Annotated in this window: 48 protein-coding genes, 1 tRNA gene and 1 pseudogene; 35 read left to right on the top strand and 15 right to left on the bottom strand. The window is 65.7% G+C overall.

What is annotated here, in order from left to right; all coding sequences use genetic code 11:
* The first annotated feature begins 286 nt into the window (after positions 1–286).
* From ACK4HJ_RS19460 to ACK4HJ_RS19395, 14 genes are all read left to right on the top strand, one after another.
* Positions 287–2386 carry a 3-hydroxyacyl-CoA dehydrogenase NAD-binding domain-containing protein gene (locus ACK4HJ_RS19460; protein WP_409834616.1) on the top strand — a complete coding sequence of 700 codons (2100 nt, stop codon included), beginning with the start codon at positions 287–289 and terminating at the stop codon, positions 2384–2386.
* Between the two features lie 34 nt (positions 2387–2420).
* Entirely contained in the window at positions 2421–3596 is a 1176-nt protein-coding gene (locus ACK4HJ_RS19455; RefSeq protein ID WP_409834614.1) for an acetyl-CoA C-acyltransferase, read from the top strand.
* 143 nt (positions 3597–3739) lie between these two features.
* Positions 3740–4924, top strand: coding sequence for a hypothetical protein (locus ACK4HJ_RS19450; protein WP_409834612.1), 1185 nt, complete (start codon positions 3740–3742; stop codon positions 4922–4924).
* A 104-nt stretch (positions 4925–5028) separates the two neighbouring features.
* Positions 5029–6885 carry an acyl-CoA dehydrogenase gene (locus ACK4HJ_RS19445; RefSeq protein ID WP_409834610.1) on the top strand — a complete coding sequence of 619 codons (1857 nt, stop codon included), beginning with the start codon at positions 5029–5031 and terminating at the stop codon, positions 6883–6885.
* Position 6886: 1 nt separating this feature from the next.
* The gene (locus ACK4HJ_RS19440) at positions 6887–7096 is read left to right on the top strand and encodes a hypothetical protein (RefSeq protein WP_409834608.1); all 210 of its coding nucleotides are present in this window, start codon (positions 6887–6889) and stop codon (positions 7094–7096) included.
* 128 nt (positions 7097–7224) lie between these two features.
* The gene (locus ACK4HJ_RS19435) at positions 7225–8016 is read left to right on the top strand and encodes an SDR family oxidoreductase (protein ID WP_409834607.1); all 792 of its coding nucleotides are present in this window, start codon (positions 7225–7227) and stop codon (positions 8014–8016) included.
* A 226-nt stretch (positions 8017–8242) separates the two neighbouring features.
* Complete coding sequence (locus ACK4HJ_RS19430; RefSeq protein WP_409834605.1) at positions 8243–8674, top strand: PaaI family thioesterase; 432 nt, start codon at positions 8243–8245, stop codon at positions 8672–8674.
* 95 nt (positions 8675–8769) lie between these two features.
* On the top strand, positions 8770–9786 hold the full coding sequence (locus ACK4HJ_RS19425) for an NADP-dependent oxidoreductase (RefSeq protein WP_409834603.1): 1017 nt from the start codon (positions 8770–8772) through the stop codon (positions 9784–9786).
* Positions 9786–10250, top strand: coding sequence for a GNAT family N-acetyltransferase (locus ACK4HJ_RS19420; protein ID WP_409834602.1), 465 nt, complete (start codon positions 9786–9788; stop codon positions 10248–10250). Before ACK4HJ_RS19425 ends, ACK4HJ_RS19420 begins: the two co-directional genes overlap by 1 nt.
* 9 nt (positions 10251–10259) lie before the next feature.
* Positions 10260–11921, top strand: a complete 1662-nt coding sequence (locus ACK4HJ_RS19415) for an isovaleryl-CoA dehydrogenase (RefSeq protein ID WP_409834601.1) — start codon at positions 10260–10262, stop codon at positions 11919–11921.
* A gap of 30 nt (positions 11922–11951) precedes the next feature.
* On the top strand, positions 11952–12884 hold the full coding sequence (locus tag ACK4HJ_RS19410; RefSeq protein ID WP_409834599.1) for a glutathione S-transferase family protein: 933 nt from the start codon (positions 11952–11954) through the stop codon (positions 12882–12884).
* 182 nt (positions 12885–13066) lie between these two features.
* Entirely contained in the window at positions 13067–13972 is a 906-nt protein-coding gene (locus ACK4HJ_RS19405) for an SDR family oxidoreductase (protein ID WP_409834597.1), read from the top strand.
* A 79-nt stretch (positions 13973–14051) separates the two neighbouring features.
* The gene (locus ACK4HJ_RS19400; protein WP_409834595.1) at positions 14052–14639 is read left to right on the top strand and encodes a methylated-DNA--[protein]-cysteine S-methyltransferase; all 588 of its coding nucleotides are present in this window, start codon (positions 14052–14054) and stop codon (positions 14637–14639) included.
* 731 nt (positions 14640–15370) lie between these two features.
* Positions 15371–16429: a diguanylate cyclase domain-containing protein gene (locus tag ACK4HJ_RS19395; RefSeq protein ID WP_409834593.1), complete on the top strand. Its 1059-nt coding sequence runs from the start codon at positions 15371–15373 to the stop codon at positions 16427–16429.
* 53 nt (positions 16430–16482) lie between these two features.
* Here ACK4HJ_RS19395 and ACK4HJ_RS19390 read toward each other — a convergent pair whose 3' ends face one another.
* The 4 genes from ACK4HJ_RS19390 to ACK4HJ_RS19375 all read right to left on the bottom strand — a co-directional run bounded on the left by ACK4HJ_RS19390 (position 16483) and on the right by ACK4HJ_RS19375 (position 20550).
* A complete protein-coding gene (locus ACK4HJ_RS19390) occupies positions 16483–17673 on the bottom strand; it encodes a hypothetical protein (protein ID WP_409834591.1) in 1191 nt (396 codons plus the stop codon).
* Complete coding sequence (locus ACK4HJ_RS19385) at positions 17670–19370, bottom strand: DUF4384 domain-containing protein (protein ID WP_409834625.1); 1701 nt, start codon at positions 19368–19370, stop codon at positions 17670–17672. The genes ACK4HJ_RS19390 and ACK4HJ_RS19385 overlap by 4 nt, the downstream gene beginning before the upstream one ends.
* Before the next feature lie 84 nt (positions 19371–19454).
* Positions 19455–19919 carry a hypothetical protein gene (locus ACK4HJ_RS19380; RefSeq protein ID WP_409834589.1) on the bottom strand — a complete coding sequence of 155 codons (465 nt, stop codon included), beginning with the start codon at positions 19917–19919 and terminating at the stop codon, positions 19455–19457.
* Positions 19920–20073: 154 nt separating this feature from the next.
* On the bottom strand, positions 20074–20550 hold the full coding sequence (locus ACK4HJ_RS19375; RefSeq protein ID WP_409834587.1) for a hypothetical protein: 477 nt from the start codon (positions 20548–20550) through the stop codon (positions 20074–20076).
* 496 nt (positions 20551–21046) lie between these two features.
* Between ACK4HJ_RS19375 and ACK4HJ_RS19370 the strand changes: the two genes are divergently transcribed.
* The 3 genes from ACK4HJ_RS19370 to ACK4HJ_RS19360 all read left to right on the top strand — a co-directional run bounded on the left by ACK4HJ_RS19370 (position 21047) and on the right by ACK4HJ_RS19360 (position 24091).
* On the top strand, positions 21047–21832 hold the full coding sequence (locus tag ACK4HJ_RS19370; RefSeq protein WP_409834624.1) for a LuxR C-terminal-related transcriptional regulator: 786 nt from the start codon (positions 21047–21049) through the stop codon (positions 21830–21832).
* A 60-nt stretch (positions 21833–21892) separates the two neighbouring features.
* Entirely contained in the window at positions 21893–22810 is a 918-nt protein-coding gene (locus ACK4HJ_RS19365; protein WP_409834585.1) for a sensor histidine kinase, read from the top strand.
* Between the two features lie 78 nt (positions 22811–22888).
* Positions 22889–24091 carry a multidrug effflux MFS transporter gene (locus ACK4HJ_RS19360; protein ID WP_409834583.1) on the top strand — a complete coding sequence of 401 codons (1203 nt, stop codon included), beginning with the start codon at positions 22889–22891 and terminating at the stop codon, positions 24089–24091.
* Positions 24092–24199: 108 nt separating this feature from the next.
* On the opposite strand, the gene ACK4HJ_RS19355 is transcribed toward ACK4HJ_RS19360, so the two are convergent.
* The 3 genes from ACK4HJ_RS19355 to ACK4HJ_RS19345 all read right to left on the bottom strand — a co-directional run bounded on the left by ACK4HJ_RS19355 (position 24200) and on the right by ACK4HJ_RS19345 (position 27695).
* Positions 24200–25312 (bottom strand): DUF72 domain-containing protein, encoded by a 1113-nt coding sequence (locus ACK4HJ_RS19355; RefSeq protein ID WP_409834581.1) that lies wholly within the window; start codon positions 25310–25312, stop codon positions 24200–24202.
* Between the two features lie 13 nt (positions 25313–25325).
* A complete protein-coding gene (locus ACK4HJ_RS19350) occupies positions 25326–27173 on the bottom strand; it encodes a monovalent cation:proton antiporter-2 (CPA2) family protein (protein ID WP_409834579.1) in 1848 nt (615 codons plus the stop codon).
* Between the two features lie 117 nt (positions 27174–27290).
* Positions 27291–27695, bottom strand: coding sequence for a hypothetical protein (locus ACK4HJ_RS19345; protein ID WP_409834576.1), 405 nt, complete (start codon positions 27693–27695; stop codon positions 27291–27293).
* Between the two features lie 124 nt (positions 27696–27819).
* On the opposite strand from ACK4HJ_RS19345, the gene ACK4HJ_RS19340 reads away from it, so the two are divergent.
* The 4 genes from ACK4HJ_RS19340 (at position 27820) to ACK4HJ_RS19325 (ending at position 33070) form a co-directional block, all read left to right on the top strand.
* A complete protein-coding gene (locus ACK4HJ_RS19340) occupies positions 27820–30192 on the top strand; it encodes a Tex family protein (protein ID WP_409834574.1) in 2373 nt (790 codons plus the stop codon).
* A gap of 59 nt (positions 30193–30251) precedes the next feature.
* The gene (locus tag ACK4HJ_RS19335) at positions 30252–31079 is read left to right on the top strand and encodes an HDOD domain-containing protein (RefSeq protein WP_409834573.1); all 828 of its coding nucleotides are present in this window, start codon (positions 30252–30254) and stop codon (positions 31077–31079) included.
* Between the two features lie 231 nt (positions 31080–31310).
* On the top strand, positions 31311–32513 hold the full coding sequence (locus tag ACK4HJ_RS19330) for a patatin-like phospholipase family protein (protein ID WP_409834571.1): 1203 nt from the start codon (positions 31311–31313) through the stop codon (positions 32511–32513).
* A complete protein-coding gene (locus ACK4HJ_RS19325) occupies positions 32513–33070 on the top strand; it encodes a hypothetical protein (RefSeq protein WP_409834569.1) in 558 nt (185 codons plus the stop codon). Before ACK4HJ_RS19330 ends, ACK4HJ_RS19325 begins: the two co-directional genes overlap by 1 nt.
* A 36-nt stretch (positions 33071–33106) precedes the next feature.
* Here ACK4HJ_RS19325 and ACK4HJ_RS19320 read toward each other — a convergent pair whose 3' ends face one another.
* Both ACK4HJ_RS19320 and ACK4HJ_RS19315 read right to left on the bottom strand, forming a co-directional pair.
* The gene (locus ACK4HJ_RS19320; protein ID WP_409834567.1) at positions 33107–35968 is read right to left on the bottom strand and encodes an EAL domain-containing protein; all 2862 of its coding nucleotides are present in this window, start codon (positions 35966–35968) and stop codon (positions 33107–33109) included.
* 256 nt (positions 35969–36224) lie between these two features.
* Positions 36225–37361 carry an iron-containing alcohol dehydrogenase gene (locus ACK4HJ_RS19315; RefSeq protein WP_409834565.1) on the bottom strand — a complete coding sequence of 379 codons (1137 nt, stop codon included), beginning with the start codon at positions 37359–37361 and terminating at the stop codon, positions 36225–36227.
* Between the two features lie 97 nt (positions 37362–37458).
* Here ACK4HJ_RS19315 and ACK4HJ_RS19310 point away from each other — a divergent pair, with 97 nt between their 5' ends.
* From ACK4HJ_RS19310 to ACK4HJ_RS19300, 3 genes are all read left to right on the top strand, one after another.
* Entirely contained in the window at positions 37459–38328 is an 870-nt protein-coding gene (locus ACK4HJ_RS19310; RefSeq protein WP_409834564.1) for a 2-keto-4-pentenoate hydratase, read from the top strand.
* 100 nt (positions 38329–38428) lie between these two features.
* Positions 38429–39349, top strand: a complete 921-nt coding sequence (locus ACK4HJ_RS19305) for an alpha/beta hydrolase (protein WP_409834622.1) — start codon at positions 38429–38431, stop codon at positions 39347–39349.
* Positions 39350–39357: 8 nt separating this feature from the next.
* On the top strand, positions 39358–40215 hold the full coding sequence (locus ACK4HJ_RS19300) for a YbgC/FadM family acyl-CoA thioesterase (protein ID WP_409834562.1): 858 nt from the start codon (positions 39358–39360) through the stop codon (positions 40213–40215).
* Between the two features lie 64 nt (positions 40216–40279).
* Here ACK4HJ_RS19300 and ACK4HJ_RS19295 read toward each other — a convergent pair whose 3' ends face one another.
* A complete protein-coding gene (locus ACK4HJ_RS19295; RefSeq protein WP_409834561.1) occupies positions 40280–41191 on the bottom strand; it encodes a YgfZ/GcvT domain-containing protein in 912 nt (303 codons plus the stop codon).
* Positions 41192–41236: 45 nt separating this feature from the next.
* On the opposite strand from ACK4HJ_RS19295, the gene mltG reads away from it, so the two are divergent.
* The 6 genes from mltG to ACK4HJ_RS19265 all read left to right on the top strand — a co-directional run bounded on the left by mltG (position 41237) and on the right by ACK4HJ_RS19265 (position 45897).
* Entirely contained in the window at positions 41237–42223 is a 987-nt protein-coding gene (gene mltG, locus ACK4HJ_RS19290) for an endolytic transglycosylase MltG (RefSeq protein ID WP_409834559.1), read from the top strand.
* Between the two features lie 33 nt (positions 42224–42256).
* The gene (gene tmk, locus ACK4HJ_RS19285; protein WP_409834558.1) at positions 42257–42934 is read left to right on the top strand and encodes a dTMP kinase; all 678 of its coding nucleotides are present in this window, start codon (positions 42257–42259) and stop codon (positions 42932–42934) included.
* Positions 42931–43980 carry a DNA polymerase III subunit delta' gene (locus ACK4HJ_RS19280; RefSeq protein WP_409834556.1) on the top strand — a complete coding sequence of 350 codons (1050 nt, stop codon included), beginning with the start codon at positions 42931–42933 and terminating at the stop codon, positions 43978–43980. The genes tmk and ACK4HJ_RS19280 overlap by 4 nt, the downstream gene beginning before the upstream one ends.
* Entirely contained in the window at positions 43977–44336 is a 360-nt protein-coding gene (locus tag ACK4HJ_RS19275) for a PilZ domain-containing protein (RefSeq protein WP_063460474.1), read from the top strand. Before ACK4HJ_RS19280 ends, ACK4HJ_RS19275 begins: the two co-directional genes overlap by 4 nt.
* Before the next feature lie 62 nt (positions 44337–44398).
* Positions 44399–45205, top strand: a complete 807-nt coding sequence (locus tag ACK4HJ_RS19270) for a TatD family hydrolase (RefSeq protein WP_409834553.1) — start codon at positions 44399–44401, stop codon at positions 45203–45205.
* Entirely contained in the window at positions 45202–45897 is a 696-nt protein-coding gene (locus ACK4HJ_RS19265; RefSeq protein ID WP_409834552.1) for an ankyrin repeat domain-containing protein, read from the top strand. The genes ACK4HJ_RS19270 and ACK4HJ_RS19265 overlap by 4 nt, the downstream gene beginning before the upstream one ends.
* A 47-nt stretch (positions 45898–45944) precedes the next feature.
* Here the strand turns inward: ACK4HJ_RS19265 and msbA are convergent, their stop codons facing one another.
* On the bottom strand, positions 45945–47783 hold the full coding sequence (gene msbA / locus ACK4HJ_RS19260) for a lipid A export permease/ATP-binding protein MsbA (protein ID WP_409834550.1): 1839 nt from the start codon (positions 47781–47783) through the stop codon (positions 45945–45947).
* A gap of 122 nt (positions 47784–47905) precedes the next feature.
* Between msbA and tolB the strand changes: the two genes are divergently transcribed.
* The 5 genes from tolB (at position 47906) to ACK4HJ_RS19235 (ending at position 51572) form a co-directional block, all read left to right on the top strand.
* Positions 47906–49225 (top strand): Tol-Pal system beta propeller repeat protein TolB, encoded by a 1320-nt coding sequence (gene tolB, locus ACK4HJ_RS19255; protein WP_409834620.1) that lies wholly within the window; start codon positions 47906–47908, stop codon positions 49223–49225.
* A 46-nt stretch (positions 49226–49271) separates the two neighbouring features.
* The gene (pal, locus tag ACK4HJ_RS19250) at positions 49272–49814 is read left to right on the top strand and encodes a peptidoglycan-associated lipoprotein Pal (RefSeq protein WP_409834548.1); all 543 of its coding nucleotides are present in this window, start codon (positions 49272–49274) and stop codon (positions 49812–49814) included.
* 14 nt (positions 49815–49828) lie between these two features.
* Positions 49829–50608 (top strand): tol-pal system protein YbgF, encoded by a 780-nt coding sequence (ybgF, locus tag ACK4HJ_RS19245; RefSeq protein WP_409834546.1) that lies wholly within the window; start codon positions 49829–49831, stop codon positions 50606–50608.
* 10 nt (positions 50609–50618) lie between these two features.
* Entirely contained in the window at positions 50619–51449 is an 831-nt protein-coding gene (locus tag ACK4HJ_RS19240; protein WP_409834618.1) for a ThiF family adenylyltransferase, read from the top strand.
* Between the two features lie 47 nt (positions 51450–51496).
* A tRNA-Lys gene (locus tag ACK4HJ_RS19235) sits at positions 51497–51572 on the top strand.
* 27 nt (positions 51573–51599) lie between these two features.
* Here the strand turns inward: ACK4HJ_RS19235 and ACK4HJ_RS19230 are convergent.
* The 4 genes and pseudogenes from ACK4HJ_RS19230 to ACK4HJ_RS19215 all read right to left on the bottom strand — a co-directional run.
* On the bottom strand, positions 51600–52661 hold the full coding sequence (locus ACK4HJ_RS19230) for a tyrosine-type recombinase/integrase (protein ID WP_409834545.1): 1062 nt from the start codon (positions 52659–52661) through the stop codon (positions 51600–51602).
* A gap of 214 nt (positions 52662–52875) precedes the next feature.
* Entirely contained in the window at positions 52876–54204 is a 1329-nt protein-coding gene (locus ACK4HJ_RS19225; protein ID WP_409834543.1) for a hypothetical protein, read from the bottom strand.
* 104 nt (positions 54205–54308) lie between these two features.
* Positions 54309–55202, bottom strand: a complete 894-nt coding sequence (locus tag ACK4HJ_RS19220; protein ID WP_409834541.1) for a hypothetical protein — start codon at positions 55200–55202, stop codon at positions 54309–54311.
* A gap of 109 nt (positions 55203–55311) precedes the next feature.
* Positions 55312–55410: pseudogene (locus tag ACK4HJ_RS19215) on the bottom strand (integrase); the annotation flags it as partial.
* Positions 55411–55622: the final 212 nt, after the last annotated feature.

Genomic DNA, 55622 nt, shown 5'->3' with positions numbered 1-55622 from the left:
AGCTGCGCTCGTTGTGCTTGCCCGCAAGCTCTTGCGTGTGGCTTTCTCACTGTTCAAACAGCACGTCCTGTTCGATCCTGCGTTGGTCGCTGTCAGAACTTGACGAAAGCCATAGAACCTCCGCGTGAACGGGTCTTGGTCCTTCAGGGCAACCATCGGACACACCGTTGAACGTCAAACCCCCTTGTCCCGCCCGGGACAAATTGACACTGCCAAATCTGGTTGAAGTCTCTACAATAAAAACGCACGACCGTTCTTTTTCCATTTTCCAAGGAACAACAGCACCATGACCGCTGAATACAAAGTCCACGGCTCCGTTGCCGTGATCACGCTGGCCAATCCTCCCGTCAACGGGCTGGGCCTGGCCACCCGCCAAGGTATCGTGGACGGCCTGGCCCGCGCCAATGCCGATGCAGCGGTCAAGTCCATCGTCATCACCGGAGCAGGCGGCGCCTTCTCCGGTGGTGCGGACATCAAGGAATTCGGCACCGACAAGTCGCTGCAGGAGCCCAATTTGCTGTCGGTGATCCAGGCCGTGGAAAACTCGGCCAAGCCCGTTGTGGCTGCCATGCACACCGTCGCCATGGGCGGCGGGCTGGAGCTGGCACTGGGTTGCCACTACCGCATTGCGGCGCCTGGCTGCTCGATCGCACTGCCTGAAGTGAAGCTCGGCCTGATCCCCGGCGCAGGCGGCACACAGCGCCTGCCCCGCGTGATCGGGGTGGAGGCGGCGCTCAACCTCATCGTGAGCGGTGAGCCCGTCAAGAGCGAAATGATTGCCGGCGTGCCCGGCCAGAAGCTGTTCGACAAGATGTCGGCGTCACCCGAGTCACTGGCCGAAGAAGCCCTGGCGTTCGCCCAGAGCGTGGCAGATGCACGTCCTCTGCCCCTGGTGCGCAACTTCCCCTGCAAGCACCCCGAAGGCGATGCGTACTTCCAGTTCGCGCGCAACATGGTCAAGGGCATGGCCAAGAACTTCCCCGCGCCCGTCAAGTGCGTGGACGCAGTCGAAGCGGCCACCAAGAAGAAGTTTGCCGAAGGCATGCTGGTCGAGCGCGAGATCTTCATCAACCTGATGTGGACGCCCGAGTCCCGCGCGCTGCGCCACCTGTTCATGGCCGAGCGCGCCGCGAGCAAGATCCCTGACGTGCCGTCGGACACCCCCAAGCGCGACATCCAGAAGGTGGGCGTCATCGGTGCCGGCACGATGGGCGGCGGTATTTCGATGAATTTCCTGAATGCTGGCATCCCCGTCACCATCCTGGAAACCAAGCAGGAAGCGCTGGACCGTGGCGTGGCCACGATCAAGAAGAACTACGAAGCCCAGGTCAAGAAGGGCAAGCTCAAGGAAGACAAGTACGCACAGCGCATGGCCCTGCTGAGCACCACGCTGAGCTACGACGACCTCAAGGACTGCGACCTGATCATCGAGGCTGTGTTCGAAGAGATGGGCGTGAAGGAGGCCGTGTTCAAGCAGCTGGACGCAATCGCCAAGCCCGGCGCCATCCTGGCCTCCAACACCTCCACGCTCGACGTGGACAAGATCGCCTCCTTCACCAAGCGTCCGCAGGACGTGGTGGGCATGCACTTCTTCAGCCCGGCCAACGTGATGAAGCTGCTGGAAGTGGTGCGCGGCAAAGAGACGGCCAAAGACGTGCTGGCCACGGTGATGGCCGTGGGCAAGAAGATCAAGAAGACGGCGGTGGTCTCGGGCGTGTGCGACGGCTTCATCGGCAACCGCATGATCGAGCGCTACAGCCAGCAGGCCGGCTTCCTGCTGGACGAAGGCGCCACGCCCCAGCAGGTGGACAAGGCCATCGAGAAGTTCGGCTTTGCCATGGGCCCGTTCCGCATGGGCGATCTGGCCGGCAACGACATCGGCTGGGCCATCCGCAAGCGCCGCTACACCGAAAAGCCCGACATGAAGTACAGCAAGACTGCGGACCTGCTGTGCGAGATGGGCCGCTTCGGCCAGAAGACCGGCGCAGGCTGGTACGACTACCAGGCCGGCAAGCGCGACGCGATTCCGAGCGACGTGGTGAACAAGATGATCGAAGACCACCGCAAGAGCCTGGGCGTGACACCGCGCAAGATTTCGGACGAAGAAATCGTGCAGCGCCTCGTGTTCGCGCTGGTGAACGAAGGCGCCAAGATCCTGGAAGAAGGCATCGCCAGCAAGTCCGGCGACATCGACATGGTGTACCTGACCGGCTACGGCTTCCCCATCCACCGCGGCGGCCCCATGCACTACGCCAGCGAAGTGGGCCTGTTCAACCTGGTGCAGGCCATGAACCGCTTTGCGCAGAACCCCATGGACGACGCCAACGCCTGGAAGCCCGCGCCCCTGCTGGCCAAGCTGGCCGCCGAAGGCAAGGCCTTCCAGTAATCCGCGCCACGATCTACCGAACCAAGGAATTCACATGACATCCGCAGTGATTGTTTCCACCGCCCGCACGCCGCTTGCCAAGAGCTGGAAGGGTTCGTTCAACATGACCCACGGCGCCACGCTGGGCGGCCATGCCGTGCAGCATGCCGTGCAGCGTGCCGGCATCGACGGCGCCGACGTGGACGACGTGATCATGGGCTGCGCCACGCCCGAAGGCGCGACGGGCAGCAACATTGCCCGCCAGATCGCACTCAAGGCCGGCCTGCCCATCACCACCTCGGGCATGACCATCAACCGCTTTTGCTCGTCGGGCCTGCAGACCATTGCCACCGCCGCCCAGCGCATCATCGCGGGCGAGGGCGATGTGTACGTGGCCGGCGGTGTGGAGAGCATCTCCTGCGTGCAGCAAGAGATGAACCTGCACATGATTCAGGACCTGGCTCTCGCCAAGCAGAAGCCCGAGATCTACTGGAGCATGCTGCAGACGGCCGAGCAGGTGGCCAAGCGCTACAACATTGGCCGCGACGCCATGGACGAGTACGGCGCCGCCAGCCAGCAAAAAGCCTGCGCGGCCCAGGCCAATGGCCTGTTTGATGCCGAGATCGCGCCCATCACGGTCACTGCCGGCATCGCCGACAAGACGCTGGGCCTGATCACCAAGCAGGTCACCGTGAGCAAGGACGAAGGCACGCGCGAAGGCACGACCAAGGAAGGCATCAGCGGCATCCGCCCCGCGCTGCCCGGCGGCCTGATCTCGGCCGGCAACGCCAGCCAGTTCTCGGACGGCGCGGGCGCCTGCGTGGTGACCAGCGAAACCTATGCGAGCCAGAAGGGCCTCAAGCCCCTGGGCCGTTTCCTCGGCTTTGCCGTGGCCGGCTGCGAGCCCGATGAGATGGGCATCGGCCCTGTGTTCGCCGTGCCCAAGGTGCTCAAGAAGCTGGGCCTCAAGGTCGACGACATCGATCTGTGGGAGCTGAACGAAGCCTTCGCCGTGCAGGTGCTGTACTGCCGCGACACGCTGGGCATTCCTGCCGACCGCCTGAACGTGAACGGGGGCGCCATCGCCCTGGGTCACCCCTACGGCGTGTCGGGCCAGCGCCTCACGGGCCATGCCCTCATCGAAGGCAAGCGCCGCGGCGCCAAGAAGGTGTGCGTGACCATGTGCATCGGCGGCGGCATGGGGGCGGCCGGCATTTTTGAAGTGTTCTGATCGCGGGTTGATCGCCAAATGAATCGCCCCCGCTGGCCACCGGCCCCGCGGGGGCTTTTGTTTTTGGTTGGGTGGGGCGCTGGGCTGTACGGCACCGTTACCGCTAAACTTTTTGCTCCCTAGCTTTACCCCAGAGGCGCGCTGTGCTGTTCGATTCCGCCGACTACTATTTCCCCGACTTCCAGACCGGACTCGCGAAAGAGGCAGCGGCAACGCACATCGGCATGTATGTGGCGTGGCTCACACTGCGGGGGCTGGGCAGCGAGGAGCTGAGCAGGTATGAGGCGGACCTGCGCGCGCGGCGCATCCGCTGTGCGGATTTTTTGCTGGACGCCTGCGACGGCAAGTTCGCCCCCGAGGACGCCAACCCGGAAGGCCTGGCCTTTTCGGAGCACTACTTCACGCGGCAGTATGAAAACGACTACCGCTCGGTGTTTGCCGACCAGTTCCTGCGCACCGGCCATGCGCTGGACGATTTCTGCAGCGTGCCGGGCCACTGGCACAACTTTGACCGCATGGCGATGGTGCTCAACCGCCGGTGGATGGACTGGCGGGCTGAACGCGATGCGCAGGGCGGGGCGCAGCCGCCGGCGCTGTCGCCGCCCGACCGGGTGCTGGGCCTGGTGGTGCAGGTGCTCGGGGGCTTTCTGGCCGCAGAGGGATTGGTGCACGACCCGGCCAACGAGCCGCTCATGATGGAGGCGCCGACGCCCGAGCGCGCGGGCCGGCTGTTCCGTGCGGACTTTGATGGCGGCCGCCATTGGTTGCTGGTGGTGATCAAGCGCACGCCGCAAGGAGCCTTCGCTCTCACGTTGACCGTGGCGTCCTGCCTGGACCGCGTGGCTGAGCGCATCCGTGACCACGGCCTGCCCGAGTACTTCCAGGACTCCCCAGACGATCCGCTGCCCTACACCGCGTTGGTACGCCTGTACCAGTGGCTGCGCGCAGACCCCACGCTGATCGTGGAAGCCGACGACAACCACAACAGCCAGCTGGTGTTCCGCACACCCGAAGAGCTGGCCGCGGGCCTGCCTGTGCTGGCGCAGCGCTGCCGAACCGTGCTGGGCCCGCTGCTGAAAATGCTGTCCACCGTGCAGGGGCTGGATGCGCTGCGCTGCACCCGCCCGCTGTCCGAGTCGATGCTCTACACGGACCCGTTCAACCGGTTGGTGCTTTCCACGGCCGAGGTTGCGCGCAACCCGCGCATCCTGGCGCTGTGCGACGAGCTGGAGGCGCTGGGCCGCGATCCGCAAGCCCCCGGCCCGCGCATGTTTGGCGCGGGCCTCATGGCCCACATCGACCAGGTGCGCCGCCGCCACGGTGGCTGATGTCAGCGGCAGTGCCGCCGGGCCGCGCGGGCGGCCCGCACAGGCTCAGCGCCCGTCGCCCAGCGGACACCGTTTGTGCAGCCCACCCACCCATAATTTGCGGCATGACCACCTTACGCTCCACCCTCGATTTCCTGCTCTACAACTGGCTGCAGTCTGAGGCGCTTGCCACGCGTGAGCGCTTCGCGGACCACTCGCGCGAAACCTTCGATGCGGTGCTGGACACGTCCGAGCGGATTGCCCGTGAGAAGTACGCGCCTTTCAACCGCGTGGTGGACACCGAAGAGCCTCGCACCGAGACGCAGCCCGACGGCACGCTGCGCGTGGTGCTGCCACAGGCCACCCACGAGGCGCGCCGGGCCTATGCCGAATCGGGCCTGCTGAGTGCCGCGCAGGACTACGAGGTGGGCGGCATGCAGCTGCCCTACACGGTGGAGGCGGCGGCCAACAGCTTCTTTGCTGCGGCGTCGATCAGCATTGGCTCGAACCTGCTGACATCCGGCAACGCGAACCTGCTCATGGTGCATGGCACCGAGACGCAAAAGCGCGTATTTGCGCTCAACGAATTCAACGGCCACTGGTCGGGCACCATGTGCCTGTCGGAGCCGCAGGCGGGCTCGTCCCTGTCAGACGTCGCCACGCGGGCCACGCCCGATGGTGCCGACTTTGAAAGCGACCCCCTGGGCCCGCGCTACCGGCTCAAGGGCAACAAGATGTGGATCAGCTCGGGCGACCACGAGCTGACCGAGAACATCGTGCACCTGGTGCTGGCCAAGATCCCCGGGCCGGACGGCAAGCTGGTGCCGGGCGTGAAGGGCATTTCCCTGTTCATCGTACCCAAGAAGCTGGTGGACACCGAGGGCCAACTGACCGGCGAGCGCAATGACGTGGCGCTGGCGGGCCTGAACCACAAGCTGGGCTGGCGTGGCACCACCAACACGCTGCTGAACTTTGGCGAAGGCACGTACCCCGTGCGCGGTGGCGCTGGCGCTGGCGCTGTGGGCTACCTGGTGGGCAAGCCCGGCGACGGCCTCAAGTGCATGTTCCACATGATGAACGAGGCGCGCATCGGCATCGGCATGGCGGCCACCATGCTGGGCCTGGCGGGCTACTACGCCAGCCTGGACTACGCCAAGAACCGCCCCCAGGGGCGCCCGGTGGGCAAGGCCGGCAAAGACGCGAGTGCGCCCCAGGTGCGCCTGATCGAGCACGCTGACATCAAGCGCATGCTGCTGGCGCAAAAGAGCTATGGCGAAGGCGCCCTGGCGCTGAACCTGTATTGCGCGCGTCTGGTGGACGAACAGCACACGGGCGCAGCTGAAGCCGCTGACGAGGCGCGTCTGCTGCTGGAAGTGCTCACGCCCATCGCCAAGAGCTGGCCCAGCGAGTGGTGCCTGGAGGCCAACAGCCTGGCCATCCAGATCCATGGCGGCTACGGCTACACCCGGGATTTCCCGGTGGAGCAGTACTGGCGCGACAACCGCCTGAACATGATCCACGAGGGCACGCACGGCATTCAGGCCATGGACCTGCTGGGCCGCAAGGTGCTGATGGAAAACGGCCGCGGCCTGCAACTGGTGGCCGGCCGCATCAACGACACGGTGCAGCGCGCGCTGCAGGCACCCGCCCTGGCCGCCTATGCCAACGCCCTGGCGGGCGCGCTGCAGCAGGTGGGCGCGGCCACCAAGGCCGCCTGGGCCACGGGCGAGCCTGCCGAGGCACTGGCCAATGCCGTGCCGTACATGCAGGCCTTTGGCCACACGGTGCTGGCCTGGGTTTGGCTGGAGCTGGCCCTGGCCACACAGGCCGCCGATGCGGACTTGGCGCAGCCGGCCAGCGTGGGGCGCATGGGGGCGATGCAGTTTTTCTTCCGCTACGAGCTACCCAAGATCGGCGCCTGGCTGCAGGTGGTGAGCACGCGCGACGCCACCTGCACCAACCTGCCGGAAGAGGCGTTCTGACATGGCCTCGGCACGCACACGGCTTGTCGTCGAGCGCCTGGTCTGGGTGCTGATCTACGGCGGCCTGCTGACCCTGGTCCTGGGCTTGGCCACCTCTCGTCAGGACGCTGCCGTTGGCTGGGGCTTGGTGGTGGGCGGCGCGCTGGCGGCCGCAGTCGGCGTGGTGCTGATTGCCGTGCGCGCCCGCATGAAATCTGGCGCGCCATCCTGATCCAGGCGGCGCACAATGCCTGCCAGAGCAAACAACTCTCCCGAGCGAGCGGCGCCACTCACAGCGCCGTACGGCACCCGCCGTGGCACGCCACACCCGACACACAACACACTTCAAGGAGACAACACATGACACGCACCATCCAACAACTGTTTGACCTGACGGGCAAGACCGCCCTGGTGACCGGCGGCTCGCGCGGCCTGGGCCTGCAACTGGCGCATGCGCTGGGCGAGGCGGGCGCCAAGATCGTGCTCAGCTCGCGCAAGGCCTCCGACCTGGAAGAAGCCGCTGCCGACCTGAAGGCAGCCGGCATCGAAGCCAGCTGGATCGCCGCCGACTGCGCCAAGGAAGAAGACATCCGCCGCCTGGCCGACGAAACCCTGCAGCGCCTGGGCCATGTGGACATCCTCGTCAACAACGCGGGCGCCGCTTGGGGCGCCCCGGCCGAAGACCACCCCGTGGAGGCCTGGGACAAGGTGATGAACCTCAACGTGCGCGGCTACTTCATCCTGAGCCAGCACATCGCCAAGCACAGCATGATCGGCCGCCGCAGCGGCAGCATCATCAACGTGGCGTCGATCGCCGGCCTGGGCGGCAACCCCAAGGGCATGAACACCATTGCTTACAACACCTCCAAGGGCGCGGTGATCAACTTCACCCGTGCGCTGGCGGCCGAATGGGGTGCGTACAACATCCGCGTCAACGCGATCTGCCCGGGTTTCTTCCCGAGCAAGATGACAGTGGGCACCTTGAAGGCCATGGGCGAGGAAGCGCTGGCCGCGCACGCCCCGCTGGGCCGCCTGGGTGATGATGAAGACTTGAAGGGCATGTGCGCGTTGTACGCGTCGGATGCGGGCAAGCACATCACGGGCCAATGGCTGGCGGTGGACGGAGGCGTGAGCATTGTGACTGGAGGGTGAAAATCCCCCTGAGGCCCGCCGCTCGGTGCGGCCGCCGGTGGCGGCAGCTCTTCGGGCACGTCCAAGCCTGCATGGGCAGGCTTGGAGCCGCGGCCCTCAGCCCCTTCTCTCGAATCGCTGTGCGATTCGGGAAGGGGGACGACGCATTCGGTGTGGGGCGGCCCTTGCTCTGCTTCCCTCGCCTGGACCGCGCCAGTTGCGACCTACGTTTCCAAAGGAAAAAACCTTGATCAGTTTCGGTGTCGAAATCCCCTTTGTCCACCATCTGGGCTTCACGCTGCACCGTATGGAGGGCGGCGAGTCCGAGCTGCGTTACGAAGCCCAGCCCGAGCACTTGAATTCGTTTGCCGTGACCCACGGCGGTGCGTCGATGACGCTGCTGGACGTGACCATGGCCACGGCGGCGCGCAGCGAGACGCCCGACATGGGCGTGGTCACCATCGAGATGAAGACCAGCTTCATGCAGCCCGCACGCGGGCCGCTGGTGGCCAAGGGGCGTCTCATTCACCGCACGGCCACCATGGCTTTTACCGAAGGCACGGTGTATGACGCGCAGGGCAAGGTGTGTTGCCATGCCACCGGCACGTTCAAGTACGTGCGGCGACTGCCAGTCGATGGGCGCAATGTGAATGACCTCAAGGTCATTTCCACCGATTGAGTCAGATTTTTAATACAAATTGGCCTCTGGCGCTTTATCCATAAGCGCTGGCAGCTATTGAATTAATAGTGAAAAACATTCTGAAGGAGCCTCTCATGCCACGCAACCAACAAATCGTTCTCGACAACCGCCCCCAAGGCGAAGCCGTGGCCAGCAACTTCAAGCTGGTGGCCACCGACACGCCCGCGCTCAAGGACGGCGAGGTGCTGGTGCGCCACCACTTTCTGAGCCTGGACCCCTATATGCGCGGCCGCATGAACGAGAGCAAGAGCTACGCCGCATCGCAGGCGCTGGGCGAAGTCATGATCGGCGGCACCGTGGGCGAGGTGGCCGAGAGCAAGCACCCCAAGTACGCCGTGGGCGACAAGGTGGTGGGCATGGGCGGCTGGCAGGAGTACAGCGTGGTCAATGCCGAGCAGCCCGGCGCGCTGCGCAAGGTCGATACCACCCATGTGCCGCTGTCGCACTACCTGGGCGCCGTGGGTATGCCTGGCGTGACCGCCTGGTACGGCCTGGTCAAGATCATTGCGCCCAAGGAAGGCGACACCGTGGTGGTAAGCGCCGCTACTGGCGCCGTGGGCAGCGCCTTTGCCGCTTTGGCCAAGGCCCGGGGCTGCCGTGCGGTGGGCATTGCCGGTGGCGCCGACAAGTGCAAGTACGCTGTGGAAGAACTGGGCTTTGACGCCTGCATCGACTACAAGGAACACAGCGACGTGAAGGCCATGTCCAAGGTCCTGAAGGAAGCCTGCCCCAACGGCATCGATGGCTACTTCGAAAACGTGGGCGGCTGGATCATGGACGCCGTGATGCTGCGCATGAACGCCTTCAGCCGCATTGCCCTGTGCGGGATGATCGCTGGCTACGACGGCGCGCCGCTGCCCATGGCCAACCCCGCGCTCATGCTCATCAACCGCATGAAGGTCGAAGGTTTCATTGTGAGCGAGCACATGGAAGTCTGGCCTGAGGCGCTCAAGGAACTGGGCACGCTGGTTGGCACCGGCAAACTGCGCCCGCGCGAAACCATTGCCCACGGCATTGCCGCTGCGCCCGAGGCCTTCCTGGGCCTGCTCAAGGGCAAGAACTTTGGCAAGCAACTGGTCAAGCTGATCTGATGATGCTGAAGTGGACCTGGGCCCGCTTCGATGACCTGGGCGTGCACGCGCTGCATGACGCCCTGGCCCTTCGCTGCAAGGTGTTCATTCTGGAGCAGGGGCCCTACCAAGACCCGGACGCTGCCGACAAAAAGTCTTACCACCTGCTGGGTTACGACGAAGCCGGCGTGGCACAGGCTTGCCTGCGTGTGGTGGACCCGGGCGTGAACTACCCCGAGCCCTCCATCGGCCGAGTGGTCACTGCCAAGGAAGCGCGCGGCAACGGCACGGGCAGGGCGCTTATGGCCGAGGGCATCGCTCGCTGCAGCCAGGCTTGGCCGGGGCGGGGCATCCGCATCAGCGCGCAGGCCCATCTGCAGGGCTTCTACGGCAGCCTGGGTTTTGAGGCCGTGTCCGATGAGTACCTGGAAGACGATATCCCCCACATCGAAATGCTGAGACGGGGTGACAGCCCCACCGCCTGAGGAGCCGCCATGACCGCTGCCACCCTTGCTGCCACCCATGAGGTGTTCAACCAGAGCACGCCCTGGGCCGATGTGAACCTGTTCACCAACAACCAGCCCTTGCAGGACGCGCTGCGCCTGCATGCCCCCGGCCTGCCGCTGGCGGGCCTCGCGGCGCTGGGCGCGGAGATGGGATCGGCCGAAATGCAGACCCATGCTCGGCTCGCCAACACCTACAAGCCCCAACTGCGCACCCACGACCGCTTCGGCCACCGCACCGATGTGGTGGAGTTTCACCCCAGCTACCACGCCCTCATCGGCGCCGCGCTGCGCCACGGCCTGCATGCCACGCCATGGTCGCGCCAGGACACGGGCCACGCGCATACCGAGCGGGCCGCAGGCTTCATGCTGTTCACCGAAGCCGAACCCTCGGTGCTGTGCCCTGTGTCGATGAGCTACGCCGTGACCCCGGCATTGCGCGGCAATTCAGCGGTATGGGCGGATTGGAGCAAGGGGTTGTCGAGCACGCAGTACGACCCGCGCCTGGCGCTGTTCTCGCAAAAATCCGCGCTCACCATGGGCATGGGCATGACCGAGAAGCAGGGCGGATCGGACGTGCGCGCCAACACCACCCAGGCCGTGCCGGATGGCGAGGATGCCTGGGGCGCGCGCTACCGCATCACGGGGCACAAGTGGTTCTTTTCCGCGCCCATGTGCGATGCGTTCCTGATCCTGGCGCAGGCGCCCGGCGGGCTCACCTGCTTTTTCCTGCCGCGTGTGCTGCCGGACGACACCGTGAACGCCATCCGCATCCAGCGCCTGAAAGACAAGCTGGGCAACCACGCCAACGCCAGCTCCGAGGTCGAGTTCATTGACGCGATGGCCTGGCGCGTGGGCGAGGAGGGCCGGGGCGTGGCGCAGATCCTGGAAATGGGCACCATGACGCGCCTGGACTGCGCCCTGGGCACCAGCGGCCTGATGCGACAGGCGCTCAGCATTGCGCTGCACCACACGCGCCAGCGCTCGGCCTTTGGCAAGAAGCTCATCGACCAGCCACTCATGCGCAACGTGCTCGCCGATCTGGCGCTGGAAAGTGAAGCGGCTACCGCTCTCTCCATAAGGCTTGCGAGCGCCTTTGACCACAAAGACAAGAGCGAGCACGAGGCCATCATGGCCCGCCTGCTCACACCCGTGGCCAAGTTCTGGGTGTGCAAGCGCGGCAGCGTGTTTGCGCAGGAGGCCATGGAATGCCTGGGCGGCAACGGCTATGTGGAAGAGGGCGGCGAAGGCGTGATGGCCCGCATCTACCGCGAGATGCCGCTCAACTCCATCTGGGAAGGCGCGGGAAACATCATGGCGCTGGATTTGATGCGCGCCGTGCGCCGCGCCGACACCGCTGCCGCTTTGGACGCCGAACTGGCACCCGCACGCGGCGCCCATCCGGCGCTGGACCGTCTGGCCGGCGCGTTGCCCCTGCGCGTGGACGCCATGACCACCGAGGCCGAGGCCCGGCGCCTCGCGCAGGATGTGGCGCTGGCCGTGCAGGCGGCCCTGCTGCTGCGCAGTGCGCCCGGTGCCGTTTTCCGCGCGTTTTGCGACTCGCGCCTCTCCGGCGACTGGGGCTACAGCTTTGGCACGCTGGGCGCGGGTGTCAACCTGGACGCCATCCTGGCCCGTGCGCTCCTGGCCTGATTCACCCTACAGAATTTTGCGGAGAACCCCATGTCTCACCTCATCCTGCACCACTACCCCTCGTCGCCGTTCTCCGAAAAGATCCGCGCGGTGCTCGGCTTCAAGCAGCTGGCCTGGAAGTCCGTGATCATCCCCAGCGTCATGCCCAAGCCCGATGTGGTGGCGCTCACGGGGGGTTACCGCAAGACGCCGTTCTTGCAGATCGGTGCCGACATCTATTGCGACTCGGCCCTCATCTGCGACGTGCTGGAGCACGAACAGCCCGAGCCCGTGCTCTACCCGCCGCACCTCAAGGGCGTGGCGCGCGTGTTTGCGCAGTGGGCCGACACCACGCTGTTCTGGGCTGCCATGGCCTACAACTTGCAGCCCAAGGGCGCTGCCGTGCTGTTTGCCAATTTGCCACCGGCCGTCGCGCAAGTGTTTGGCGAAGACCGCCGCGAGATGAGTGCCGGCATGCAGCGCCTGCGCCCTGCTGACGCGACGGCTGCCTACCGCTCGTACCTGCGCCGCATTGCGCACATGGCCGAGGAGCACGAATTTCTGTTCGGTGCGGAGCCCTGCCTGGCCGACTTCGCTGCCTACCACCCGCTGTGGTTCACCCGCCAGTGCGTGCCGGTGATGATGGACATCTTCACCAACACGCCCGCTGTGCTGGAGTGGATGGACCGCATCGCAGCACTGGGCCATGGCCGCATGGAGAAGTTCAGCGCGGAGGATGCGATCACCGTGGCAGCAGGCATGGAGCCCCTGCCTTTGACGGACGATGTGTTTCAGGACGAGCACGGCATCCCGCTGGGCACGCGCGTCACCATTGCCGCCGAGAGTTTTGGCACGGAGCCTACGGAAGGCGAGCTGATTGCCGCCACCCGCACCCGCTACACCCTGCGCCGCACCGACCCGCGCGCGGGCACGGTGCATGTGCATTTCCCCCGCATTGGGTATGTATTAAGGGCATCCCCCTGAGCGGCTGTGCCGCTTCCCCCTTCTCTCGAAATGCTGACGCATTTCTGGAAGGGGGACGACACCCTCGCACGCAAGCGAGGCGCCGCATACGTGGCTCGGCGGCCCTCGCTCGGCGTCCCTGGTCTGGGCCCTCCAGCTTTCACCGACGCTGTAAATATCAACGACTTGAAGGAGACAAAACCATGATCGACAACTTTGCCGGCAAAACCGCCGTCCTCACCGGCGCAGGCTCGGGCTTTGGCCTGGAATGCGCGCGCATTGGCGCACGCCTGGGCATGAACCTGGTGCTGGTGGATGTGCAGCAGGATGCGCTTGACGCCGCCACCGCCGAGATGCAGGCTGCAGGCGCCCAGGTGCTGTCGCGCAAGGTAGACGTGTCGAACGCTGCCCAGATGGAGCAGCTGGCCGCCGACGTGCAGCAGCGGTTTGGCGCGCCGCACATGGTCTTCAACAACGCGGGCGTGGGCGCGGGCGGCCTGGTGTGGGAGAACTCGGTCAAGGACTGGGAATGGGTGCTGGGCGTGAACCTGTGGGGCGTGGTGCATGGCGTGCGCCTGTTCACGCCCATGATGCTGGCAGCCGCCAAGGCCGACCCGGCCTGGCGCGGCCACATCATCAACACGGCCAGCATGGCGGGGCTGCTCAATGCGCCCAACATGGGCATCTACAACGTGAGTAAGCATGCGGTGGTGGCCCTGTCGGAGACGCTGTACCAGGACCTGTCGCTCGTCACCGACCAGATCGGCGCCAGTGTGCTGTGCCCCTTCTTCGTACCCACCGGCATCCACCAGAGCCACCGCAACCGCCCGCAGGACATGCCTGCCGACAAGCCCACCAAGAGCCAGCTCATCGGCCAGGCCATGAGCGACAAGGCCGTGACCAGCGGCAAGATCACCGCAGCCGAGGTGGCGCAAAAGGTGTTCGACGCAGCGGCACAGGGGCAGTTCTACATCTACAGCCACCCCAAGGCCCTGGCCTCGGTGCAGACGCGCATGGAGGACGTGATGATGGGCCGCAACCCCACCGACCCATTTGCCGGCAAACCCGAGGTGGGCGCACAGCTGCGCGCCGCGCTGCGTGCGGATTGATGTGCAGAGTCGGATTATTGATCAAAATGGGGTTTAGCGCTTTCCTAACAAGCGCTGGCAGCTATTAAAAGCATAGTAAATGCTGATCCCGCCAACCCCGTCCCTGGCTGAGCCGGCTTCCAACTCTGGGCACGGCCATGCGCTGTTCGACACCGCGCTGGGTGCCTGCGGCATTGCCTGGGGGCCGGCCGGCATTGTGGCGGTGCAGTTGCCTGAGCAAAGCGCGGAAGCCACGCGCGCCCGCCTGCTGCGCAAGCTGCCGCAGTGCCATGCGGCCGCCACGCCGCCGCAAGCCGTGCGCGATGCCATCACCGGCATCCAGGCCCTGCTGGCTGGCGAGCCGCGCGACCTGCGCGAGGTGCGGCTTGACATGGAAGGCCTGCCGCCCTTGCACCAGCAGGTCTACGCCGTCGCCCGCGCCATTGCGCCCGGCAGCACGCTCACCTATGGCGACGTTGCCCGGCAACTGGGAAACCCGGGCCTGGCCCGCGCCGTGGGCCAGGCACTGGGCGCGAACCCTTTCGCCCCCGTGGTGCCCTGCCACCGGGTGCTGGCGGCCGGGGGGCAACCCGGCGGCTTCTCGGCCAGCGGCGGGGCCGCCACCAAGCTGCGCATGCTGGCCATTGAGGGCGCGTGCCCGGGCGGGACCTTGCCCCTGTTTGATTGATGCATGTCCGGGGGCTGGAGGGGCACACGCTCTCAGGCGCCAGCCCGCTTACGCGGATGCCATAGCGGGCCCGCAGTGCCGCCAATGGCGTGTGCAGGTGATCGGCCGGGGTGTCCCAGGGCCAGCGCGCGGTCTGCTGGCTGCAGCGCCCGCAGACGCGTGGTGCGGACCACAGCGCCGGGACCAGTTTGCGCAGCACGTCGGCGGGGCGCAGCTGGCGGTAGATCTGCCGCGATTCGTGCAACGCATAGCCCTTGAGCACCGCCAGCCCTGCAGTGGTTCCGCAGATGCTGGCCAGCTTGACGGCTGCCTCGCTGGCCAGGCCGATGTTGCAGCCATAGACCACGTGCACACGGTCGTGGGCCTCAAAGAACGCCTGCGCCGCAGGCGACAGGTCGCGACCCTGGGGCAGTCCGGGGTGCGCGGCAAAGTATTCGTCCAGCCCCTGCCGCAGCGTCTGCGATGAGTGCTGGTACTGGTAGTGCAGCAAGGGCCGGTGGGGCATGTGGGCAGCGACTGGCAAGCGGCGGTGCATCGGTGCGCAGGTGATGCGGGGTGGCCCATTCTTCGCCACACAGGCGCGTGGTGCAAGATCGTCGGGCGCGATAGCCGACGGCTGCGATCCGCAGAAACCCTTCCAAGGCGCATTGATGGAGCCTGCAGTGCTACATTCATCAGAGCGCCTGCCCTCCCGGCCCGCCGCCTTCCCGCTGCTGCACAGGAATCTGCCCATGACACCGGAACGCCAGCGACTCATCCGCCTCCTGTTCGACGAGTACATCGAGATGTACGCCACGCGCGACGCGCGGCTACTCACCCGTTTCAGCGACAACTTCAGCGGCTTTGCTGGCAGCAGTGACCAGCTCGTCAAAACCCGCAGCGAATGGTTGAACATCACGCAGCAGGACTTTGCCCAGGTGCCCGGCCGCATCGGCATCGAGCTTGTGGATTTTTTTGCGCAGGACTGGGGTGACGACGTGCTGGCCGCCACCGCCTTCTTCCACATCCGCCTTCCGCTGGAAGACGCGCTGCTGGCCCGCGAGACAGCGCGGCTGGTGGTGGTGTTCTACCGCGAAGGGGACGACTGGAAGGTGGTGCACAGCAGCACCTCCATACCTTTTGGCGTGGTGCGCGAAGGCGAGGTCTACCCCATGGAGCAGTTGCAGGCGCAGAACCGCGAGCTGCAGGCGTTGGTGGAGGAACGCACGCAAGCCCTTGCCGACGCGAACCAGCGGCTGCAGTGGATCAGCAACACCGACGGGTTGACCGGCATAGCCAACCGGCGCCACTTTGACCAGACACTGGCGCACGAATGGGCGCGGGCCCAGCGTGCGGGGGCACCGTTGTCGCTGATCCTGCTGGACGTGGATGTGTTCAAGCACTTCAACGACCACTACGGGCACCTGGCGGGCGACAAGTGCCTGCAGGCCCTGGCGCTGACGCTGGCGCAGACCGGTGCGCGGCGCGACGGAGACTTGGCGGCGCGGTTTGGCGGCGAGGAGTTTGTGGTGCTGCTGCCAGGCGCCGACATGGCCGCTGCGGGTGAGGTGGCGTTGCACATCCAGCAGGCGATCCAGCAGCTGGCGCTGCCGCACGAGGGCGCACCGCACGGCATCGTCACCGTGAGCTTTGGGGTGGCCAGCGTGGTGCCGCAGCGCGACGACACGCCCGACACACTGGTGCGCCGCGCCGACCGTGCCATGTACCGCGCCAAGCAGGCCGGGCGCAACCGTATCGAACTGGATGGCGGCGCGCGCGAGCCCCCGTCCGCAGACCAGGAGGGTGGGTGATGGGGCTTCAATGCCGCCCTCTGGCTGCGTAGTGCGCAAGCTGAGCGAACGCTTTAGCGTGCCATGGCCGGTGCTGCCACAACACCCTGCGCGGTACTGCGCCACTCCAGTGGAACCAGGTCCCACAGCGGCGTGGGGTCGCGTTGCCAGCGGGGCAGAGTCGCCGGGGCGGCGGCGGGGCCTGTCGTGGCAGCCAGCTCGGCAGTGGCGAGCTGCTGCATCCATGCCACGTCGATCTGCCCGCCGGGTGCAGCGCGCGAGAAAATGAGCTGCAGCATGCGCCGCGCGGTGGCATCGCCCGCGCTTGCGGCAATCTGGTACAGGCGCACCGCCTCGCTGTAATTGGCGGGCACGCCATCGCCGCGGTGGTAGCTCTGGGCCTGCAGCAGCCAGTCGTGCGCGGTGTGCCGTGCGGGGCCCGCAGCCGCCGCGGTGCTGGCCTGCAGGCGCTGGCCCAGTAACTGCGCGTTGGCCCGTGCGGCGTCAGACCGTGGCGCGGCCGCGTTGAACTGCGCCAGCGCTTCGTGCAGGCGTCCGGCGGCCAGCAGCTCCAGCCCCAGCTCGTTCAATGCCTGGGCATTGCCGGACTGTGCAGCGGCGCGCAGCAGCGTGCGCGCATCGGTGGCGGCCGAAAGCGCATGCGCAGGCCCCGCAGCGTGGGGCACAACCACCGGGGCGGGTCCGGGCGGCGCGCCAAGCGCGCCCAGCGGGGCCAGCTGCTGCTCCACCAGCCATTCCAGAAACTGCGCACGCCCCGGGTCTGCGCGCCGCAGCGGCTCAAGCCAGGGGCGTGCCAGCACGGGGTTGGGCTGCCCGGTGCCGCAGCCCTGCAGCGCGCACCATGCCAGTCCGGCAGGCGCCAGGCTGTGGCCCAGGGCTTGCGCGCGCTCAAACCAGTGCTGGGCCTGGGGCGCATCCGGGGGCATGCCCAGGCCGTGCAGCGCCAGCAGGCCCAGCAGCCATGCGGCATCGCGCTGTGCGGGTGTTTTCATGAGCGGGGCAGGTGTGCGGCCGGGGGTTGGCACTGCAGACGCTGCGGCGCGCAGGGCCTCCACCCGCGCGCGCTGGGCAGCGTCGGCAGGCGCGGGTGCCAGCAGTGCAGGAGGCGCGGCGGGCATTGGCGGAGCCACCGGCTCGGCACCTGCCGCAGCCTGTGCCTGTACCCCAGCCAGCACGCTGCCGCAAACCAGACCGGCGCAGCACCCGCACAGTGCCAGGGCGTAGGCACGGGGGACTCCCTTCATGGCTTCTTGGCCGGGGCCGCCGGTGCCGCAGGAGAGGGCGCTGCGCGGCGGGGCACGACCTGCCAGTAGATGGCGTTGCCGGTGTAGCCCTGGGTGCCCAGCGCAGCGGCAAATGCCTCGTTGACCTTCTCCAGCGAGCGGTAGCCTGCAATGGGCTTGAGCGGCGGGCCCTGCAGCGCCGTGGGCAGGCGCGGCATGCTGTCGGCATCGGCGGCAAAGCACGCGACCCCCTCGGTGCCGGGGCTGGCCGCATCCATGATGAAGCCGGGGTTGGGGCTCATCCAGTCTGGTATGCGCACAGCCTGGTGGGCCGACACCCAGCCCGAGGTATTGGCCTGGTTGGGCAGCAGCCGGATGACGGTGCCCGTGGCATCGGCCAGATAGCACTGCAGGTACGACGCGCGCGACACCGTGGCCGACAGGAACACCTGCTCGCCCACTTCAAACGCGGTGCGGTCCAGCAGCACGTTTTCGATCTGCAGGTCGATGGTGCGCTCGGGCGCGGCGGAGCCATAGGCCGGCGGTGTGCCGAGCGGCACAAAGGCTGCGGGCATGGGCGCCGCCACGTTGGCAGCGGCGGCCACCGGTTCGGCACTGGTGGTGGCCCAGCCTACGCGCGCCAGCGTGCCATCACTGGTCAGTTCGACAAAGTGCCGCAGTGCGCGTTCGTAGGTGACGAAGTCCACGGTGCCCGTCACCACCATGCCCTGGTCTGCCTGAAAGCGCGCCAGCGCGGCACGGAACGCGGGGCTGGGATCGGCGGGGGTGCTGCCGGGTACAGCGTCGTCTGCGGCGCCGAGATACCCGCGGCTGACCAGCGAGCGCCGCACCAGTTGCTGGTGCACAGCCGGCGTGCCTTCGTCATACCAGTCGCGCAGCTGGCGCTGGAAGTCGGGGTGGTTCTGCTCCAGCGTCAGGCACTGCCAATAGGGAACACGGGCCCACTTGCCCATCAGCTCGATGGTGGCGAGCTCCACCAGCGTGCGCACGGCGCCACCCGTGCCCTGGGTGTAGTCGCGCCCCACGTTGAACTGCACGCCATAGCTGCCGATGCGGCCGGCAAGGTCCCACCCCTCGCCGCCGTTGCCCACGATGACCTCGTTGGCCGAGTCCAGGCCGGGGATCAGGGTGCGTGTGCGAAAGTCGCCCAGGTGCATCTCCAGCCCGATGATGGTGGCGTTGCGGCTGCGGCTATAGCCGGTCTCGATGCGGGGGCCGGACAGGCCTGTGTCAAACCGGCGGCTGATCACGTTCTGGTCCACGAACGCGATGGCGCCTGACAGGTACAGCGCCGGCCGCTGCAGCTGCATCTGGTTGTTGTTGAGCAGGATGGTGGTGAGGTTCTGCACCGTGTCCTGGCGGGCAATGTCCACCTCGTAGTCCACGTAGCGGAAGGCATTGCTCAGCCGCGACATCTGTGAGATGGCGGTGATGACCATCTCCTTGGTGGCGACGGCCACGCGGTTGGAGTAGTCCGGGATCTGCTTGCTCGTGACCAGCGTGGTGGGCAAGCGGGCATCGCGCAGCAGGTGGTCCATGCACATCAGCGAATCGGAAAAGCTGGATATGGACCGCGTGGGGCGCACCACGGGCCGGCTGCTGACCGGTGCACGCTCCTGGAATTCCGCATCCCGTCGGGCGTCCATGGGCAGCGCGCAGCCACTGAGCAGCGCCACGGAGCAAGCCACCCACGCCATCCACAGTACCCACGGACGGCCAGGGCGCCGCGGCGCGCGCCGCGCGCTGGACGACAAGGGCAAAGGCGAGTGGGGCATGGCGCGTCAGCGGCAGACGTTGACCAGATCGCCACGCAGCACCACCACCTGGGGCGACGCGTTGGGTCCGTACCGGTTGAACTGGCTGGAGCTGCCCGACAGCGTGTTGCTTCCGACCTCCTGCACGCAGGTCTTCTGCAGGCCCTGTGCCTGGGCGGTGGTGACCACGTCGTTGTCGGTCAGGATGCCTTCGGTGTCGGCCGAATAGGCCTTGGCCTCGTAGCGGGCCACTCGTGCGCGCAGCCATGCGGGCATGTCCACCGGCGGCGTCAGCCCGCCCGAGGCAGGCGCGGCGCCCGTGGGCAGCATCTGCACGGTGAGCGGGCGGCTCAGCACCACCGGGTCTTCACCCGGCGCCTGGGCTTGCGCCAGGTTGCTGGCCAGCAGCAGTGCGCAGACGGTGGCACCGCGCCATGTGGCGCCGTTGTGGCGCCTGCCCGCGCAGGCTGTTGGGAGGGGGGGAGTGTTCATGGCAAGGTCTCCGTGGAGGGGCGCCGCAGCGAGAAGCCCAGGGGCCGCGGGTTGCGCCTGCCTGGAAGATCAGCCCGCTATGCCGGATTACCGCAGTACCGGATCACCGGAGCAGCAGCACGGCGCGGCCCCCGGAGTGCAGTGCGCTATGGGCTCAGTGGCCACCGTAGCCGCCGGAGCGGGTGGGCTGGCAGGTGAAGCAGGCGTTGTTGGACGCGATGTTCTGCACCGCCTTGCTGTTGCTGCCGCTGGATAGGTTGGCCACGTTGGAGCCAGCCAGAACCGTCAGCTGCACGGAGTTGCCCGACACCGAGACCTCGCCCACGTTGGTGGAGAGGTTCTGGCTGGCGTAGGCGTCGCTGCCGCTGGCCGTGTTGGTCAGGCTGCCGCCCACGCCCACCACGGTCTGCAGCGACGTGCCGCCGATGGTCACGTTGCCGGTGTTGGTAGCCAGGTTCTGGAAGGCCTCGCTCTTCTGGCCGGTGGAGTTGTTGTTGAGGCTCATCGATGTGAGCGAGGCGGCTTGTACCGAGGTGCCGGTGATCTTGATGTCCGGGCTGGAGGCCACGGGTCCGGTGGCAAACGCGGTGGAGGCCAGGGCTGCAAGGGCGATGAATGCGAGCTTTTTCATGACATTTCCTTCGATGGTGACGTCGAACACAAGGCCCCGCAGCGGTGGCCGCAGGGCGGGCTTGGGACAGCGGTGGTGGCGGGGCTGTGGGGCTGTTGCTTTCCTGCCGCTGTCTGAAAGGCAGTGTCTGCGGCCAGGGCTGGCCGACCAATGCGCTGTAGACGCTACCGAGTTCGCGCGACCTTTTGACTACTGCAATCGCCGCGCCACGCTTGCCACACGCGGGGGTGTGCAGTGCCGTATGGGCAGGGATAACAGAACACTTCAGGTAGTTTCTTTATGTAACTAATGAAAAAAGGCGGTGCACGCGGTGCCGGCGGGTTTGTGCGTGCAACAGAACGGCGATTTTTTTGATGATTTTTGTAACGCAAGCGCGTAGTGTTCCGTCTGCTCCGGTGCGCGGCAGGCAGATTTCAGGCCGCAGACGCCGGTGCCGCAAGGCCGGGCGAGGGGCGGCCGGGTCAGCACAGCTGATTGGATTCACGGGGAGTTTTGTATCTTGAGCAACACCGTTCTGGCTTCTCCCGGCGCTGCGGCGCTGGCGCCTTCCGCACCATCGGCGGGGCAGTTTTCCACCATCGACAACCCCCCATCGGTGTGGCCGGACTTCATGGTGGGGCAGCGCGGGCGTCCCGTTCGCGTGCTGCTGGTGGACGACGACGCGCATCTGCGCCACGTCATCGCCCAGGAGTTGATGGCCGACGCCCGCACCCTGCTGGTGGCCCAGGCCGGGAGTGTGCGCGAGGGGCGCCGGGCCATCCGCCTGCACGAGTTTGACGTGCTGCTGGTAGACCTGCACCTGGGCGACGGCGTGGGGTTTGAGCTGCTGGCCGACCTCAAGCGCCTTCGACCCGGCGCGCAGGCTGTGATGATCTCGGTCGTCGAGAACGACGACCAGGTGCTGCGCGCGTTCGAACAGGGGGCGGTTGGTTACGTGTGCAAGAACTCCTGGTTTGGCAACTACACCCAGGCGGTGCTCCAGGTGGCTAACGGCGGCGCGGCCATCACCCCGCACCTGGCGCGGCGGCTGCTGCAGCGCTTTGACCGCCCGCATGCCGGCGAGGCCAAGCGCCGCCAGCCCGACGAGGTTGAGCGACTGTCCGCGCGAGAGAAGGAAATCCTGCGTATGGTGGCCACCGGCTACACCAGCGCCGAGATCGGCGCGCGCCTGCTCATCAGCGGCATGACGGTCAACACCCACATCCGCAACATCTACCGCAAGCTGCAGGTGCGCACCCGCGCGCAGGCCGTGCGGTTCGCGTCGCTGCGGGGGCTGTTCTAGCCCCGCCCAACCTGCGGAAGGCGGGCAGTACTGCATCGCCTACCAAGCCAGTAAATCGCCATGTTCGTAAGCCGCCCACCCCGCGTGGCCCTGGCCTGTGTCGGCCTGTGGCTGGCGCAACTGCTGCTTACGGTGGTGGTGTACCGGCTGGAATGGGTGAAAGACCATGAGGTGCTGGACCGCTGGTGGGCGGCATTGCTGGCCACCTCGCTGCTTCTGGGCCTGGTGCTGGTCACGCAGCTACCCCGGGCGCTGCGCTGGCGGCCCCGGCGCAGCCCGCGTGTGCACCCAGCGCTGCTGGCCGAGCGCCAGCGCATCGCACGCGACCTGCACGACCGGGTGGGCTCGCAGTTGCTCAACGCGGTGGCGCTGCTGGATGCGCGCGCGCCCCAGCCCCATGCCGCGCGCGAGGTGCTGGCGCTCAGCCTGCTGGACCTTCGGCTCATCGTCGACGCCATGGCCGCCGACGGCGAGCCGTTGCCCCATCGGCTGGCGCGCCTGCGCCATCGCCTGCAGCCCGTGCTGGACCAGCGCGGCATCCGCATGGTGTGGGATGTGCCAGATGGCGCACCGGATGGCGCACCGGATGGCGCACCGGATGGCGCACTTCATGGCACAGAAGACGGCGGGCTGGTGGACGGGTTGCCGGGCGTCTTGCCCCCTGCCGGTCGGGTGGCTGCCGAGATCACCGCCATCGCCCAGGAAGCGCTAAGCAATGTGCTGCAGCACGCGCAGCAGGCCAACGAAGTGCGCGTGTCCCTGCAATACCTTGCGCACACCGGCTGCTGGTGCCTGCGCGTTCAGGACAACGGGCAGGGCGTGGCGACCGCGCGCGGCGACGGCCCCGCCGGGCAGGGCCTGCGCAGCATGGCGCAGCGGGCGCACGCGCTGGGCGGCAGCCTGCGAGCGGAGACGCCACCCGGCGGGGGTCTGCTGCTGCGGCTAGAGATACCGGCCCACGCTGAATCGCTGCTGTAGACACGGCTGGTGTTGTTGCTGAGGGAATCTGCGGGTTTACCCTGAACTGTTGCACCAAATTGGTGACAATGCGCGGCTATGCATTTCTCCCGCTTTCTCAAGATGGCCCTGGTCCTGGGCCTGCTGTCGGCCATCGGCCCGTTCGCCATCGACATGTATTTGCCTGCGCTGCCTGACATCGGCGCCAGCCTGGGCGCCTCGGTGGGGGCCGTGCAGTGGAGTCTGACGGCGTTCTTCCTGGCACTGGGGGCTGGCCAGCTGTTCTACGGCCCGGTGTCGGACATGGTCGGACGCAAGCCGCCGCTGTACTTCGGGCTGGGGCTGTTCACGGTGACCAGCGTGGGCTGCGCCTTGGCTACCAGCATCGAGATGCTGGTGGCGCTGCGGTTTCTGCAGGGCCTGGGCGCCGCGGCAGGCATGGCGATCCCGCGCGCCGTGGTGCGCGACCTGCACACAGGCACCGACGCAGCGCGCCTCATGTCGCTGCTGATCCTGGTCTTCAGCGTGTCGCCCATCCTGGCTCCGCTGGTGGGCAGCGGGGTGATTGCGGTGTCGGGCTGGCGAGGCGTGTTCTGGGTGGTGGCGGTGGCCGCTGTCGCCGGGCTGGCGCTGGTGTGGGGCAGCCTCAAGGAAACCCGCGACGCCGCCGAGCGCGTGGAAAGCAGCCTGGGAGGCGCTTTGTGCGCCTATGCGCTCTTGCTGCGCGACTGGCACTACCTGGGCCTGGTCTTCATCGGTGGATGTGCCATGGCGGGCTTTTTTGTGTATCTGGCGGGCTCGCCGTTCGTGCTCATCAACCATTACGGCCTTACGCCTGCGCAGTACAGCATGGCGTTTGGCGTCAACGCGGCGGCGTTCATCGGCGCATCGCAGTTCACCGCCATGCTGGGCGAGCGCTTTGGCATGGTGCGGGTGGTGAAGGCCGCGGCCACGGCGTCGGGCGCGGTGATGGCGTCGTTGCTGCTGTACTACCTGCTGGGCGGTGACGATCTGGCGGTGCTGATCGGTTTGTACTTTGTGGCGAGCGCGCTCATGGGGCTAGTGATTCCGACCACCTCCGTCCTTGCGCTGGAAAAGCACGGCGCCATTGCCGGCACCGCCTCGGCGCTGCTCGGCACCCTGCAGATGCTGACGGGCGCGCTGGCCATGGGGGTAGTGGGCCTGTTTGCCACCGGCGAGCCGCTGCCCATGGTGGTGGGCATGGCCACAGGCGCGCTGCTGGGCGTTGCACTCACCTGGGTGACGTTGGGCGGGCGGAGCGGCGCACTGGCACACACCTGAGCTGAGCATCGTTGTTCTGCTCATAAATAGATAGCTGCTAGCGCTTTACCAGTAAGCGCTAGAGGCCAATTTTGCGTAAATTCTGCAGGTGAGCGCCGAATCTGCGGGTCAAAGCCCCTGGGCTGCGACCTCTTCGGCCAGCGCACGCACCGTCAGCGGCGCGCAGCCCTCAGCATGATTGCTGATGGTGACGAACGCGTTCTGTCCGCGCCGCGTGATGCCGGCGATGACAGCGGCCAGCTCAGCACGTGTCGGCAGGTCGGGGTGGTGCAGGCGGTCGTACGGCTGGTAGAGCCGTTCGGCGTCTTCGTACCCGTACGGGCCGTGCACGGGGTTCAGGTTCCAGCGGCACACCAGCGGGCCGGGCCACAGCGCGCGCAGCACCGGCAGCTGCTGCTGCAGTGGCGGCATCTTGGCGTGCAGACCCAGGCAGTAGGTGGCGCCACATTCACGCAGCACGGCGGCAAACTCGGGTGTCAGCCATTCGGGGTCGCGCACCTCCACGGCAATCACGCCGTCTGGCGCGGCCGGTGCCAGCGCCGGCAGGGCGCGCAGCATGGCGCGCAGCCTCTCCAGCAGCAGCGGCATGTGGTTCAGCTGGGCCAACGGCAGCGGGCTGAGCTGAAACACCAGCGCACCCAGCTTGTGTGCCAGGCCCTGCAAGGCAGGCTCCACACACTCGCTGAGCGCCAGTTCAGGGCTCAAAAACGCGGGGTTGGGCTCGCGCCCCCGGCCATCTTCGCTGCGCACCAGCGCGTCCGTCACCACGCTGGGCGCCTTCACCACAAAGCGGAAGTCGTCCGGCACCTGCGCGGCATACCGCTCGAACTGGCTTGCCGTGAGCGGCCGGTAGAAGCTCCGGTCAATGCTCACCGTGCGCAGCAGCGGGTGCTGGGCATACACCGCAAGACCGTTCTTGGACAACTGTGTGTCTGAATGCTCGCCCTCCCACACCAGGCCTTGCCAGCCTGGGTAGGTCCAGCTGGATGTGCCCAGGCGCAGCGTGGGCGGCAGGCTGCGAGCCAGGGCATGCACAGCTTCGTCCTGCGGCTGGGGGCAAACGCCGGCGGCCTTGCGGCGGCGCGGCGCGGGCGTGCTGGCCACTGTGTTTGCGCAGGGCGCCACTGCCGTATCCGCCGTGGGCTGAACGGCGCGCACTGCGGACGCCGTGGCGGACGCGTCCTCGCTGGGTGCGCCAAACAGGTCGTCCTGGATGCCCATGCCGTCTAATGCGTCAGGCCCCGGGTGCGGCGGAGGGCGCCGGCGCCGAGGCCTGCTCAATCACGTCGGCCGCTTCCTCGTTCAGGGCCTTGGCCTCGCGCTGGGGCTGGGTGAGTGGGGTGGGAACCCACTTCTTGCCCTGGAAGAACTGGCGTGCGCCGTCCTTGTCGCCCGCCAGTTCCAGCTGCAGGCGCTCGGCGTCGCGGGCGCGGATGCGCTCGGCCACCTCGGCCACTTCGTCGGGGTCCACGCCCAGGGTTTCGAGCGCCTGCATGCCAAAGCCCATGGCCGACTCGAAGGTCTCGCGCATCTGGTAGTCCACGCCCAGGCGCAGTAGTTCGATGGCGTGCTGCCGGTCAAACGCGCGGGCCAGCACAGGGATGAGCGGGCATTCGTGCTTGAGCAGCTCCACGATGTGTGTGGTTGTCTTGGGATCGTTGGTGCACACAAGGATGGACTTGGCATGGTGCGCGCCGCTGGCGTGCAGCACGTCCAGGCGGGTGCCGTCACCGTAATACACCTTGAAGCCGAACTTTGCGGCTGCGCGGATCATGTCGGTGTCGTTCTCAATGATGGCGATGTCCACGCCCCGGGCCAGCAGCAACTGGCTGGCGATCTGTGCGAAGCGGCCGAAGCCGATGATGAGCACCGTGCCCTTGAGGCCGTTGGCCGCTTCGACACCATCCATGCTCTGCGTGGGCTCGGGCGGCATCAGCCAGCGCAACGACAACACGGCCAGCGGGGTGAGTGCCATCGACAGGATGACCGCTGCGGTCAGCACCGCGTTCACGCGTGCCTCAATGATCCCCGTAGCGGCCGCAGCCGAATACAGCACAAACGCAAACTCTCCTCCCTGGGCCATCAGCATGGTGCGCTGCAGTGCCTCGCCGTGCCCGGCCTTGGCAAACCGCGCCACGGCGTAGACGCCCACGCCCTTGACGACCATGCACACCACCACGCCGCCCAGCAGCAGGGGCCAGTTCTGGAGCACCAGCGGCACATCCAGCGCCATGCCCACACCCATGAAGAACAGGCCCAGCAGGATGCCGCGGAAGGGCTCCACGTCGGCCTCCAGCTGGTGGCGGAAGGTGGACTCCGACAGCATCACCCCGGCGGCAAACGCACCCATCGCCATCGACAACCCGCCCCACTGCATGGCCAGCGCCGAGCCCAGCACCACCAGCAAGGCGGCTGCCGTCATTACCTCACGGGCGCGCGCCAGCGCGAGCAGGTTGAACAAGGGGTTGAGCAGCCACCGGCTCACGGCCACCAGCCCGGCCACGGCGGCCAGGGCCACGCCCACGGTCACCCAGCGCGACACCGACTGGTCTGGAGCGGCAGGCGATAGAAACGCCACGATGGCCAGGAGCGGCACGATGGCCAGGTCTTCGAGCAGCAGGATGGACACGATGCGCTGGCCGCGCGGGGTGGACGTGTCGCCGCTTTCGTCCAGAAGCTGCATCACAATGGCCGTGGACGACAGCACAAAGCCCGACGCGGCGATGAAGGACACGGCCGCCGACAGGCCTGCCAGCACGCCCGTGGCGGTGAGCAAGGCAATGCACACCAGCACCTGCGCCAGCCCCAGGCCAAAAATCTGCCGCCGCAGGTTCCACAGGCGCGATGGCTGCATCTCCAAGCCGATCACGAAAAGGAACATCACCACGACCAGCTCGGCCACGTGCAGGATGGTCTGAGCCTCGCTGAAAAAGCCCATGCCGAAAGGACCGATAGCCAAGCCCGCCGCCAGATAGCCCAGCACGGAGCCCAGGCCCAGCCGCTTGAACAACGGGACTGCGATGACGCCGGCGGCCAGCAGCACAACCACTTTGACGAGTTCGGTGCCAGATTCAGCAGCCATAGGGACTCCGGGGGAAAAAGCAGAAAGACAGAGGAAATAATGCGCGCAAGAATTCAGCGCCGATGGTAGCCGCTGGCTGGCGCCGCCGCCGGCAACCGCGGCCGTTTCCTTGACGCTTCAGGAGCCCGCGAACAGCCCGCCTTCGTTCAGCAGCTCGTAGGTGATCTCGGGGCGCTGGTCCATGCCCTTCTTGATGGCGGCGGGGATGGCCTGGCGCGTCTTGCGGCAAAGGCCGCGCTGCTCGTGGACCAGGATGGTGATGCCGCGCAGGGTCCGCACCTCGTTGGGGCTGGGGGCGATGGTGAGTTCGATGCCCAACTGCTGGGCCATGCGGTCCTGCATGCGGCGCAGGTCGGCCAGGCTGGTGATGTTTTCGAGCCGGTGCAGCAGCTTTTTCTCTTCGGCCTGCGTCAGCTGTAGCACGCGCATGTCGCCGTCGCCGGCCGCCAGCAGGCTGTCCCGGTCGCACACGCAGGCGCCGGGCGGGCACTCGGTGCGGATGGGGAAGGGCAGGGCGTTCATGGCGAAGGCATTCTAGAAGGGTGAGGGCGCGCGCGGGAGGGTAGGCCGTACCGGCGGAGCCTGAAGTGCCTGTGGCAAACTCGCGCGCTTCGCGTTTTGTTTGAGTCTCAAGAGTTCGCCACCCATGCAGCAGATCGTTCGGCAGTTGGCCGCAGAAATCAAAGTCAGTGAACAACAGGTGCGCGCAGCGGTGGAGCTGCTGGACGGCGGTGCCACGGTGCCCTTCATCGCCCGCTATCGCAAGGAAGTGACGGGCGGGCTGGACGACATCCAGCTGCGGGAGCTGGAGGCGCGCCTGTCGTACCTCCGCGAGCTGGAAGACCGCCGCGTGGCCGTGCTCAAGGCCATTGACGAGCAGGGCAAGTTGACCGACGCATTGCGCGCCGCCATTGCGGCCGCGCCCACCAAACAAGAGCTGGAAGACATCTACCTGCCCTTCAAGCAAAAGCGCCGCACCAAGGGCCAGATTGCGCGCGAATTTGGCATCGAGCCGCTGGCCGACAAGCTGTTTGCGGACCCCACACTGGACCCCGCCGTCGAAGCGGCGGCGTTCACCAAGCCGCCCGAAGTGCTGGACGACGGCAAGCCCGGTGCCGATTTCTCCACCGTGCCCGCTGTGCTCGACGGCGTACGCGACATCCTCAGCGAGCGCTGGGCCGAAGACCCGGCGCTGGTGCAGAACCTGCGCGAGTGGCTATGGGCCGAAGGCCTGCTGCGCAGCAAGAAGGTGGATAGCAAGAACGAGAATGACCCGGAGGTCTCCAAGTTCCGCGACTACTTTGACTACGACGAGCCGATCGGCCGCGTACCCTCGCACCGCGCACTGGCGGTGTTCCGTGGGCGCGGACTGGAAATTCTGGAGGCCAAGCTGGTATTGCCGGTGGAGCCCGAACCCGGCAAGCCCAGCATCGCAGAAGGCAAGATCGCTCTGCACCTGGGCTGGAGCCACCAGGGCCGCAAGGCGGACGACTTGATCCGCAAGTGCGTGGCCTGGACCTGGCGCGTGAAGCTCAGCCTCTCCACCGAGCGCGACTTGTTTGCCCGCCTGCGCGACGAGGCCGAGAAGGTGGCGATCAAGGTGTTTGCCGACAACTTGCGGGACCTGTTGCTGGCTGCACCGGCCGGCCCGCGCGTGGTGATGGGGCTGGACCCCGGCATCCGCACCGGCGTGAAGGTGGCCGTGGTGGACGCCACGGGCAAGCTGGTGGAGACTGCCACCGTGTATCCGCACGAGCCCAAGCGCGACTGGGATGGCTCGCTGTTCACCCTGGCCAAGCTGGTGGAAAAACATGGCGTGAACCTGATTGCGATTGGCAACGGCACGGCCAGCCGCGAGACGGACAAGCTGGCGGCTGACCTGATCAAGATGGCGGCCAAGGCGGACCGCAGCATCGAGAAAGTGGTGGTGAGCGAGGCGGGCGCCTCGGTGTACTCCGCCAGCGAATACGCATCGCAAGAGATGCCCGATGTGGACGTGAGCCTGCGAGGGGCCGCCTCCATCGCGCGCCGCCTGCAGGACCCGCTGGCCGAGTTGGTGAAGATCGACCCCAAGAGCATTGGCGTGGGCCAGTACCAGCACGACGTGAACCAGAGCGAGCTGGCGCGCACCTTGGGCACGGTGGTGGAAGACTGCGTGAACTCGGTGGGTGTGGATCTGAACACGGCCAGCGTGCCATTGCTCAGCCGCGTGTCGGGCTTGTCGGCCAGTGTGGCCAAGGCAGTGGTGCGCTGGCGCGAGGCCAATGGTGCGTTCAAGAGCCGCAAGCAGCTGATGGACGTGGCGGGCCTGGGCGCCAAGACGTTTGAGCAGAGCGCGGGCTTCTTGCGCATTCGCGGCGGTGAGAACCCGCTCGACATGACGGGTGTGCACCCCGAAACCTACCCCGTGGTCGAGCAGATCATGGAAAAGACGGGCAAGCCGGTGGCCGAGATCATGGGCCGCGCCGACATGCTCAAGACCCTGAAGCCCGAGCTGTTCGCCAACGAGAAGTTTGGCGTCATCACCGTCAAGGACATCCTGGCTGAGCTGGAAAAGCCCGGCCGGGACCCGCGCCCCGACTTCAAGGTGGCGCGCTTCAACGACGGCGTGGAGGACATCAAGGACCTCAAGGAAGGCATGATCCTGGAGGGCACCGTGAGCAACGTGGCCCAGTTCGGCGCCTTCGTCGACCTGGGTGTGCACCAGGACGGCCTGGTGCATGTGAGCCAACTGGCGCACAAGTTCGTGAACGACGCCCGCGAGGTGGTCAAGACCGGCGACATCGTCAAGGTCAAGGTCATGGAAGTGGATGTGGAGCGCAAGCGCATCGGCCTCTCGATGAAGCTTGACGCTGCACCGCGCCAGCAAGGAGAGCGCGGCGACCGCGGCCCGCGCGACAACCGCTTCGAAGGCGCAGGCCGAGGCTACGCCCAGCCTCCACGCCGCGGCCCCGAGCCTGCACAGCCATCGGCCATGGCCTCGGCATTTGCCAAGCTGCAACAGGGCAAGGGCCGGTGACGGCAGGTGCCGGAATGGGGGCCATAATCGCCTGCAACCCTCACTCTGGCGCCTGACCCATGGAGTTGAACGCACTGCTGGCCCAACCGGTGGCCCTGCCCAGCCTTCCGCGCGCCGTGGCGCTGCTGATGAGCGAACTGGCGCATCCCGAACCCAGCCTGCGTCGCATGAACCAGCTGTTTGGCGCCGACCCGGCGTTGGCCGGGCGTCTGCTGGAGATGGCCAACTCCCCCACCTTTCAGCTGCCCCGGCAAATTGCCGGCATCCCCGAGGCCCTGGCCCTGCTTGCCACGCCGCAGCTGCGGGCGCTGGTCACCTCGGCGCCGCTGGGCACCACCTCGCGGTCGGTGCCGGGGGTCAACATGCAGCAGTTCTGGCGCTACAGCCTCAACACCGCCAAGATCGCGCGCTCGCTGGCCGGCATCGTGCACCACAGCCAGATCGCCGCGTACACCGCCGGCCTGCTGCATGCGGTGGGCGAACTTGTGATCCACCTGGGCGATCCGGAGAAGGCCCAGTCGGTCAACACGCTGGTGGCGCCGTTTGATCCGCGCCGCGGCAAGATTGAGCAGCGCATCTTCGGGTACTGCTACGGCCACGTGTCGGCAGGGCTGGCGCGCCGGTGGCAATTGCCCGAGGTGGTGGTGGATGCGCTGCACCACCAGGCCGCACCCTTTGAAAACAATGCCTACGAGCCGCTGGCCGGGGTGGTCCACCTCGCGTCCTGGCGCGCTCGCGCGCGCGAGGCCGAGCTCGACGAGCGCGAGCTGGCCGTCACCTTTCCCGGCGAAGTGGGCCTGGCCCTGGGCCTGGACATCGACATGGTGCTGCAGCAGGACCCCATCGACTGGACGGCCAAGCCCGAAGCAGCCGACTACGTGGTGTGAGGCGAAGCACCCCCTGAGTCGCCTCGCGCCTTCCCCCTCCTCATATTGCTTCGTAATCTGGGAGGGGGACGCTCCCAACGCGGCGGGGCGGTCCTTGCGGGGAAGCACTGGCCTTGGCCTTGCCAGTTTCATGCGCCGCGGGAATTTTTGAGCGCAGACTGGTATAGCTGGGGTGCCAGCAGACGAAGGCGTGACAGGCGCGGCTGCCTGCCTTTGAGACAATCCCAGTCCATGAAAGCCCTGCGCATCCATGCCGGCCCCCGCGCCCGCGAGCACCTTGAAAAACACGGCCTGCGGCCCTCGGACGTGGGGGTGATCCCCGGTGCTGCAGGCGGCCCCAAGGGGCTGATCCTGGGCCCTCTCGACCGCTTCCTCTTTGGGCAGTGGCTGCCCCGGTCGGACCAGCCCGTGCACCTGGTGGGCGCATCGATTGGCGCCTGGCGCATGGCCACGGCCTGCCTGGGCGATTCGGTGGCCGCCTTCGAGCGGCTGGAGCACGACTACATCCACCAGGACTACGAACTGCCCCCCGGCAAGAAGCGCCCCACGGCGGCCCACGTGAGCGAGCGCTTTGGCCAGAACCTGGACGCCTTCTACGGCGGCCGTGTGCAAGAGGTGCTGAGCCACCCGCGCTACCGCCTGCACATCGTCACGTCGCGCGGCCGGCATGTGCTGCGGCGCGAACACGGGCTGGTCACACCGCTGGGGTACTTGGGCGCCTTTTTGACCAACACGGTGCACCGCAAGGCCATGGGCGCCTGGCTTGAGCGGGTGGTGTTTTCATCGCCCGATGTCGGAGCGCTGGCAGACGGCCGCTGTGCGCCGCTGCCGTTTGCCACCACCGACTACCGCACGCGCCAGGTGGGCCTGACCGTCGGCAACTTCATGCAAGCCCTGCAGGCCAGCTGTTCCATTCCGTTCGTCCTGCAGGCCGTTCACAACATACCTGGCGCGCCGCCCGGCGCCTACTGGGACGGCGGCATCACCGACTACCACTTGCATCTGGCGTACGGCCTGCAGGCGCACGAGAGTTCAAAATTGATAGCTGCTGGTGCTTTACCAGCAAGCGCTAGCGGCCGAAAAGACTCAAAAATTGTCCCCTCCAGCTCGCATCCCGGCACGCCAGGGCCTATCGTCCTCTACCCCCATTTTCAGCACCGTGTCGTGCCCGGCTGGCTCGACAAGGGCCTCAAATGGCGCCACCGCTCCACGGCCGCGCTCGACAACATGGTGGTGCTCTCGCCACATCCCGACTGGGTGCGCACTCTCCCTAACGCCAAGCTGCCTGACCGCAACGACTTCACCCATTACGGCACCGACAGCCGAGCCCGCGCCAAGGCCTGGCTGGCGGCGACGCAGGCCAGCCAGCAACTGGTGGACGAGTGGGCGCAATGGCTGGCGCGGCCGGACATGGCGCAGGTGGAGGTTTTGTAGTGAGCGCGGTCGATCGCTACAGGAAACGCGCCGCCAGCGCAGCACGCTCGGGTGGTCTTGTCTTGGCCCTGTGTATCGGTGCCGCCCTCTCACAAGCTCACGAGCTGGTTCCGCCTTCCGTTTCTGCACAAGCCGGTCGTTTGGACGAACACAGTGCGTGCGCCTCGACAGGTGCAGAAGTGATGGATGCGGAGGACTGCCGCCGCAGCGCTGCCCGTGCCTATCCGCTCCAAGGCATTCGGTCGATTCATGTAAAGGGGTCAACCGTCTATCGCGACGCGGACGGACGCACCTGCACTCGCGGAGGGGTGCGGCTCACATCGGCGCGAATCCGGTTTGCACTTCACAATGCTGTACCCGTTTCAGCCAACGCTGTGATGAACTACTACGGCGAGTTCGGGGAATGCATAAGCGGCCCGGCGCTTGTCACGCTGGGCGACGGGCGCAAGGTGCATGTCGCGCTATCCAGCCAGAGCAAGGTGCTTTACCTTTCTCCTTTGCTTGGAGGGCGTGAGGTGGAGGTCTACTTCTATTTTTGCGAGGCCTGCAACTGGTAGTGGCGAGGCGGGGCAACGCCGCGCTGCTTGTCGGTATCAGTCCGTGGTGGACTGACTGGTGCGCGACGACGCGGGCATCGCTGTTCCCAGCGCATCGGCATGCGGTGCGACCTGCGTCGCATAGCTCTGCGCCCACATGGTCACCTCCTGCGCCGGCATGGGCCGCGCAATGCCAAACCCCTGCGCGTGTTCGCACCCCAGCGTTAGCAGTCTGGCGCACTGCTCGGCGGTTTCCACGCCTTCGGCCACCACGCGGCGGTGGAAGGCAGCGGCCAGGGCGACGATGGCGCTGACCAGGGTAAGGTCGTCGTCGTCTTCCAGGATGCCGCGTACGAAAGACTGGTCGATCTTGATGGTTTCGGCGGGCAGGCGCTTGAGGTACGAAAGCGATGAATAGCCTGTGCCGAAGTCGTCCAGCGCAAACCGCACGCCCAAGGCCTGGCAGCTTTGCATCATGCGGCGCATGTACTGCATGTCGTCCAATGCGGCGGATTCGAGGATTTCCAGCTCCAGCCTTTCGGGCGCGATCTCTGGGCAGGTCTGCAGGATGTCCTTGAGGCGCTGCACAAAGCTCGGGCGATGGAAGTGGGGGGCTGCAATGTTGACGCTGACCTCCCACTGCATGCCCGCACGGGTCCACAGGCGAAGCTGATCCAGCGCCTGCTGCAGCACCCATTCGCCCAGTTCCACCTGCAGGTCGATGTCCTCGATGAGGGGCAGAATGTGCTGGGGCCCCAGCAGGCCTTCTTCGGGGTGCTGCCAGCGCAGCAGGGCCTCCAGGCCCAATACCTCGCCCGTGCGCAGGTTGACTTTGGGCTGGTAGTGCAGCACCAGCTCGCCATCGCGCAGAGACTGGGCGATGCGGGTCTGGCGCGAGTGCTGGGTCTGCACGGCATGGTCGTGCTGCACGTCGAAGACGTGCATCTGGTTGCGGCCAAAGCTCTTGGCCTGGCACATGGCCTGATCGGCGTGGCGCAGCAGGGTGTCGGGGTTGGCGTCGTCCTGCGGGAACACGGCGATGCCGATGCTCACGGTGGTGTGCAGCAAGCGGTCGTCTATGGCGTAGGGCGCCGCCAGCTGCTGCATGAGCACGGCCACGCGCGCGCGGATCGCTGCCACGTCAGGCAACTCGCCCAGCAGCAGCACGAATTCGTCGCCGCCCATGCGGGCGACCGCGTCTTGCGCACTCGCGAAGGCACCCAGGCGCCGCGCGGTTTCCTTGAGCAGTCGGTCGCCCACGCGGTTTCCGTAGGTGTCGTTCACGTTCTGGAAATGGTCCAGGTCCAGCATGCACACGGCCAGCAAAAGTCCCTTGTCGCGGGCCACGAAGATGGCGTGCGTGAGGCGCTCGGCCAGGGCCGCGCGGTTGTACAGCCCTGTGAGCGGGTCGTGCCGCGCGTGCCAGGAGATCTGGTGGCGCAGGTTGCGGGTTTCCGTCACGTCGCGAAACACCAGCACGCAGCCCACGGTCATGCCGTCGCTCTTGCGGATGGGGGACGCTGTGTACTCGATGGCGTAGTGCTCGCCCGAGCGGTGGATGAGCACTTCGTAAGTGGCCTGACGCAACGGGCCGCCGGTCGGGTGTTCGAGGGTGGAGTCCGAGGCCGGCGCCGCGGCGGCTTCTTCATACAGCCGGAAGACTGCGCTCAGGGGGCGGCCAATCGCCTGTTGCGCGGTGAACCCGGTCATCAGCTGCGCGGCTTCGTTGATGCTGTCAATGTGCCCGGTCAGGTTGGTGGTGATGACGCCGTCGCCGATGCAGGCCAGGGTGACCTCGGCGCGTTCTTTTTCTGCGCGCAGGGCCTCCTCGGCGCGCTTGCGCTCGGTCACGTCCACCAGCGTGCCGATGGTGCCTGCCTGCACCCCATTGATGCTGGTGAAGGAGGCTTCGTAGTAAGCCATGTACAGCGGCGGCCGGTGATTGCGCTGCACGCAGATTTCGTTGTCCTGCGATTGCGCAATCTGGCTGCAGCACTCGGGTGAAAGTTCTGGCGGGCAGGCTTGTCCGGCGGCCGAGCCGCTATCGCCTGTGGTGGAGGGCGGGAACAGCTGCCGCCATGCGCGGTTGGCATCCCGGCAACGGCCGTCCATGTCGCGCACAAACACGGGCAGCGGCAGGCTGTCGATAAGCTGCCGCGTGAAATGCAGCTGTTCGCTTTGCATCTGCTGCGTCTCGCGCAGGGACAGCACCAGCGACTGCACCTTGCCTGCCATGTCGTTGAAGGTGGCGGCCATGGCGCGGGATTCGAGCGTGCCGGTCTCCTGCATGCGCGTGCTCAGGTGTCCTTGCCTGAACGCATTGGTGGCCGCAGCCAGGCGCTGCAGCATGCGCGCGTTGGCCCGCAACAGCAGCGTGAGCAGGAACAGGATGGTGAAGATGTTGAGCGCCGTGATGCGCGCCTGCACCGACACGGTGCTCCAGACCTCCTGCACAAAGGGCTCCGGGTGCAGCGTGACGGTGAGGCGCGCCATGGGGCCGGTGGGCGGCGTGTGCACAAACTGCTGCACGGGCGGTGCCATGTCCACCCAGCGGGTGAACCAGGCGGGCGGCGCGGCACGCGTGTCAGGGGGCGTCAGCGTGACCTCGGCGCCGGGCGATTCGGCCACGTGCCATGCCAATGCCCGCACATGCGGGCCCAGCGCCGTGCCGCCCGCGCGCAGCACATTGCTGGCATCGGCCACATCGGGCGGCGAGGGCAGGGCCGCCAGCACGGGCAACAGGGCGTTGCTGGCGCGCTGCAGTTCTGTGGCCGCATGGCGCCGCGCTGTGTCGATCTCCGCGTCCAGCAGATAGTGGTAGCGCACCGTGGTGACGGCCAGGATGATCAGCACGATCGGCAGGTACAGCCGTGGGTACGTGCCGCGCAGGATCCACGCGCTGACTTGTCCAGATTGCATCCTTACCCGCCTTCCCTCGTCTTCAAAACCCCTGGGGCTATGAATTGTTAATTAATTGTTGACTGGGTGGGAGTCTAGCGTGTAGAGGGTTGCGCTATCCCGAGAGGGGTAGCGCAATCCCGCGGCGCCGTCAGAGTGGCGCGCCGTGGTTGGCTTGAACTAGGGAGAGGACGTGCCCTGGTCGGCGCGGCAGCGATCGCGGGTGAGGGCACGAGGGGCAGCATGCGCGGGGCCGCATGCTGCGCTGCGCAGTCGGTCAGAGCGACTGGCTCAGCATCTCGCGGTACTCGTCTGGTGTGGCCACGCGTGGGTTGGTCTTATGGCAGTGGTCGGCCATCGCGCCCTTGATGATGTCGTCGAACATGTTTTCGGTCACGCCCATGGCGGCCAGGCCGGTGGGCAGGCCCAGGCGGGCGTTCATGTCGCGGATGGCCTCAGGGATGTCGCCTGCGCTGGCCAGGCCCATGGCGTGCGCCATGCGCTCCAGGCGCTTTTCCTTCTGCACCGATTCCGCCTGTGCATTGAAGCGCACCACGGCGGGCAAAAACATGGCGTTGAGCGTGCCGTGGTGCAGGCGCGGGTTCACGCCGCCCAGGCTGTGGCTGAGCGAGTGCACGGCGCCCAGGCCCTTCTGGAACGCCATCGCGCCCTGCATGCTCGCGCTCATCATGTGCAGGCGCGCATCGCGGTCGCTGCCATTTTTGGTGGCCTGCTCAATGTTCGCCCAGCCGCGAGTCAGGCCGTCTAGCGCAATGCCGTCGGCGGGCGGGTTGAACGCGGCAGACATGAAGGTTTCCATGCAGTGCGCAATCGCGTCCATGCCCGTGGCCGCCGTGAGCATGGGGGGCAGGCCCAGAGTGAGTTCGGGGTCGCAGATGGCCGTCTTGGGCACCAGGTTCCAAGAGTGAAAGCCGAGCTTGCGGTGGTCGTCCACGATGATGATGGCGCCGCGCGCCACCTCGCTGCCGGTGCCGCTGGTGGTGGGCACGGCGATCAGCGGCGCGGCCCGGTCGGTGATGCGGGGTGAACCACCTTCGATGGTGGCGTAGTGGGTGAGGGGACCTTCGTGCGTGGCGGCAATCGCAATGCCCTTGGCGCAGTCGATGGCCGAGCCCCCGCCCACGGCAATCAGGCCGTCGCACCCCTGGGTCTTGTACATCTCCACGGCGGCGCGCACGGCTGCTTCGGTGGGGTTCGACGGCGTCTGGTCAAAAACTGCCACGGTCATGCCGGGCAGCGCATCCAGCGCCTTTTGCAGCACGCCAGCAGCCTTCACGCCAGGGTCCGTCACGATCAAAGGGCGGGTGATGCCCACGCGCTCGCATTCTTGCTTCAGCAGTTGGACAGCGCCGAATTCAAACTGGATCTGGGTGACGTAGTAGATGAAGGCCATGGTGCAACAGGATGTGTGAATGGAGGTGCCAGCGATTACGATAGGTCGCCAGCCTTGGATACCGGTTTCAAACCCACTTTATAAGGAGGAGACAGACATGAAAACGAAGCAAACCCTGATGATGGCCTTCTTTGCCGTCACCTCTGCGACAAGCGCGCAGGCCCAGTGCCTGACCGATGCACAGGCCGCCGATCTGGTGGCCAACTATGTCGCCAAGACCCCCGCAGCCAACCCCGAGAACCTGACGGACGCCGATGGCGCCTGCACACGCGGCAAGGTGAACGTCTTGCTGGCCCAGCGCATGGGCAAGGTGATTGGCTACAAGGCGGGCCTGACCAACCCCGCCGTGCAAAAGCGCTTCAACACCGACAAGCCAGTGTGGGGCAAGCTCTACGAGGGCATGGTCCTGCCAAGCGGCGCCACGGTGGACCCTGCATTCGGCGCCCGCCCCCTGTACGAGGCCGACATGCTGGTGCGGGTGAAAAGCGCGGCCATCAACCAGGCCAAGACCCCCATGGACGTGCTGAACGCTGTGGACCAGATCATCCCTTTCATCGAACTGCCCGACCTGATGGTGCAGGCACCGCCCACGCTCAACGGTGCGGGCGTGACTGCCATCAACGTGGGCGCTCGCCTGGGTGTGGCCGGTGCGCCCATTGCGGTGCCCATGTACCGGGGCGAACGTTTTGCCATGCTCAAGGCGCTGGCCGACATGAACGTGTCCCTCACCGATGGCGCTGGCGTGCGCCTGGGCGGCGGCAAAGGCAGCGACATCCTGGACCACCCGCTCAATGCCGTGGTGTGGCTGGCCGGTGCGCTCGCGCAGGAGGGCCTGGCCATGCAGCCGGGCGACTTGATCAGCCTGGGCTCGTTCTCGCCGCTGCTGCCGCCCAAGTCAGGGCTGTCAGTCACCGCGACCTATGACGGCCTGCCCGCCGCCGCGCCTGTGCGCGTGACCTTCAAGTAAATCTCATCAGTCCGCCGCTGCGCGGGCGATTTTCTTTCTGCTCCCGAGACCCCGACCGTTGACCGACCTGCACATCCACCATACCCGACTGACCCCGCAGATGCGCAACGTGCTTGAACGCATGGCCCGCGCAGGGCATCCACCGTTGCACACCCGATCTCCGCAAGATGCACGCATCGCCTACCAGGCCGGCGCGGACGTGTTGGAGGTGCCCAGAGCCGCGCTGGCGCGGGTGGAAGACCTGCAGATCCCGGCCCGTGACGGTGCACAACTGCCCGCACGGCTGTACGCGCCCAGCACCGACAAGGGCTTGCCGGTGCTGCTGTACACGCACGGCGGCGGCTTCACCATCGGCAACATCGCCACGCACGACATCCTGTGCCGCGAGCTGGCGCGTCTGGCCGGTTGCATGGTGCTCTCGCTGGACTACCGGCTGGCGCCGGAGCACCGCTTTCCCACGGCCAGCAACGATGCGTGGGATGCACTGCAGTGGCTCGCAGCCAACGCGGAACGCCTTGGCGCAGACCCTCAGCGCCTCGCGGTAGGCGGCGACAGTGCGGGCGGCACCCTGGCCGCCGTCAACGCCATCCTCGCGCGCGATGCGGGCCTGCCGCTGGCGCTGCAACTGCTGATCTACCCCGGCTGCGCTGCACATCAGGACACGCCTTCGCACGCCACCTTTGCACGCGGCCTGGTGCTGGAGGAGCCCGCCATCAGCTGGTTCTTCGGCCACTACGTGACCACGCGCCTGGAGCGTGAAGACTGGCGATTTGCCCCGCTGCTGGCGCCGGATGTGGAAGGCGTGGCACCCGCGTGGATCGGCCTGGCCGAATGCGACCCGCTGGTAGACGAAGGCGTTGACTATGCCGACAAGCTGCGCCTAGCGGGCGTGCCGGTGGACCTGGACATCTACCGGGGCGTGACCCACGAATTCATCAAGATGGGCCGCGCCATCCCAGAGGCGCGCAAGGCCCATGCCGACGCGGCGCGTGCGCTGCGACTGGCTTTTCACCTGGAGTAAGCGAACCCATGCAACGCAGTGACTTCCGTTGTTTCCACCGCCTGCGCGTGCGCTGGGCCGAGGTGGACATGCAAAAGATCGTGTTCAACGCGCACTACCTCATGTACGTGGATACCGCCATGTCCGACTACTGGCGCGCGCTGGGGCTGCCGTACGAGGCCAGCATGCAGGCCCTGGGCGGCGAGATGTATGTGAAGAAGGCTACGGTGGAATACCACGCCTCGGCGCGGCTGGATGACACGCTGGACGTGGGCCTGAAGTGCGCGCGCATCGGCAATTCGTCGAGTCTGTTCACCGCAGGCATTTTCTGTGGCGACCGGCTGCTCATCTCTGCCGAGTTGGTCTATGTGTTTGCCGACCCGGCCACGCAAACCTCGCGCCCCGTGCCGCCCGCACTGCGCGCGATCTTTGACGGCTTTGAGGCGGGAGCCGAGATGGCCGAGGTGCGCACCGGCGACTGGAACACCCTGGGCCGCGACGCTGGCCGTGTGCGCACGGAAGTGTTTGTGCACGAGCAGGGCATTCCGGCGGAAGTCGAGGCCGATATCCACGACATTTCGGCTCGCCATGCCGTGCTCTACAACCGGCTCGGCATGCCGATCGCCGCAGGCCGCCTGCTCCAGCCCTCACCGGGCGTGGGCCGCATTGGCCGCATGGCGGTGGACCGGTCGGTGCGCGGCGCGCAATGGGGCCGCCAATTGCTGGATGCGCTGGTGGATGCCGCCCGTGCCCGGGGCGACACTGAGGTGCACCTGCACGCTCAGCGCAGCGCCGAGGGCTTTTACCGCCGCGCGGGGTTCACCGTGGTGGGCGAGCCGTACGAAGAGGCGGGTATTGCACACATTGCCATGGCAAAGCAGCTGTGAACCGATTGCTATTGAAAAATGAGCTGCTAGCGCTTATCAGATAAGCGCTAGAGCCTGTTTTGGCTTAAATATCTTCCAGCAACGGGTACGGCAGAGGCAGCAGGGACAGTGCGATGCCGCCGCCCTCCGTGCCCACTTGCACGCTGCCTTCCTGCGCGGCGCTGATCTGCAGCGACACGATGGTGTCGAAACCGCCGCCCGGTGCGGGCGCCATTTGCACCACCGTGCCGCAGGGCTGCTCCAGGTCCGCCGTGTTGAACACCTCGGCACCCACCTCCACCTCGCCAGCCGCGTGGGCGATGTAGGCGCGGCGCTTGAGCGTGCCCCGGAACTGACTGCGCGCCACCACCTCCTGGCCGGGGTAGCAGCCCTTCTTGAAGTTCACGCCGCCCACGGATTCGTAGTTGAGCATCTGGGGTACAAAGGCCTCGACCACGGGCGTGGTCAGTGTGGCCACGCCACTTTTTACTTCGCCCCAGCGCCACAGCGCCTCGTCCAGCGCGGGGCCTGCGGGGGCGGGGGCTGATGCCGGGGCCACCCACAGCGCGCGGGGCTGGCCATCGGCGGGATACAGATGGACCACCGATGCGTTGGCGGTGTCGGTCTTTGTCCAGGCGGGCTGGCTGCCGCCGGGCACGGCGTCTCCGGCCAGACCGTACAGTGCAAAGTCGCCCGTCGCATCCGTCAGCCTGGCTTTGGCGCGCAGCACAAACATCGACAGGCGCTTGAGCGTGGGCGGCAGCAGGTCGCGGCTGCAGACCAGCAGCACCTCGGTAGCGCTGCGCTTGAAGCCGATGAAGCTGGCCTGCATGCGGCCCTTGGCCGACAGGAAGGCCGCGAGGCGTGCCTGGTCCATGCCCAGCAGGGCGAAATCCTGGGTGAGCTGGCCGTGCAGAAACTTGGCGGCGTCTTCGCCTTCCACGCGAATCACGCCCAGGTGGGAGAGGGGGGCAATACCGTTCAGGGGATTAGTCATCGCTGAATTATGATCCCCGGTCCCCATTGAGAAGGCAGCAGGGTTGTGCGACGTTTTCTGGTTCTGATCGTGTTGATGGCTATCGCTGCGGGCGGTGCTGCGTTCTGGTGGCTGCACCAGCCTATCGTGGCGGGTTCGGAGGCGCTGGAGCTGGCCATCGAGCCCGGCACTACGCCGCGTGGCGTGGCGCGTGACGTGGTCGCTGCCGGGGCGCAAACCGACGCACAGCTGCTTTATCTGTGGTTCCGATTCTCGGGCCAGGACCGGGGCATCAAGGCGGGCAACTACGAACTCCCCCCGGGCACCACGCCCAGAGCACTGCTGCAAAAGCTGGTGCGGGGCGAAGAAAGCCTGCGTGCCATCACCCTGGTGGAGGGCTGGAACTGGCGCCAGGTGCGTCAGGCGTTGGCGAGGGAAGATCAGCTCAAGCAAGACGCCGCTGCTCTCACCGATGAAGCGCTGATGGCACAGCTGGGCCGCCCCGGCGTGCATCCCGAAGGCCGCTTCTTCCCCGACACATACACCTACGCCAAGGGCTCCAGCGACATAGCCCTGCTGCGCCGCGCCCTGCACGCCATGGACCGCCGCCTGGAAGCCGCCTGGGCGCAGCGTGCGGCCGACACGCCCTTGAAGTCTGCGGACGAGGCGCTGATTCTTGCCAGCATTGTGGAAAAGGAAACCGGCCGCGCCAGCGACCGTGGCCAGATTGCCGGCGTGTTCGCCAACCGCCTGCGCATCGGCATGCTGCTGCAGACCGACCCCACGGTCATCTACGGCATGGGCGAAAAGTTTGACGGAAACCTGCGTCGGCGTGATTTGCAGACCGACACCCCCTGGAACACCTACACCCGCGCCGGCCTGCCGCCCACGCCCATTGCCATGCCGGGCAAGGCTTCGCTGCTGGCGGCGGTGCAGCCAGAAGCCACCCGCGCCCTGTATTTTGTGGCCCGGGGCGACGGCACCAGCCAATTCAGCGCCTCGCTGGACGAGCACAACCGGGCAGTCAACCGCTACCAGCGGGGTCAGCAGTAGCAGACGCTTCGTATCGGCACCTCCAAGGTTTCCATGTCACGACCCGGACTTTTCATCACTTTTGAGGGCATCGACGGAGCGGGCAAGTCCTCGCACATCGAAGGCCTGGCCGCGGCGTTCCGGGCGCAGGGCCGCGCCGTCACCGTGAGCCGCGAGCCCGGCGGCACGCCGCTGGCCGAAAAACTGCGCGATATGGTGCTTAACGACGCCATGGACCCGCTCACCGAGTCGCTGCTCATCTTTGCGGCGCGCCGCGACCACCTGCGCAACGTCATTGAGCCGGCGCTGGCGCGGGGCGACGTGGTGCTGTGCGACCGGTTCACTGACGCCACCTTTGCCTACCAAGGGGCGGGCAGGGGCTTCGATTTGGCGGTGCTATCAAAATTGGAGCGCCTCGCGCAGACTGGACTTGCGCCAGATGCCGATTTGATGCGTGAACCTGATCTGACCGTGTGGTTTGACCTGACCCCCGAGATCGCGGCCGAGCGCCTCGCCGGCGCCCGCGTGCCCGACCGCTTCGAGGCCCAGCCCGTGGAGTTTTTCCGCCGCGTGGCGCAGGGCTATGCCGATCGCGCCGCCGCTGCGCCCCAGCGTTTTGCCCGCTTGGATGCCGCGCAGGACCGCCACCGCGTGTGGCAACAACTGACCAGCGTGTTCGTGCGCAAGGGGTGGCTGGCCATCATGGTGGCGTCGCAAGGGGGGCCGCAATGAGCGACACCGCAAGCGCCCTGGCGCCCTGGATCGCTGCGCAACGCACCCGCCTGCTGGCCCAGCGGGGACATGCGTGGCTGCTGCAGGGGCCCTCCGGCCTGGGCCAATACGCCTTGGGCATGGAGCTGGTGCGCGCATGGTTGTGCGACACACCGACGGCGCAGGGCGCCTGCGGCCAGTGCGCCAGCTGCCACGCCATCGAAGTGCGCACCCATGCCGACCTTTGCGTGCTGATGCCCGAGGTGCAGATGATGGCGCTGGGCTGGCCCCTGTCCGAAAAAGCCCAGGCCGACATCGACGACAAAAAACGCAAGCCCAGCCGCGAAATCCGCGTGGAGGCCATGCGCGATGCGGTGGAGTTTGCGCAGCGCACCTCCGCGCGCGGTCGTGGCAAGGCGGTGCTGGTCTACCCGGCCGAGCAGATGAACCACGTGACGGCCAACGCGCTGCTCAAGACGCTGGAAGAGCCGCCGGGCGACGTGCGTTTTGTACTGGCCAGCGAGGCTGCGCACCAGCTGCTGCCCACCATCCGCAGCCGCTGCCTGGGCCACACCATGCTTTGGCCGGCCGAGGACGAAATGCTGGCCTGGCTGCACGCGCAGGGTGTGGCGGCCCCGGCGGCGCCAGCCTTTTTGCGCGCTGCGGGCGGCCGGCCTGACGACGCGCTGGCCCTGGCTCAATCTGGCCGCAGCCCCCAGGCGTGGTCGGCTTTGCCCCAGGCCGTGGCACGGGGCGATGTGACGGCGTTGGCCGATTTGTCGCCCGTTCAGGCCGTTGATGTGTTGCAAAAGCTTTGCCACGACTTGCTGGCGGCCAGCGTGGGCGCCGCGCCGCGCTACTTTGCGCCAGCCGACCTGCCACCGCCGCCCGCAATTGCAGCGCTGACACGCTGGTCGCGCGCGCTGGCCAAGACCGCGCGCACCGCAGACCACCCCTTCAATGCCGGACTGATGCTGGAGGCGCTTGTCGCCCAGGCGCGAAACACCCTACACTCCAAGCCAACCGCCGCGCACGCCGGCCACACCGTACCCACGTCCCATCCATGAGCAGTCCCTCCACAGCGCCCCGTCCCAGCGTCATGCAGCTGGCCATCAAGGAAAAAGGGGCCTTGTACGCAGCCTACATTCCCTTTTTTGCTGAAGGGGGCATTTTTGTGCCCACCCAGCGGGACTACAAGCTCGGCGATGATGTGTATGTTTTGCTGACCTTGCCGGACGACACGCAGCGCTATCCGGTGGCGGGACGAGTGGCCTGGGTGACACCGGCGCGCGCTGCGGGCAACCGCACGCAGGGCGTCGGCATCCAGTTCCCCAAGGACGAAAAATCGCGCCAGCTCAAGGCCAAGATCGAGGAACTGCTGGGCACGGCCCTTGGGTCAGACCGCCCGACTCAGACCATCTGATTCCAGCCCGCACCTGGTGCCGACCCGCTCCGCAGGTCGGCATTTTCATTTTTTGCAACCACATGTTCACCGACTCGCACTGCCACCTCAACTTTCCCGAGCTGCTCAGCCAGCTGCCCGCCATCCGCGAGGCTATGGCTTCAGCCCAGGTCAGCCGTGCGCTGTGCATCTGCACCACGCTGGAAGAGTTTGAAGGCGTGCACGGCCTCGCGATGGCGTACGACAACTTCTGGAGCACCGTGGGTGTGCACCCAGACAACGAGGGCATTGCCGAGCCCACCGTGCAAGATTTGCTGGACCGTGCAGCGCTCCCGCGCGTCGTCGCCATTGGCGAGACGGGGCTTGACTACTACGGCATGGAAGACCGCAAGGGCGGCCGAAGCATTGCCGACCTGGAGTGGCAACGCGAGCGGTTTCGCAGCCACATCCGCGCGGCTCGCCAGTGTGCGAAGCCGCTCGTCATCCACACCCGCAGTGCGTCGGACGACACGCTGGCCATCTTGCGCGAGGAGGGCGAGGACGGCGCGGGCAACCGCGCGGGCGGGGTGTTCCACTGCTTCACCGAATCCATGCAGGTGGCGCGGGCCGCGCTGGACCTGGGCTACTACATCTCATTCTCCGGCATCGTGACCTTCAAGAGCGCGCAGGAGTTGCGCGACGTGGTCGCCTTTGTCCCGCTGGACCGCGTGCTCATCGAAACAGATAGCCCCTACCTGGCCCCGGTGCCGTACCGCGGCAAGACCAACAACCCGTCGTACGTGCCCTATGTGGCACAGCAGGTGGCCGACACCAAGGGGCTAAGCCTGGCCGAAGTGGCCCAGGCCACCAGCCGCAACTTTGACCTTCTTTTCAAAGGAGTGACCGCATGACTGCTTTGAACCGCCGTATTGCCCTGGCAAGCGTGGCAGCCCTGGCGTTGGGGGCTGCCGCAACGCTCAGCATGCCCGCCCGTGCTGGTGCCTACGAGGATTTTTTCAGTGCCATTCAGCGTGATGACGGCAATGCCATCGCGGCGCTGCTGCGCCGTGGCTTTGATCCGAACACCCGGGATCCTAAAGGCCAAGTGGGACTCACCTTGGCGCTGCAGGATGGTTCGCTCAAGGCCTTTGAAGCCCTCATGGCGTCGCGGCAGCTGCATGTGGAGGCGCGCAACGCGCAGGACGAGAGCCCGCTCATGATGGCCGCCCTCAAGGGCCATGTGGATGCAGTCAAGCAGCTGCTGGCGCGCGATGCCGACGTGAACAAAACGGGTTGGACACCGTTGCACTACGCGGCCTCGGCGGGCTCGCCCCAGCACGCGGAGATCATTTCCCTGCTGCTGGAGCGGCACGCCTACATTGATGCGACCTCGCCCAACGGCACAACGCCTTTGATGATGGCGGCGCACTACGGCTCCACGCAGGCTGTGCAGTTGTTGCTGGAAGAGGGGGCCGACCCCACGCTTAAGAACCAGCTGGGCCTTACGGCCACGGATTTCGCCATGCGCGTGGGGCGCACGGAGTCTGCCGAGCGCATCGCTGCGGCCATCCGCAAGCGCCAGCCCAACCGCGGCAAGTGGTAGCAGCAGCGGCCTGAGCGCCGTGAGTGCCGCTCCAGGTCGACCTCCGTTCAGCGGGTAGCGGCTTGGGCGGCCGTGTCGCCGTCCCGCTCGCCATCCTCACTGCCGGCCGGCCGGGACTGCAGTCGCGCGTAAAGGCCGCCTTGCGCCATCAGTTCGGCGTGCGTGCCTTGTTCTGCAATGCGCCCACGCTCCATCACTACCACACGATCCGCGTGCTCGATTGTGGACAGGCGATGCGCAATGACCAGGGTGGTGCGATCGCTCATCAGACGCTGCAGGGCTTCTTGCACCAGACGCTCCGACTCCGTGTCCAGGGCGGAGGTTGCCTCATCCAGAATCAGGATGGGCGCGTCTTTGTAGAGCGCGCGCGCTATCGCAAGGCGCTGGCGCTGCCCGCCCGACAACTGCGTGGCGTTGTGCCCCACGGTCGTGTGGATGCCCTGCGGCAGCGCCGCAACGTGTTCTGCCAGATTGGCAGCCTTCAGACATGCCATCACCCGCTCTTCATTCACGGCGTGGCCCAGGGCCACGTTGTGAGCAATGGTGTCGTTGAACATCACCACATCCTGGCTCACCATCGCAAACTGGGAGCGCAGTGAGTGAAGGTCCCAATCCTGCAGTGCATGGCCGTCCACCCGGATCTCTCCGGATGCAGGCAGCGTGAATCGCGGCAGCAGATTCACCAGCGTGGTCTTGCCGGCGCCCGACGGACCCACCAGCGCAACAATCTCGCCCGGCGCGACCTGCAGGTTTACTCGGTCCAGTGCCGGAGCGTGGTCGGGACCAAACGAGACGCTCACGTTGTCGAGCGTGAGGGCGCCACGTGCCCGTTCTGTGCGGTGGTGCCCGCCGCGCTCGGCGCCGGTGTCGGCCAGCAGTGCCAGCCCGCGCTCGAGCGCCGCCACACCGCGTGTCACTGGGCTTGCAACGTCGGCCAGGCGGCGGATGGGCGCAATCAGCATGAGCATGGCCGTGATGAATGAGACGAACCCGCCCACGGTGACGTCCTTTGCATCCACGACACCGCGGCTTTGCCACAGTGCGATGCAGATCACCACAGACAGCGCGGCAGCGGCCAGCAACTGGGTCAATGGTGTCATGGCTGCCGAGGCGATGGTCGACTTGATCGCCAGACGGCGCAGACTGCGGCTCAGGTCCGCAAAGCGGCCGGCCTGCGCGTCCTGCGCCCCGTGCAGGCGCACCATGCGGTGGGCGAGGACGTTTTCTTCCACCACGTAGGCCAGCTGGTCGGTAGCGTGCTGGCTGCTTTTGGTGAGTTGGTACAGCCGTTTGGACAGAGTCTTCATGATCCATGCCACGCCAGGCACCACCACGGCCACGATCAGCGTGAGTTGCCAGTTCAGGTACAGCAGGTATGCCAGCAGCGCCACCAATGTGAATCCGTCCCGCGAGACACCCATGAGTGCTTGAACCAGAAGAGTAGCGCCCGTCTGCACCTCATACACCACCGTGTTGGACAGGGCGCTGGCGGACTGGCGGGAAAACAGCCCCATCTCGGCAGCAAGAACCCGGTCGAACAGTGCCTGCCGCAGCGTGAGCATGCCCTCGTTGGCGATGCGGGCCAATGCATACTGGCCTACGAATTGCGCAATACCGCGCACCAGAAAGACCCCCAGAATCGCAACGGGCACGGCCCAAAGGGGCAGGGTGCCCTGGGTGAAGCCCTTGTCCAGCAACGGCTGCAGCAGCGCGGGGATCAAGGGCTCGGTGATCGCCCCAACCAGCGTGGCGACGATGGCCAGCGTCCAGGCCAGCCGCTGGTTGCCGAAGTAGACAGACAGACGCCGAAGTCGGGTGGTGAGACTGGCAGGGGGAAGCGCGGAGGCTTGTGATGGCGTTGCGCCTGTGTCGGTGGCTTGCTGCATGTGCCGCCGATTTTACGGGGGGCGAACTTTTGGCCGCACAGTTTGTCACAGGGGCTTCCCTGCTGTGTGTAACATTCGGGTTTGCCTTAGAGCCCGTCCTGTTCAGCGAATGCTGGCCGCCAATGACCACTGACCGCAAACCATCTTCCTCCCCCGCTGCGGCCCTGCCGCTATCCCAGCGTCGCCACCTCCTGGCCGCATTGATCACCACCCCCGCTCTGCCCGCTCTTGCCCAGTTCCGCGTTGAAGTGGTCGGCGTGGGCATGACCCAGCGTCCCATTGCCATTGCGCCGTTTCGCGGTGAGGCCCAGGCACCCCAGAAGATCTCGGCCATCGTGCTGGCCGATCTGGAGCGCAGCGGGCAGTTTGCCGCCGTGGACGCTGCCGGTTCTGCCATGGACGAGACTTCGCGGCCCGACATCGCGCTGTGGAAGCAAAAGGGCGCAGAATCTTTGGCGACCGGCAGTATCACCCGGCTTGCCGACGGGCGGTTTGACGTCCGGTTCCGCCTGTGGGACGTGGTGAAAGGCCAGGACCTCGGTGGCCAGAGCTTCGTGGTGACCCAAGGCGATTTGCGGCTGGTGGCCCACCGTATTGCCGATTTCATTTACGAGAAGCTCACGGGTGAACGCGGCGTGTTCTCCACCCGCATCGCGTATGTGACCAAAAGCGGCACCCGCTACAGCCTTTGGGTGGCTGATGCCGATGGTGAAAATGCGCAGTCGGCGTTGTCAAGCCCCGAGCCCATCATTTCGCCTGCATGGTCGCCCAACGGCGGGCAGCTCGCCTACGTGTCCTTCGAGTCGCGTAAGCCAGTGGTGTACGTGCACGACGTGGCTTCTGGCCGCCGACGCCTCATCGCCAACTTCCGTGGCTCCAACAGTGCGCCGGCCTGGGCCCCCGACGGGCGCTCTCTTGCGGTCACGTTGAGCCGGGACGGGGGTTCGCAGCTCTACACCATCGACGCCAACGGCGGCGAGCCGCGCCGGCTTATGCAAAGCACGGGAATCGATACCGAACCGGTTTTCTCCGGCGATGGACGCTTCATTTATTTCGTCAGTGACCGCGGCGGTGCTCCGCAGATCTACAAGGTGGGCGCGTCCGGTGGAAACGCTGAGCGTGTGACCTTCACCGGGTCCTACAACATTTCGCCCAGCGTGAGCCCTGATGGCAAGTGGTTGGCCTACATCTCGCGTGTTGGAGGCGCCTTCAAACTGCACGTCATGGATTTGTCCACGGGCACGGTCAACGCCATCACCGATACCACTGCGGACGAGAACCCCAGTTTCGCACCCAACAGCCGGCTCATTGTGTATGCCACCCAGCAGCAGGGACGAGAGTCCTTGATGACAAGCACCCTCGATGGGCGCATCAAAGCGCGCCTGGCAGGTCAGGCCGGCGATATCCGGGAGCCGGACTGGGGTCCCTTCCAGAAGCAGTGATTTTTCAAGCCTACTCAGTTGTTTTCAGTTTTCAGGAGATTTTTGGATGATCAAGCGCTTTACCCTTGCCCTCACAGTCGTTGCACTCATGGCTGGCTGCAGCTCTGGCGTCAAGCTGGACGACGTGCCTGTGGAAGACAAAACTGCCACTTCCACCATGGGCGGAGCCAACCAAGGCGCGAACACCGGTGACGCTGGGCAAAGTGGCGTGGCCGGGGTGAACCTGGGCCAATCGGGCCGTGATGGTGCCGGTCCCGTCGGTGTCGCCCGCATCGTCTACTTCGACTACGACAGTTACGTGATCAAGCCCGAGTTCCAGTCGCTCATAGAAGCGCACTCGCGCTACATCAAATCCAACCAGGGCCGCAAGGTCATGATCGAAGGCCACACGGACGAACGTGGCGGCCGTGAGTACAACCTGGCTCTGGGCCAAAAGCGCGCAGAGGCCGTCCGTCGGTCGCTCGCGCTGCTGGGTGTGCCCGACAGCCAGGTGGAAGCCGTGAGCTTCGGTAAGGAAAAGCCTGCGGCCCAGGGGAGTTCGGAAGACGTGCACGCCCAGAACCGCCGCGCTGAACTGTCCTACCGCTGATTCGGCGCATGCGAATGTTGTCTTTTTTCCCGCGCGGGTTTGCGGCGCTGCTGTTGTCGGCCGTTCTTTTGCCAACGGGTCACGCGGCGTTGTTTGAAGATGGCGAGGCGCGTCGTGCCATTCTGGAAATGCGCCAACGGGTGGATGCCTTGCAGCAATCCCAGCAGCGCTCTGCCGACGAGGTGCGCAGGCTGGGCGAGGAAAACAGCCAGTTGCGCAGAAGCTTGCTTGACCTGCAGACGCAGATAGAGACCCTGCGCGTCGAACAGTCCAAGCTGCGCGGCCAGAACGAACAGTTGCTGCGCGATTCCGCTGACCTACAGCGGCGCCAGAAGGACATTGCACAGGGGGTGGACGAACGCCTGCGCCAGTTTGAGCCGATCAAGGTGTCCCTGGACGGTCAGGAGTTTCAGGCCGAACCCGCAGAAAAGCGCGACTATGAAGCCGCGTTGGCGGTGTTCCGGTCTGGAAAGTTCGCCGAAGCGGGTACTGCATTCGCCACCTTTGTCCGGCAATACCCCCGAAGCGGCTTTGTGCCGTCTGCCAGATTCTGGCTGGGCAACGCGCAGTACGCTGCACGCGACTACAAGGAGGCCATCAACAACTTCAAGTTGATGTTGTCCGACGCCCCGGGCCATGCCCGCGCTCCCGAAGCGGCCTTGTCCATCGCCAACTGCCAGATCGAGCTGAAGGATACCCGCACCGCACGCAAGACCCTGGAGGACTTGATCCGCGCATACCCTCAGTCAGAGGCAGCGGTAGCAGCCAAAGAGCGCCTTGCGCGGCTGAAGTGACGTGACGTCGCTGGTTGTTGGGCAAGACGCGGCCGGCCCACCCGCAGATGATGCGGGCTCGGCCGCGCAGCTTCAGCGGCGCTTTGGCGGGCTGGAGCGTTTGTACGGTGTGTCTGGCGCGGCCCGCATCCGCAACGCGCATGTGGTGGTTGTCGGCATCGGCGGCGTGGGTTCGTGGACCGCGGAAGCGCTGGCGCGCAGCGGAGTAGGGCGCCTTACTTTGATCGACATGGACCATGTGGCCGAGTCCAACATCAACCGGCAGGCGCACGCGCTCACGTCCACCATCGGGCAGGCCAAGGTCCTAGCGATGCGAGACCGTATTGCACAGATCCATCCAGGGTGCATGGTGCAATGTATCGACGACTTCGTGGAACCCGACAACTGGCCTGGCATGCTCCCTTCCGGCAAGGTGGACGCGCTGATTGATGCATGCGACCAGATCAAGGCCAAGACGGCCCTCGCGGTGTGGGCGCGAGATCAGAAAATTGTCCACATAGCAGTGGGCGCTGCCGGCGGAAAGCGGCATGCGCACAGGGTTGACATTGACGATCTCGCGCATACAACGCATGACCCTCTGCTCGCGCAACTGCGCTACCGCTTGCGCAAATTCCACCGCGCACCGCGCGAGGGCAAGAAGATCGGCGTTACCTGCGTGTACAGCAAGGAGGCCGTGGCGCCTCCCGATGCCTCCTGCAATATTGAGGGCGACGGATCATTGAACTGCCACGGTTACGGATCGGTGGTGGCGGTCACAGCGACATTCGGGCAGTGCGCTGCGGGGTGGGTTCTCGACAAGCTGGGCACCAACTCTCAAAAGCCGCAAAAATTGACGCTATAATTCAAGGCTTTGCAGCAAGTCGCACACCGCGAGTGCTGCACTAGGTTGGGACGTTAGCTCAGTTGGTAGAGCAGCGGACTTTTAATCCGTTGGTCACAAGTTCGAATCTTGTACGTCCTACCAGAGATATCAAGGGCTTAGCCGAAGAGGCTAGGCCCTTTTCTCTTTGGGCCGTGACGAAAACGTGACAAGGTTCACCACGTTCTCATCCCGCAGGCGCTGAATCCGACTGGCTGCAACCGCCAGATGTTCCGTGGCGTACTTCGCATAACGGTCCACCATCACCCGAGATTTCCAGCCGCCCAAGTCCTTGAGCTCATCGCAAGACGTTCCCGCTTGCCGATGCCATGAAGCCCACGTGTGCCGCAGGTCATGGAACCGGAAATCCTGAATGCCAGCAGTCGCCAGCGCCGCATGCCAGGCTGAGTTCGTCAACTCCCACGCAATCGCCTTGCCCTGGTAGGTAAAACAAAAGCGTGGATGCTGGCCCAGCAGTTCTTCCAAGACTTCTATCGCATCTTCATTCAAGGGCACTCCCCGTGGCGTGCCGTTCTTCGTGTGATTGAGCCAGGCAGTACCCCGGCTCAGGTCCACTCGATTCCACTCCAGGCCTTTGATCTCGGACGCTCGGCACCCCGTTGCCAGGGCAAACCGCACCAGGGCCGCCAGATGAGGCGGGCATGCACGAATCAACCGATCCGCTTCTTCCCGCGTCAACCACCGATCCCGCTCGACCTCTCCAGGCAGCAGGCGGATTTTCGGCATGGTGTCGATCCACTGCCATTCGTCGCGGGCCATCCGAAGAAGGCTGCGCACCGTGGCGAGATAGCGGTTCACCGTGGCGGGTTTGTTGCCCTTCTTGAGCTCGCCCTGCACGATGCTCCAGATCAGATCACCATTGATCTGTCTGAGTGAAGCATCGCCCAGGTAGCGGTCCAAGTGGCGGCAAATCCGCTGCACATCCGAAAAACTCTTCAGCGTCCTTTTGAGTTCAAGGTACCGAATCACAGCCTCTTGCCAGGTGCGTTCCGGTTTGATCCCAAAGTGGGTTTCCCGGTACGCATCCAGCTTGAGTTTGGCTAAGTACGCTTCCGCGTCGGCTCGGTCGGCAGTCCCAGAGCTTTGGCGTATGCGCTTGCCGTTGGGGAGCGTTGCATTGATCCACCAGTGGCCGGAGTCTGGCCGCTTGTAGACACCTTCATTACGGGCCATATCTGTTTCTCCTTTCCGGCCCGCCTTCGCTCGCCCTTATGGTCTTCGAGCCAGGCATCGAGGTCAACCCTGTCGTACACGCAACGCCGTCCAAAGTGAACACTAGGCACGTCCAGTTGCGCCAGGAGCGTGACGCCAATACCGAGATAGGCAGCGGCCTGTTCTTTGGACAGACAGCGGGCCGCAGGCAAGGGCAGGCCGGTTTCTTCCATGGTCAGCCTCGTGACTGGCGTTCGTATTCGTTGCGTTGGTAGGGCTCAGGCGCAGGCGGCAACGTTGGATTCATGCGCGTGTTGTAGAGGCGTGTGAGGGCCTCGACTTTCTCGCGAAAGAACTGCTCATCGCCAACCCCACTCAGGCCGCCGCCGTTCTGCTTGCCTAGGACGTCGTATGCGTGCTTCTTAGCCTCAAGCGCCGCCGCATCGAAATCTGTGATCCCTGTGATCGCACCGATGGAGGCATAAGCGGAGAGCGTGCGAGCACCGAGCCATGCGAGGGAAGGGGCCCGCAGCGCCTGGTAGCTGCGTAGCAACGGGCCGCCTTGCGCGCCCCAATCTACCGACGACACGGCCATCCACAGGGGATGGATAGGCCAGCGGCTGCGGGTGTTGTCCGCTTCTGTGGGGAGGCACAGACGCAGCCAATCCGTGGTGGCATAGCTCCATAGGCCTGCACGGTTTTCCATCACAGAGCCCAGTGTGTCCAAGTCCAGTTGCACCAAGACTTCACGCTTGAACTGGAATTCCAAGCGCCAGACGGGCATCTCTTGAACCCATCCGGCTCGCGCCCAGAGGTCGAGCAGGTATTCCTTCCCGCTTTTCTTGCACTCCAGGAGCTTGTGATACAGCCGGGCCATGAGAGCGCCACCGGCCCCGATGGTCCAGCCGGTGAACGTCTTGTCTTCCGCGTACTGATTGACGGCACAAGCCCGAGTGACCCAGGCTTCCCGGCTCCATCCTTCCATGCTCAGATCGCTCGCGAAATCGAGAAACAGATCGACCCGGCTGACCTTCGGAGCGTGAACTTCCCCGAGTTGACGCAGTAGGTCTCGCAACTCCGATTCAATCTCCGTGGGCCCCTTGTGGCTCAAGAGCTGGCTGGAGACTTGGACATAGGCCATGGGCAACTGCTTGGACTTGCCAGCGCCCAGGCGGATCATGTACGAGCCATCTACCAGGGTGAAAGCGAACAAGCCTGAGCTTTTGTCTTTGACCTCGAAGACATGGGAGCCCAACTGCAATTGGGCTTTGGCCGCTTCATGGTCTGGCCCTTGGGCTATGGATTTGAGGTGGCGCAGTTGAGAAACGCGATCCGGCGAGAGCACGCCAGGGTAAGACAGGTACAAGCTGTCCACGCCCCACCGCAGAGGTTGGTAGTGGAACTTGCTGTTATCAGGTGCTGTGTTACTAGGCGCCGCACCTGCAATACCTTCCGCATCGGATTCGCCGGTGCGCGCTCCGCGCGCCCCCATCGAATCCGACGCGGCCGGGTTTTGGGTTTGTGGGTGCTTCGTGGCCTCGCCACCAGAGTTTCGCTTCGACATGGATTCAATCCTTTAGCCGCGCCAGGCATGCCACTTTGGCTTCCTGGAACGGTTATGGATTGAATACACGACGAGCCTCCCAGGCGACGCCGTGAAAAAGGTTTTCAGGGAGTGGACAAGTCGAATCCTCGACGTTGGAAGGCGCGATATTCCGCCAGTCGCTTGGACACGTTCTTCACATCATCAATGCGGTTGGCATGGGAATCGAGTCCAGCCTGGGTGCAGAGATCCAACAGCTCACTGTGTTTCATTCTGTCAAGCACGCCAACCTGATCCAACAGGGAAAAGGCTAAATACAAAGCCTTATGCCGAATCTTTCCCTTGTAGGGAGGCCGAGACATGTGTGCTGTGACAAGCTCGACAAATTCGCGTTGGCCTTCCGAATTTGCTGCTGCAAAACGATCATTGAAGTAGGGCAGGGCGTGCAGGATGCGCTTGTCGATCTGGACGGCCTTGGCAAACGCCTTGTCGTCCCCCGCCTTGGCCTGTGCCACCAGGGCGGTGAGCTTTTCCCCATGCACCATGATCGACAGCGACTGATAGAAGCCTGCAAGCATACTCATGAGAAAGCGCTGCATAAACTCAATGGCATGTTGCCGCTCTGCATCGGACATTGCCAAGAACTGTGCTTCAGCACGTTTTTGAGCGGCTGGGGTCTTGGGCAGCTCGATAGCGTCAATTTCTTCGCCGAGGTTACCGATGTATTCGAGCAACAATTGCCCGCGCTCTTCTGAGGAGCAGGCCTCAAGTTCGGTATTTAGCTGTCCAACTTGCTCATCTGACAAAAATGCCTTCACCAATATGGCGCCGATTGCGCGCTCATCCTCGTATAGGACAGGGTAGTTGCCGATGTTGAGGTTTTTGATCCACTGGGAGACGGCGGGTGGAAAGCGTACGTAGCCATCCTCTGATTCGATGTATTTGAGAAGCCAGAGCCAATCGGGGGCCATCGCTTGGATAAGTCGAGCGGCAGAGGGGATGTCAACAACAAGCTGCATTATTGGGATGATCGCTCAAACTGTCTCAGTTCGACCCGGAGCAGTCGGCCAGTTCACCGCTACAAAGCCGTCATCTGACGATGACTAGCGCCATGGCGTGGCCCAGCCCCGTGCGCAGGCTATAGTGTTTGTAACGAATTCGCTCACGGACTTGATCCAGCAAACGTGTGGGGCGCAACGCAGGAGGGGCGGCGGGTTTCATGCTCAAATTTAGTACTGTATTTGTATGCAGAAAACGTACCGTGCAGCTAGCCTACAAGCCCCTTGCGGCGCTTTTCGCGTGCCGATTTAGACCGCAGGCGCCAGATATGGCCTGCGGCTTGGTGCGGTCTACATTACTACAAGGGCTTCCCATAAAAGTCAAACGAATCCTCCCCGCAATGAATCGCGTAGCGATTGATTGCGGAATTTGAATTCACT

Source organism: Acidovorax sp., from assembly GCF_046294525.1.
In the GTDB taxonomy this organism is placed as follows: domain Bacteria; phylum Pseudomonadota; class Gammaproteobacteria; order Burkholderiales; family Burkholderiaceae_C; genus Acidovorax.
The sequence above is the reverse complement of the archived record's forward strand: the minus strand, read 5'-3'. Positions and strand labels throughout refer to the sequence as shown.

Coding starts and splice junctions, on each gene's coding strand:
- ACK4HJ_RS19460 (WP_409834616.1), top strand. CDS start 287: ATGACCGCTGAATACAAAGTCCACGGCTCCGTTGCCGTGATCACGCTG.
- ACK4HJ_RS19455 (WP_409834614.1), top strand. CDS start 2,421: ATGACATCCGCAGTGATTGTTTCCACCGCCCGCACGCCGCTTGCCAAG.
- ACK4HJ_RS19445 (WP_409834610.1), top strand. CDS start 5,029: ATGACCACCTTACGCTCCACCCTCGATTTCCTGCTCTACAACTGGCTG.
- ACK4HJ_RS19440 (WP_409834608.1), top strand. CDS start 6,887: ATGGCCTCGGCACGCACACGGCTTGTCGTCGAGCGCCTGGTCTGGGTG.
- ACK4HJ_RS19435 (WP_409834607.1), top strand. CDS start 7,225: ATGACACGCACCATCCAACAACTGTTTGACCTGACGGGCAAGACCGCC.
- ACK4HJ_RS19425 (WP_409834603.1), top strand. CDS start 8,770: ATGCCACGCAACCAACAAATCGTTCTCGACAACCGCCCCCAAGGCGAA.
- ACK4HJ_RS19420 (WP_409834602.1), top strand. CDS start 9,786: ATGATGCTGAAGTGGACCTGGGCCCGCTTCGATGACCTGGGCGTGCAC.
- ACK4HJ_RS19415 (WP_409834601.1), top strand. CDS start 10,260: ATGACCGCTGCCACCCTTGCTGCCACCCATGAGGTGTTCAACCAGAGC.
- ACK4HJ_RS19410 (WP_409834599.1), top strand. CDS start 11,952: ATGTCTCACCTCATCCTGCACCACTACCCCTCGTCGCCGTTCTCCGAA.
- ACK4HJ_RS19405 (WP_409834597.1), top strand. CDS start 13,067: ATGATCGACAACTTTGCCGGCAAAACCGCCGTCCTCACCGGCGCAGGC.
- ACK4HJ_RS19400 (WP_409834595.1), top strand. CDS start 14,052: ATGCTGATCCCGCCAACCCCGTCCCTGGCTGAGCCGGCTTCCAACTCT.
- ACK4HJ_RS19395 (WP_409834593.1), top strand. CDS start 15,371: ATGACACCGGAACGCCAGCGACTCATCCGCCTCCTGTTCGACGAGTAC.
- ACK4HJ_RS19390 (WP_409834591.1), bottom strand. CDS start 17,673: ATGAAGGGAGTCCCCCGTGCCTACGCCCTGGCACTGTGCGGGTGCTGC.
- ACK4HJ_RS19385 (WP_409834625.1), bottom strand. CDS start 19,370: ATGGCGTGGGTGGCTTGCTCCGTGGCGCTGCTCAGTGGCTGCGCGCTG.
- ACK4HJ_RS19380 (WP_409834589.1), bottom strand. CDS start 19,919: ATGAACACTCCCCCCCTCCCAACAGCCTGCGCGGGCAGGCGCCACAAC.
- ACK4HJ_RS19375 (WP_409834587.1), bottom strand. CDS start 20,550: ATGAAAAAGCTCGCATTCATCGCCCTTGCAGCCCTGGCCTCCACCGCG.
- ACK4HJ_RS19365 (WP_409834585.1), top strand. CDS start 21,893: ATGTTCGTAAGCCGCCCACCCCGCGTGGCCCTGGCCTGTGTCGGCCTG.
- ACK4HJ_RS19360 (WP_409834583.1), top strand. CDS start 22,889: ATGCATTTCTCCCGCTTTCTCAAGATGGCCCTGGTCCTGGGCCTGCTG.
- ACK4HJ_RS19355 (WP_409834581.1), bottom strand. CDS start 25,312: ATGGGCATCCAGGACGACCTGTTTGGCGCACCCAGCGAGGACGCGTCC.
- ACK4HJ_RS19350 (WP_409834579.1), bottom strand. CDS start 27,173: ATGGCTGCTGAATCTGGCACCGAACTCGTCAAAGTGGTTGTGCTGCTG.
- ACK4HJ_RS19345 (WP_409834576.1), bottom strand. CDS start 27,695: ATGAACGCCCTGCCCTTCCCCATCCGCACCGAGTGCCCGCCCGGCGCC.
- ACK4HJ_RS19340 (WP_409834574.1), top strand. CDS start 27,820: ATGCAGCAGATCGTTCGGCAGTTGGCCGCAGAAATCAAAGTCAGTGAA.
- ACK4HJ_RS19335 (WP_409834573.1), top strand. CDS start 30,252: ATGGAGTTGAACGCACTGCTGGCCCAACCGGTGGCCCTGCCCAGCCTT.
- ACK4HJ_RS19330 (WP_409834571.1), top strand. CDS start 31,311: ATGAAAGCCCTGCGCATCCATGCCGGCCCCCGCGCCCGCGAGCACCTT.
- ACK4HJ_RS19320 (WP_409834567.1), bottom strand. CDS start 35,968: ATGCAATCTGGACAAGTCAGCGCGTGGATCCTGCGCGGCACGTACCCA.
- ACK4HJ_RS19315 (WP_409834565.1), bottom strand. CDS start 37,361: ATGGCCTTCATCTACTACGTCACCCAGATCCAGTTTGAATTCGGCGCT.
- ACK4HJ_RS19310 (WP_409834564.1), top strand. CDS start 37,459: ATGAAAACGAAGCAAACCCTGATGATGGCCTTCTTTGCCGTCACCTCT.
- ACK4HJ_RS19305 (WP_409834622.1), top strand. CDS start 38,429: ATGCGCAACGTGCTTGAACGCATGGCCCGCGCAGGGCATCCACCGTTG.
- ACK4HJ_RS19300 (WP_409834562.1), top strand. CDS start 39,358: ATGCAACGCAGTGACTTCCGTTGTTTCCACCGCCTGCGCGTGCGCTGG.
- ACK4HJ_RS19295 (WP_409834561.1), bottom strand. CDS start 41,191: ATGACTAATCCCCTGAACGGTATTGCCCCCCTCTCCCACCTGGGCGTG.
- tmk (WP_409834558.1), top strand. CDS start 42,257: ATGTCACGACCCGGACTTTTCATCACTTTTGAGGGCATCGACGGAGCG.
- ACK4HJ_RS19280 (WP_409834556.1), top strand. CDS start 42,931: ATGAGCGACACCGCAAGCGCCCTGGCGCCCTGGATCGCTGCGCAACGC.
- ACK4HJ_RS19275 (WP_063460474.1), top strand. CDS start 43,977: ATGAGCAGTCCCTCCACAGCGCCCCGTCCCAGCGTCATGCAGCTGGCC.
- ACK4HJ_RS19270 (WP_409834553.1), top strand. CDS start 44,399: ATGTTCACCGACTCGCACTGCCACCTCAACTTTCCCGAGCTGCTCAGC.
- ACK4HJ_RS19265 (WP_409834552.1), top strand. CDS start 45,202: ATGACTGCTTTGAACCGCCGTATTGCCCTGGCAAGCGTGGCAGCCCTG.
- msbA (WP_409834550.1), bottom strand. CDS start 47,783: ATGCAGCAAGCCACCGACACAGGCGCAACGCCATCACAAGCCTCCGCG.
- tolB (WP_409834620.1), top strand. CDS start 47,906: ATGACCACTGACCGCAAACCATCTTCCTCCCCCGCTGCGGCCCTGCCG.
- pal (WP_409834548.1), top strand. CDS start 49,272: ATGATCAAGCGCTTTACCCTTGCCCTCACAGTCGTTGCACTCATGGCT.
- ybgF (WP_409834546.1), top strand. CDS start 49,829: ATGTTGTCTTTTTTCCCGCGCGGGTTTGCGGCGCTGCTGTTGTCGGCC.
- ACK4HJ_RS19230 (WP_409834545.1), bottom strand. CDS start 52,661: ATGGCCCGTAATGAAGGTGTCTACAAGCGGCCAGACTCCGGCCACTGG.
- ACK4HJ_RS19225 (WP_409834543.1), bottom strand. CDS start 54,204: ATGTCGAAGCGAAACTCTGGTGGCGAGGCCACGAAGCACCCACAAACC.
- ACK4HJ_RS19220 (WP_409834541.1), bottom strand. CDS start 55,202: ATGCAGCTTGTTGTTGACATCCCCTCTGCCGCTCGACTTATCCAAGCG.